This is a genomic window from Paraburkholderia sp. CNPSo 3281 (assembly GCF_024206515.1).
Lineage (GTDB): Bacteria > Pseudomonadota > Gammaproteobacteria > Burkholderiales > Burkholderiaceae > Paraburkholderia > Paraburkholderia nodosa.
In genome coordinates, this window is record NZ_JAMBPS010000045.1 from 1 (window position 1) to 57671 (window position 57671).

48 protein-coding genes and 1 pseudogene (1 of these 49 running past the window's edge) are annotated in these 57671 nt (G+C 65.7%); 38 read left to right on the forward strand and 11 right to left on the reverse strand.

Annotation, left to right across the window (positions count from 1 at the left end; all coding sequences use genetic code 11):
• The 5 genes from M3I56_RS30620 to tssJ all read left to right on the forward strand — a co-directional run.
• The coding region (locus tag M3I56_RS30620; RefSeq protein ID WP_302057065.1) for a type VI secretion IcmF C-terminal domain-containing protein at positions 1-415 on the forward strand (415 nt) is incomplete at its 5' end.
• Positions 412-2001, forward strand: coding sequence for a type VI secretion system protein TssA (gene tssA, locus M3I56_RS30625; RefSeq protein ID WP_254357135.1), 1590 nt, complete (start codon positions 412-414; stop codon positions 1999-2001). The genes M3I56_RS30620 and tssA, both read left to right, overlap by 4 nt.
• A 147-nt stretch (positions 2002-2148) precedes the next feature.
• Positions 2149-3957, forward strand: coding sequence for a type VI secretion system baseplate subunit TssF (gene tssF / locus M3I56_RS30630; protein ID WP_302057066.1), 1809 nt, complete (start codon positions 2149-2151; stop codon positions 3955-3957).
• Entirely contained in the window at positions 3954-5078 is a 1125-nt protein-coding gene (gene tssG / locus M3I56_RS30635) for a type VI secretion system baseplate subunit TssG (RefSeq protein WP_254357177.1), read from the forward strand. The genes tssF and tssG overlap by 4 nt, the downstream gene beginning before the upstream one ends.
• 14 nt (positions 5079-5092) lie before the next feature.
• Positions 5093-5623: a type VI secretion system lipoprotein TssJ gene (gene tssJ / locus M3I56_RS30640; RefSeq protein WP_254357178.1), complete on the forward strand. Its 531-nt coding sequence runs from the start codon at positions 5093-5095 to the stop codon at positions 5621-5623.
• A 127-nt stretch (positions 5624-5750) separates the two neighbouring features.
• Here the strand turns inward: tssJ and M3I56_RS30645 are convergent, their stop codons facing one another.
• From M3I56_RS30645 to M3I56_RS30655, 3 genes are all read right to left on the reverse strand, one after another.
• Entirely contained in the window at positions 5751-7217 is a 1467-nt protein-coding gene (locus M3I56_RS30645; RefSeq protein ID WP_254357136.1) for an MFS transporter, read from the reverse strand.
• Positions 7218-7394: 177 nt separating this feature from the next.
• Complete coding sequence (locus M3I56_RS30650) at positions 7395-7931, reverse strand: hypothetical protein (protein ID WP_254357137.1); 537 nt, start codon at positions 7929-7931, stop codon at positions 7395-7397.
• A 335-nt stretch (positions 7932-8266) separates the two neighbouring features.
• The gene (locus M3I56_RS30655) at positions 8267-9694 is read right to left on the reverse strand and encodes a PLP-dependent aminotransferase family protein (RefSeq protein WP_254357138.1); all 1428 of its coding nucleotides are present in this window, start codon (positions 9692-9694) and stop codon (positions 8267-8269) included.
• Between the two features lie 365 nt (positions 9695-10059).
• Here M3I56_RS30655 and M3I56_RS30660 point away from each other — a divergent pair, with 365 nt between their 5' ends.
• The 3 genes from M3I56_RS30660 to M3I56_RS30670 all read left to right on the forward strand — a co-directional run bounded on the left by M3I56_RS30660 (position 10060) and on the right by M3I56_RS30670 (position 13848).
• Positions 10060-11391: an amino acid permease gene (locus M3I56_RS30660; protein WP_254357179.1), complete on the forward strand. Its 1332-nt coding sequence runs from the start codon at positions 10060-10062 to the stop codon at positions 11389-11391.
• Positions 11391-12623, forward strand: coding sequence for an FAD-binding oxidoreductase (locus tag M3I56_RS30665; RefSeq protein WP_254357139.1), 1233 nt, complete (start codon positions 11391-11393; stop codon positions 12621-12623). Before M3I56_RS30660 ends, M3I56_RS30665 begins: the two co-directional genes overlap by 1 nt.
• A 76-nt stretch (positions 12624-12699) precedes the next feature.
• A complete protein-coding gene (locus M3I56_RS30670; protein WP_254357140.1) occupies positions 12700-13848 on the forward strand; it encodes a branched-chain amino acid ABC transporter substrate-binding protein in 1149 nt (382 codons plus the stop codon).
• Positions 13849-13871: 23 nt separating this feature from the next.
• On the opposite strand, the gene M3I56_RS30675 is transcribed toward M3I56_RS30670, so the two are convergent.
• Positions 13872-16808, reverse strand: a complete 2937-nt coding sequence (locus M3I56_RS30675) for a PAS domain S-box protein (RefSeq protein WP_254357141.1) — start codon at positions 16806-16808, stop codon at positions 13872-13874.
• A gap of 245 nt (positions 16809-17053) precedes the next feature.
• On the opposite strand from M3I56_RS30675, the gene M3I56_RS30680 reads away from it, so the two are divergent.
• The 12 genes from M3I56_RS30680 (at position 17054) to M3I56_RS30730 (ending at position 31286) form a co-directional block, all read left to right on the forward strand.
• Positions 17054-17662: a Ku protein gene (locus M3I56_RS30680; protein WP_375541815.1), complete on the forward strand. Its 609-nt coding sequence runs from the start codon at positions 17054-17056 to the stop codon at positions 17660-17662.
• A complete protein-coding gene (locus M3I56_RS41745) occupies positions 17659-17913 on the forward strand; it encodes a hypothetical protein (RefSeq protein WP_375541816.1) in 255 nt (84 codons plus the stop codon). The genes M3I56_RS30680 and M3I56_RS41745 overlap by 4 nt, the downstream gene beginning before the upstream one ends.
• 40 nt (positions 17914-17953) lie before the next feature.
• Positions 17954-20584, forward strand: coding sequence for a DNA ligase D (gene ligD, locus M3I56_RS30685; protein ID WP_254357142.1), 2631 nt, complete (start codon positions 17954-17956; stop codon positions 20582-20584).
• Positions 20585-20966: 382 nt separating this feature from the next.
• Positions 20967-22379, forward strand: a complete 1413-nt coding sequence (locus tag M3I56_RS30690) for a PLP-dependent aminotransferase family protein (RefSeq protein WP_254357143.1) — start codon at positions 20967-20969, stop codon at positions 22377-22379.
• 108 nt (positions 22380-22487) lie between these two features.
• Positions 22488-23468, forward strand: coding sequence for a hydroxyectoine utilization dehydratase EutB (eutB, locus tag M3I56_RS30695; protein ID WP_254357144.1), 981 nt, complete (start codon positions 22488-22490; stop codon positions 23466-23468).
• A gap of 1 nt (position 23469) precedes the next feature.
• A complete protein-coding gene (locus M3I56_RS30700; protein WP_254357145.1) occupies positions 23470-24507 on the forward strand; it encodes a cyclodeaminase in 1038 nt (345 codons plus the stop codon).
• A gap of 9 nt (positions 24508-24516) precedes the next feature.
• Positions 24517-25725: an ectoine hydrolase DoeA gene (doeA, locus tag M3I56_RS30705; RefSeq protein ID WP_254357146.1), complete on the forward strand. Its 1209-nt coding sequence runs from the start codon at positions 24517-24519 to the stop codon at positions 25723-25725.
• Positions 25726-25730: 5 nt separating this feature from the next.
• Complete coding sequence (doeB, locus tag M3I56_RS30710) at positions 25731-26759, forward strand: N(2)-acetyl-L-2,4-diaminobutanoate deacetylase DoeB (protein ID WP_254357147.1); 1029 nt, start codon at positions 25731-25733, stop codon at positions 26757-26759.
• 7 nt (positions 26760-26766) lie between these two features.
• Positions 26767-27249, forward strand: coding sequence for an Lrp/AsnC family transcriptional regulator (locus M3I56_RS30715; RefSeq protein ID WP_254357148.1), 483 nt, complete (start codon positions 26767-26769; stop codon positions 27247-27249).
• A gap of 128 nt (positions 27250-27377) precedes the next feature.
• On the forward strand, positions 27378-28856 hold the full coding sequence (locus M3I56_RS30720; protein WP_254357149.1) for an NAD-dependent succinate-semialdehyde dehydrogenase: 1479 nt from the start codon (positions 27378-27380) through the stop codon (positions 28854-28856).
• Between the two features lie 20 nt (positions 28857-28876).
• Positions 28877-30268: an aspartate aminotransferase family protein gene (locus M3I56_RS30725; protein ID WP_254357150.1), complete on the forward strand. Its 1392-nt coding sequence runs from the start codon at positions 28877-28879 to the stop codon at positions 30266-30268.
• A 262-nt stretch (positions 30269-30530) separates the two neighbouring features.
• Complete coding sequence (locus tag M3I56_RS30730; protein WP_375541817.1) at positions 30531-31286, forward strand: helix-turn-helix domain-containing protein; 756 nt, start codon at positions 30531-30533, stop codon at positions 31284-31286.
• An 80-nt stretch (positions 31287-31366) separates the two neighbouring features.
• Here the strand turns inward: M3I56_RS30730 and M3I56_RS30735 are convergent, their stop codons facing one another.
• Positions 31367-33016 carry an alkaline phosphatase family protein gene (locus tag M3I56_RS30735; RefSeq protein ID WP_254357152.1) on the reverse strand — a complete coding sequence of 550 codons (1650 nt, stop codon included), beginning with the start codon at positions 33014-33016 and terminating at the stop codon, positions 31367-31369.
• Between the two features lie 289 nt (positions 33017-33305).
• Here M3I56_RS30735 and M3I56_RS30740 point away from each other — a divergent pair, with 289 nt between their 5' ends.
• Complete coding sequence (locus tag M3I56_RS30740) at positions 33306-34301, forward strand: Gfo/Idh/MocA family protein (RefSeq protein ID WP_254357153.1); 996 nt, start codon at positions 33306-33308, stop codon at positions 34299-34301.
• Between the two features lie 22 nt (positions 34302-34323).
• On the opposite strand, the gene M3I56_RS30745 is transcribed toward M3I56_RS30740, so the two are convergent.
• The gene (locus M3I56_RS30745; RefSeq protein ID WP_254357154.1) at positions 34324-35259 is read right to left on the reverse strand and encodes a LysR family transcriptional regulator; all 936 of its coding nucleotides are present in this window, start codon (positions 35257-35259) and stop codon (positions 34324-34326) included.
• Between the two features lie 137 nt (positions 35260-35396).
• Here M3I56_RS30745 and M3I56_RS30750 point away from each other — a divergent pair, with 137 nt between their 5' ends.
• From M3I56_RS30750 to M3I56_RS30760, 3 genes are all read left to right on the forward strand, one after another.
• A complete protein-coding gene (locus M3I56_RS30750; protein WP_254357155.1) occupies positions 35397-36233 on the forward strand; it encodes an MFS transporter in 837 nt (278 codons plus the stop codon).
• Positions 36234-36282: 49 nt separating this feature from the next.
• On the forward strand, positions 36283-36804 hold the full coding sequence (locus tag M3I56_RS30755; protein ID WP_254357156.1) for a hypothetical protein: 522 nt from the start codon (positions 36283-36285) through the stop codon (positions 36802-36804).
• A gap of 98 nt (positions 36805-36902) precedes the next feature.
• A complete protein-coding gene (locus M3I56_RS30760) occupies positions 36903-37331 on the forward strand; it encodes a nuclear transport factor 2 family protein (RefSeq protein WP_254357157.1) in 429 nt (142 codons plus the stop codon).
• Positions 37332-37410: 79 nt separating this feature from the next.
• On the opposite strand, the gene M3I56_RS30765 is transcribed toward M3I56_RS30760, so the two are convergent.
• Positions 37411-38817 carry an MFS transporter gene (locus M3I56_RS30765; protein WP_028203808.1) on the reverse strand — a complete coding sequence of 469 codons (1407 nt, stop codon included), beginning with the start codon at positions 38815-38817 and terminating at the stop codon, positions 37411-37413.
• A gap of 470 nt (positions 38818-39287) precedes the next feature.
• Here M3I56_RS30765 and M3I56_RS30770 point away from each other — a divergent pair, with 470 nt between their 5' ends.
• From M3I56_RS30770 to M3I56_RS30795, 6 genes are all read left to right on the forward strand, one after another.
• Positions 39288-40256 (forward strand): AraC family transcriptional regulator, encoded by a 969-nt coding sequence (locus tag M3I56_RS30770; RefSeq protein ID WP_254357158.1) that lies wholly within the window; start codon positions 39288-39290, stop codon positions 40254-40256.
• Positions 40257-40391: 135 nt separating this feature from the next.
• On the forward strand, positions 40392-41450 hold the full coding sequence (locus tag M3I56_RS30775) for a sugar ABC transporter substrate-binding protein (protein ID WP_254357159.1): 1059 nt from the start codon (positions 40392-40394) through the stop codon (positions 41448-41450).
• A gap of 60 nt (positions 41451-41510) precedes the next feature.
• On the forward strand, positions 41511-42341 hold the full coding sequence (locus tag M3I56_RS30780) for an ATP-binding cassette domain-containing protein (RefSeq protein WP_254357160.1): 831 nt from the start codon (positions 41511-41513) through the stop codon (positions 42339-42341).
• Positions 42342-42352: 11 nt separating this feature from the next.
• Positions 42353-43672 carry a sugar ABC transporter permease gene (locus M3I56_RS30785; protein WP_254357161.1) on the forward strand — a complete coding sequence of 440 codons (1320 nt, stop codon included), beginning with the start codon at positions 42353-42355 and terminating at the stop codon, positions 43670-43672.
• 34 nt (positions 43673-43706) lie between these two features.
• Positions 43707-44435 (forward strand): SDR family oxidoreductase, encoded by a 729-nt coding sequence (locus tag M3I56_RS30790; protein ID WP_254357162.1) that lies wholly within the window; start codon positions 43707-43709, stop codon positions 44433-44435.
• 47 nt (positions 44436-44482) lie between these two features.
• Positions 44483-46111, forward strand: a complete 1629-nt coding sequence (locus tag M3I56_RS30795) for an FGGY-family carbohydrate kinase (RefSeq protein WP_254357163.1) — start codon at positions 44483-44485, stop codon at positions 46109-46111.
• 18 nt (positions 46112-46129) lie between these two features.
• Here the strand turns inward: M3I56_RS30795 and M3I56_RS30800 are convergent, their stop codons facing one another.
• Positions 46130-47401 carry a multidrug effflux MFS transporter gene (locus M3I56_RS30800; RefSeq protein WP_254357164.1) on the reverse strand — a complete coding sequence of 424 codons (1272 nt, stop codon included), beginning with the start codon at positions 47399-47401 and terminating at the stop codon, positions 46130-46132.
• A gap of 214 nt (positions 47402-47615) precedes the next feature.
• Here M3I56_RS30800 and M3I56_RS30805 point away from each other — a divergent pair, with 214 nt between their 5' ends.
• The gene (locus M3I56_RS30805) at positions 47616-47879 is read left to right on the forward strand and encodes a DUF6723 family protein (RefSeq protein ID WP_051481410.1); all 264 of its coding nucleotides are present in this window, start codon (positions 47616-47618) and stop codon (positions 47877-47879) included.
• 37 nt (positions 47880-47916) lie between these two features.
• Here the strand turns inward: M3I56_RS30805 and M3I56_RS30810 are convergent, their stop codons facing one another.
• A complete protein-coding gene (locus M3I56_RS30810) occupies positions 47917-49032 on the reverse strand; it encodes a galactose oxidase (RefSeq protein ID WP_254357165.1) in 1116 nt (371 codons plus the stop codon).
• A gap of 320 nt (positions 49033-49352) precedes the next feature.
• On the opposite strand from M3I56_RS30810, the pseudogene M3I56_RS30815 reads away from it, so the two are divergent.
• Both M3I56_RS30815 and M3I56_RS30820 read left to right on the forward strand, forming a co-directional pair.
• Positions 49353-50525, forward strand: a pseudogene (locus tag M3I56_RS30815) (cysteine desulfurase family protein); the annotation flags it as partial.
• Positions 50526-50565: 40 nt separating this feature from the next.
• Positions 50566-51372 (forward strand): sulfite exporter TauE/SafE family protein, encoded by an 807-nt coding sequence (locus M3I56_RS30820; protein ID WP_254357166.1) that lies wholly within the window; start codon positions 50566-50568, stop codon positions 51370-51372.
• A 29-nt stretch (positions 51373-51401) separates the two neighbouring features.
• Here the strand turns inward: M3I56_RS30820 and gcvA are convergent, their stop codons facing one another.
• Positions 51402-52310: a transcriptional regulator GcvA gene (gene gcvA, locus M3I56_RS30825; RefSeq protein WP_254357167.1), complete on the reverse strand. Its 909-nt coding sequence runs from the start codon at positions 52308-52310 to the stop codon at positions 51402-51404.
• 178 nt (positions 52311-52488) lie between these two features.
• On the opposite strand from gcvA, the gene M3I56_RS30830 reads away from it, so the two are divergent.
• The 3 genes from M3I56_RS30830 to M3I56_RS30840 all read left to right on the forward strand — a co-directional run bounded on the left by M3I56_RS30830 (position 52489) and on the right by M3I56_RS30840 (position 54901).
• Positions 52489-53292 (forward strand): hypothetical protein, encoded by an 804-nt coding sequence (locus M3I56_RS30830; protein ID WP_254357168.1) that lies wholly within the window; start codon positions 52489-52491, stop codon positions 53290-53292.
• Between the two features lie 162 nt (positions 53293-53454).
• Positions 53455-53724, forward strand: coding sequence for a MoaD/ThiS family protein (locus tag M3I56_RS30835; protein WP_254357169.1), 270 nt, complete (start codon positions 53455-53457; stop codon positions 53722-53724).
• A 58-nt stretch (positions 53725-53782) separates the two neighbouring features.
• Positions 53783-54901 carry an exo-alpha-sialidase gene (locus tag M3I56_RS30840; RefSeq protein ID WP_254357170.1) on the forward strand — a complete coding sequence of 373 codons (1119 nt, stop codon included), beginning with the start codon at positions 53783-53785 and terminating at the stop codon, positions 54899-54901.
• Between the two features lie 30 nt (positions 54902-54931).
• On the opposite strand, the gene M3I56_RS30845 is transcribed toward M3I56_RS30840, so the two are convergent.
• Complete coding sequence (locus M3I56_RS30845) at positions 54932-55135, reverse strand: hypothetical protein (protein WP_375541818.1); 204 nt, start codon at positions 55133-55135, stop codon at positions 54932-54934.
• Between the two features lie 208 nt (positions 55136-55343).
• Here M3I56_RS30845 and M3I56_RS30850 point away from each other — a divergent pair, with 208 nt between their 5' ends.
• Entirely contained in the window at positions 55344-57206 is a 1863-nt protein-coding gene (locus M3I56_RS30850) for a type VI secretion system Vgr family protein (RefSeq protein WP_254357171.1), read from the forward strand.
• Positions 57203-57671, forward strand: partial view of a DUF2345 domain-containing protein gene (locus M3I56_RS30855; protein ID WP_254357172.1) — the 5' portion only. The gene runs 44 nt beyond the window's last position; only the first 469 of its 513 coding nucleotides appear in the window; the start codon lies at positions 57203-57205; the stop codon falls past the right edge of the window. The genes M3I56_RS30850 and M3I56_RS30855 overlap by 4 nt, the downstream gene beginning before the upstream one ends.

Here is a 57671-nt window from a genome sequence, read left to right on the forward strand (position 1 = left end):
GTTCGAGTGGCCGGGCCAGTCGCTCGAGAACCTCTCGCACATCGAATGGCAGACCGAACAAGGCGGCCTGCGCACGGCGCTCGATGCACAGGGCCGGTTCGGACTGATCCGGCTGCTGGAGCGGGCGAAGGTCTCCCGGCAGGATAACGCGCGCTGGCTGCTCACGTGGACGCCGGAGGCAAGCCAGGGCATTGCGCTCAGGGCCCAGCTGCGCAGCGAGGCCGGCGCCGGACCGCTTGACGTCCTGCAGCTGTGGCACTTTGCATTGCCCGCGCGCATCTTTCTGACCGGTAGCGCAAAGGCTGGGCCGAAGGCGACTGTCAGCGGTCCTCCGCCGCTGCCACCCGCAGCCATCGCGGCCGCGAACCACGCTGCAACGCCCCTGCCGCAAGGCGTTGTGCCGGAGGCGCAATGATGCTGGGCGAACTGTTCAGGAGCCTCTTTCCGGCGCGCGAGGACGCGGGCGAACTGGCGCGCGCGCGGCTTGACGTGTGGGCGCCGTGGGTGCAGCCGTTCCCAGGCGAAGCGGGCGTCGGCCGCGATCCCGGCTACGAGGATGCGTTCTTTGCGCTCCGGGATGAGGCGGGCAAGCTCTCGGGCATCGACGAGAGCCTGATTGCCAGGTGGTGCGAGCAGCTACTGAAGGAGACCGGCAAGGACCTGCGTCTCGCGGGTTACTACGCGTTCGCGCGGTTGCGGCAGCATGGCACCGCGGGCTTTGCCGACGGACTGGAACTGGCCGCCGCGCTTGTCGACCGGTTCGGCGTTGCCGTGCTGCCCGCGCGCGCCGAAGCGAAGAAGGGCGCCCTTGAAATGCTTGCCACCGCGCGCGTGCTGGAGCTGCTCGAAGCCCGTGGCGAGTTTGCGCCGGCGGACCTCGAGCGCGCGCTTGCGGCGCTCGACATCTTGGTAACGCTAACGCTCACATGGCCCGAAGTTGCCCGCCCGAATCTGCAGCCCCTGGTGTCGCGTTTTGAGCGCAGGGACAGCGAGGCTCGAAGTGTTGAGGCCGAATCGACTGGATCATCGCCGCCGGCCATGGCAGGCGCCCCGTCTGGCCCGATTGCCTCGACGCGGGACCTGCTCGAGCAGGCCCGCACGATGGCCGGGTGGCTGCGCGATCAGGAGAACGGCTACCTGCCCTCGGTGCGGCTCGTGCGCAGCATCCGCTGGGACACGCTCCACGATGTGCCGCCGGCCGATGCAGCATCGCATACGCGGCTCACGGCGCCGCGCGCAGAGCTGCGTCAGCAGATGAAGCGGCTCATGTTGCAGAAGCAGTGGCACGAACTGCTCGAGCGGGTCGAGGGCGCGTTTATGGAAGGCGTCAATCATCTCTGGTTCGATCTGCAGTACTTCCAGCACGTCGCCCTCGATCACGTGGGAGCACCGTACGGTGCATGGCGCGAACTGCTCCGCGCGGACTTTGCGCTCTTTCTCGAACGGCTGCCCGGGCTCGAGCGGCTGTCGTTCAGCGACGGCACGCCGTTCGCCGACGATACGACGCTCGAGTGGATTGCGCGGCATGCCGTGGTCCGCGATCTCGAAGCGGGTGAGGGTGTCGCGCCGCTGCCGGTCTCGGCCGATCGCGAGGAGGATGCCGCCGGCGACTGGCCGGAAATCGAGGCGCAGGCGCGGGATCTCGCAGGACGCGATGGAATCGAAGCTGCGTTCGCGTGGCTGGAATCCCTGCCGGGCCTGAAGACTGATCGCCACCGCTACCTGCAGCGGCTCGTGATGGCGCGCCTTGCCGATCACGCGGGACGCGCGGACACGGCACTTGCCCTGCTGGTCGAGCTGGACACGTCCGCCACATCGCTGCTGCTCGTGCGCTGGGATCCCGCACTCGTCTTCGAGGTCAAGCATCAACTGCTGCGGGCGCTGAAGGCGGCGAGCAACCGCAAGGATGCCGACAAGCCAGCGCTCGCGCGTCGCATTGGCGAACTGCAGGGCGAGATGACGGTACTCGACCCGGCACGCGCACTGGCGCTGGCCCAATAAGGCGCGCGGGATCCGTGCGGCGGCCATCGGGAAGCGTGGCCTGATGCATGCCAGCCCGACACTGACCGGCACCAGAATCCTGTAGATGAGGGAAGGGCAGGATTTCGGTCTGATTTGTACTGCGAATTAAAAACAGGAAGTATTGCGATGGACAATCCGATTCTGCGCTACTACGAAGCCCAGATGCGCTATCTGCACGAATCCGGCAAGGAGTTCGCGAAGGCGCATCCCGACCGGGCGCGCCTGCTCAACCTCGATCGCGTGGGCGATCGCGATCCGTACGTCGAGCGTCTGCACGAGGGCTTTGCCTTTCTGACCGGCCGCCTGCAGCAGAAGCTAGACGACGAACTGCCAGAACTCACCGAAGGGCTCGTGAGCCTGCTGTGGCCACATTATCTGCGGATGATGCCGTCGCTGTCGGTCGTCGAGCTGATTCCGCTGCGGGAGAAACTCCAGAGGACTGAAGTGGTGCCGGCGGGTGTGCCGGTGCGTTCCGCGCCCATCAGTGTGCCGCTCGCCGCGGGCGCCGAGGCTACGACGCCGCGCACCGTGCAGTGCCTTTACCGGACCACCCAGTCCGTGACGCTGCAGCCGCTCACCATCACGCATGCCGGACCGTCGGTGCGCAATGACGGCCGCTCGGTCATCCGGCTGGGGTTCGAAGTCCACGGTTCAGCGCGGCGTGAGGAAACCGATCTTTCGCGCGTGCGCCTGCACCTGAACGCCGATCTGCCAGTGGCGTTTTCGATGCATCTTGCGCTCACGCGCCAGCTCGATTCGATCTTGTGGCGTATTCCGGAAGTGCGCGACGGCGAAGCGCTGCCGCTGTCCGGCGTCACGATCGAGCCAGCGGGCTTTTCCCCGGAAGAGCGGCTGTGGCCCAAGGCCGACGCGGCGTTCTCGGGCTACCAGCTCCTGCTCGAATATTTTTCTTTCAGGGAAAAGTTCCTTTTCGTCGACCTGTGTGGACTCGACGTGGCCAGGTTGCCCGCGGGAACAACCCGCTTCGAGCTGGAATTCATCCTCAAGGAATCCTACCCGTCGGACCAGCGTTTCAGCCGTGACAACATGCGACTGTTCTGCTCGCCAGTCATCAATCTCTTCGAACTCGACGCCGAGCCCATCGAGATCAATCACCACGAGACGGAATACCGTGTCGTGCCGGTGGGCCATCAGGGTGAACACGTCGAAACGTATGCGGTCAATGCGATCGAGGCCTTCGACCATGTGACGGCAGAGCGCTACGAATACGTCCCGTTTGCCACGTTCCGCCATCGCGGGGGCATGTTGCGTCACGAGGCGCCGGAGCGGTATTTCCACGCGCGGGTGCGCCCGGGCATGTCGGGACTACATGAGACGTGGGTCGTCCTGGGTGGACACGCCTGGGAGACGATGGAGACGTTGCCGGAGGAAAGCCTCTCGCTGCGCGTGACCGGCACCAACGGGATGCTGCCGCGCAAGGGGCTGCGCGAGGCGAGTCTCAGCGAACTCGCCGCGAGCACGCCGAACGTCGCCGGCGTGCGCAACCTGGTCGCGCCCACGCTGCCGCTCTATCCCCCGACGGATGACCGGTTCCAGTGGCGTGTTTTATCTCATCTTGCGCCCAACTTCCTGTCGCTGATGGACGCGGAGGTGCTGCGCGGCGCGCTCGGCCTCTACGACTGGACCGATGACGAACTGAACCGGCGACGCCTTAACGGCATTCTCTGGGTTTCGGAGGAGTTGCTCGAGGAGGTGTCGGGCGGCTCGGTCGAGCGCGGCGTGCTGATCGAAGTCACGCTCGATTCCCATGCATTCGCGGGCGAGGGCGACGTGATGCTGTTCGGCGAACTGCTGCACCGGTTCTTCGCACTGTACGCGGAAATCAACCTGTTCACGAAGCTCTCGATCGTGAGCCTGCCATCGCAGACCCGCACGGTGTGGCCGCGCAGCAAGGCAGAACGTTCCCCGCTATGAGGCCAGAGGATTTTCCCAATCTTGAGCCCCTGGTTGCGTCGTTGCTGGCCCGCGCGCCCCGGATGAACTTCATGCAGTTGTGCCGCCTGCTCGAGGTGAGCGCGCCGGATCGACCGGGCGTGGGCACGCGCGATACGCCCGAGCATGAACGCGTGCGCTTCGGGTCATGGCCGCGCGTCGGATTTCCTGCGGGCGAAGTCGCCGCCGTCGACTTCGGCGACGCGGCAGATGAAACCGCGCGGTCGGTGCGGCCCACCGTGCGCACGACCTTCATGGGTCTGTATGGCGTCGATGCGGCGGTACCGCCGCACATGATCGACGACATTGTCCTGCGCGAGGAGGGGCATGAGGTGGTCGAGTCGTTTCTCGACCGGTTCGATCACCGCTTCGTCACGATGCTGTACCGCGCATGGAAGAAGTATCGCTATCCGGAGAGCTTCCGGCCGGGCGGGTCCGATGCCCATTCACGCAACCTGCTGAGCCTGGTCGGATTTGGCTGGGGCGACAAACCCGGGCGCGCGGGGCTGCCTGATTGCCGCATGCTGGCGCTGCTGGGACTGCTATGCCTCAAGACCCGCACGCCAGAAGGCCTCGCGGGAGTGATTGCGCTGGCCGTGCCGGGCGTGGAAGTGCGCGCCGACGAGTTTTTCCCGGCGCTCACCCGTCCCGGCCAGCCGAGGCCATTGACCTCACGTCCTCCGGCACAGGAATCGGAGAACGGCGCTCACGGGGGGCTGGGCGGGGGCTACGTGCTCGGTCGTCGCCTTGCCTATCGCAGTCGTGCTGTTCGGGTGACGCTGCGTCCCGCCAACGCACAACAGGCACACGACCTCTTGCCGGAGGCGTGGCTGAACCGTGAACTGCTGGCATTCGTGCGCCTTTACGTGGGCGTGAAAGCCGACGTTCATCTGCGCATGCAGGTGTCCTCGCGGATCGCGCCTTTGCCGGTCATCGGCACGATTGGCACGATCAGGACGGCATCGGCCCCGCCAGCACCGCGTCTTGGCTGGACCACGGTGCTCCCTGCCGTGGAAGAGCGCACGATTACCATTGCGCTTGGTGTGACCGAAGCGTTCCCCGCACCTGCGCCCAATCCTTACCTGACTCCGAAACGCACATAACCGGGGAAACCATGATGTTTATCCGCCTGACCATTGCCACTGTGGCATCTACCTTTCTGCTGTCGGCCTGCGGCGCCTGGCAGGCCGTGTCAGACACGTCGTCGAGTGCCTGGCACGCCGTGTTCTACAAACAGGTGAAGGTACTCAGCGTCGATCTGTCCGCGCGCGAGGCCCTGAATCCGGACGATGCCGGCCGGCCGACTTCGGTCGCGGTACGCATCTACCAGATCAGGGACCGCAAGCTGTTCGATGGCGCATCGTACGACGATCTCCTGAAAAGCGACCGCACGGTACTCGCGCAGGACCTGCAGGACAGCATGGCCGCTGCGTTGAACCCGGGGGCGTCGGCGAGTCTCTCGCAGCCGATGAAAGCCGACACGAAGTACGTGGCCATCGTCGCGTACTTCCGGAACCCGGGTAACGGCAACGGCTGGAAATACGTGATCGAGAAAACGAAGCTCGACGCCGATAGGCCGCTGAAGCTCGAACTCGTCGACCAGCTTCTGCTCGCCACAGACGACTCGTCCCGGAAAGCCTCACAGTGAGATTAGCGATAGCCGGGTGTCGTCCGATATTCCTGAGATGAAGAAGTCATTGCCCGAGCTGTTCGTCGAACTCGAGGCGCTGGACCGCGACGTACCTTCACAGAAGGCAACGCAGTAACGCAGCAGGTTACTCCTCCCCGACAGCCGAAAGCGGCGCGGCCACATGTTCGAGCGACTTGCGCTCCGCGTCCACGCCCCAGATCGCGGCGACGAGTGCAGCCGCGAGCATGAGCGCCGATCCGACCACGTAGCCCGTGAACACCTCGCTGCGCTGGTGCGTATCGATCAGTCGTCCGAAGAACGCCGGGCCGATGATGCCGCCCAGTGCAGTGCCGAACGCATAGAACACGGCGATGGCGAGCGCCCGAATTTCCAGCGGGAACGACTCGCTCACAGTCAGATAGGCAGAACTCGCGGCTGCCGAGGCGAAAAAGAAAATCACCATCCACGCGACGGTTTGCATTGTCGCCGTGAGCATGCCCTGTTCGAACAGCCAGCCGCTCACCGTGAGCAGCACGCCCGAGAGTGCATAGGTCGCGGCGATCATCGTGCGCCGGCCAATCACGTCGAAGAGCCGCCCCAGCATGATCGGCCCGAGGAAGTTGCCGAGCGCGAACGGCAGCAGATAGAGGCCCACGTCGCCGCCCGGCACGTGATAGAACTCAGTGAGCACGAGCGCGTAGGTAAAGAAAATCGCGTTGTAGAAGAAGGCCTGTGCCGTCATGAGCGAAAGACCCACCAGCGCGCGACGGCGGTGGCGCACGAATATGGCATGAAACACCGCGCTCAGCGGCGTATGGCTGCGCGCATGCAGACGCAGCGGGTCATCAGGCGGGCCTTCCAGGGTATGGCCCGCATCGCGAAAGCGCGTTTCGATGCCCTCGACGATGCGCTTCGCCTCGTCGTGCTCGCCGTGCGTGAGGAGCCACCGCGGGCTTTCCGGAATCCAGCGGCGCATGGGCAAGATGATGAGCGCGAGTACCGCGCCGATGAAAAAGCACACGCGCCAGCCCCAGTCGGCGGGCAGCAGGTGCGGGTCGAGCAGCACGAGCGAGCCCGCCGCGCCGATGGCCGCGCCCACCCAGAACGTGCCGTTGATGCTGAGGTCGGTCCAGCCGCGCACGCGCGCGGGCGTGAACTCCTGGATCGTCGAATTGATGGCCGCGTACTCGCCGCCGATGCCCGCGCCCGTGATCGCGCGAAACGCCACGAAGCTCGCGAAGCTCCACGAGAACGCCGTCGCGGCGGTGGCCAGCAGATACACGGCGAGCGTGATGAAAAAGAGCTTGCGGCGGCCCAGCCGGTCCGTGAGCCAGCCGAAGCCGAGCGCGCCGCACACCGCGCCCGCGATATACGCGCTGCCGGCCAGGCCCACCTGCGCATTGTCGAGATGCAGCACCGGGCTCGTTTTTAACGCACTCGCTACCGCACCGGCCAGCGTGACTTCGAGACCGTCGAGCAGCCAGGTGACGCCCAGCGCTACGACGATGAGCACGTGAAAGCGCCCCCACGGCAAGCGATCGAGGCGCGCGGGCAGCGTGGTTTCGATGATGGGAGGCTTGTCAGTCGTCCCGGTCGTGTTGGGAGGATTCATCGGGTAGGGCGGCTAAGGCACGCGATGCGTTGTAGCATGCGCCGTTCCCGAAATGCAGGCGACGTGTCACCTGCTCATACAAAAGCGGGTGACGTATGCACAGGTGAGCCGTGATAAAACCAGCTACATGGTCCGTTTAATGACTTTCGACTCGACGGTTAAATAAAACACGCGCATTCAGAAACCGCGTCGAACCGTAACCGTTGCGCCCGTGCTATGCGAATGAAGAATGGCGACGCGCGCGGTGGCGGAAAACACCCACTCGTCGACGGTCAGCGAGAGCCTGCGCTGAGGCTGCGCGCCGATGTTCAGCGTGCTGTCCGGCACCTCAAGAATCGAGATTTGCGGCGCTGTAGAAGGGCCCATCTGCAGATAATCGGAAGTTGGCCGTGCAGCCTGCTGCTCACCGTAACGGCTCCCAGGCGCAGATTTCACGAAGTCGTAATGGTATTTGTCCTGTGTCGGCGGCGCGCTATAAAAACTTTCGACTTGCGCATAAAAAGGCTTTGGCTGATTCGCCTGATATTCCATTTCGTACCGGTGGAGGTACGCCTGGGGTTCCGGTGGCAGCGCTGGAACCACTTCCATCGGCATGGACGGGATATTGGCGACCGTCATGGTTTCGGGAATGTTCACACCGGTGCTCTGAGCGAATGCATAACCGCTCAGCATAAAAAAGGCTGCACCGACAATCTTTTCGTTCAGGCACGTCATGAGCATGCCTCCAATGACGAACTCGAAACATCAAACTGTCGAACGTTCCTGCCGAACAGACTGCCTTTGCATCACTGCACCAATGCATTCTAGTACCTGATTTGCTTCCTGCCAGCCGAATGTGCGCGCACGTCATGCAGATGGATGCGAAGTCCACCAGAGCGCGGACGGCGTGCAACGTCGTTGCCTAACATCGCGGACGTTATGACCGATTCGGGCTGCGCGAGTCGCACTCGCAGCGGAAGATATTGCGCAAGGTCGTGCGCATGCTCGATGGGCTCGCGCCAGAGGCGAGCCCATCGACACCAGCCCATTGGGGAAAATCCGGGTGCGGCCTAGATCGTGCCAAAGAGGGCGCGCGGGCGGTCCTGCAGCGTGCGCGCGAGGACCTTCAGCGCTCGCGCCAGTTGCTCCCGCGAGGTTGCGCACGCGAGGTTGATGCGCACGCCGTGCTCGAGCGTCGAGCGGTCCACTGCGAATGCCGAGGCCGGCATGGTGTTCACGCCGCGTGCGAGCGCGTTGGCGGCGAAGTCGTCGGAACGCCACGGCGCCGGCACGCGCAGCCAGACGAACATGCACGCCGGGTCGCTGTTGAGCAGATCGCGCGGCAGGATCTCGAGCGCGAGTTCCTGCCGTGCCTGCAGTTCCGCACGCTGCGCTTCGAGGATGAGGCGCGCGGTGCCGTCCTCGATCCAGCGCGTGGTGATGAGCGTGGTGAGCGGCGCGGGCATCCAGGCCGTCGTGCGCACGGCTTCGGCAGCGAGCGGCGCACCGTGCGGCGGCGTGAGCAGATAGCCGATGCGCAGTCCCGGGGCGAGCACCTTCGAGGTGGAGGCCACGTGGAAGGTCAACTCGGGGCACAGACTCGCGATGGTGGGCAAGCGCTTGCGCAGCAACGGCCCGTACACGTCGTCCTCGATGATGGCGACGTGATGACGCCGCGCGATCTCCACGAGCGCGAGGCGCCGCTCCAGGCTCATCGTGACCACGCCGGGATTCTGCAGGTTCGGCACGGTGAAGATCGCCTTCACTGGCATGCGGCGGCACGCGTCTTCGAGCTGGTCGGGCAGGAGTCCTTCGGCGTCGCTCGGGATCCCGACCAGCTCGAACTGGAACACAGGCGCGAGCGCCTTGAGGCCGTAGTAGGTCAGCTTGTCGGAGAGGATCACCCCTTCGTGTCCCATCAGGCTGCTCAGGACCGCATAGAGGCCGTGCTGCGCGCCGCTCGTCACGACGAGATTCTCGGGCGAGGGCGTGAAGCCGGGCGCGGCGATCCACTGCGCGCCCGCCGCGCGCGCCCATTCGGCGCCCTGCGGCGGCTGGTATTCCTGGGTTTCCGCAAAGCGCGGGTCGCGCGAGATCGATGCCATCGTGCGGGCGAGCTGCGCGAGAAATTCTCCGGTCGCCGGCCGGTTGACGGTGAGGTCCACCACGCCGCTCGCATCAGCGCCGCTCGCCTGGCTGCCGCGCTGCGCCGCGGCGCTGACAGCAGGCATGGCCCCGCCGGTGACGATCGAGCCGCGCCGCTTGCTCGCCACGATCAGCCCGCGCGCCTGCAACTCCTTGTACGCGCGCGAGACGGTGGAGACGTTGATGCCCAGTTCCACGGCCAGATCGCGCTGCGGCGGCAGGCGGCTGCCGGGTGGGTATTGGCCGCTGCGCACCTGCTCCTCGAGATTGCGGGAGACCTCCAGATACGTGGCTTGACGACCTTTTGTCTGGATATCGTCGTCCGATTTTGTCTGGTAATCGTCGGCTTTCATGCAAGTAGTAACTCCATACAAAACTCGATCGTCTGCCACGTTGCCTTGCTGCTGTCTGATGCGCTGCAGCGCCATCATCGCATCTTCAACCCAATAATACGATATCTGGCGGGAGTTTAATTGCCTTTGCCCCGGGCCGAAAGATCACTCACCAGGGAATTTCCTGGTCTCCACACAAAGCCTTTTTAATTGCACACAAAAAATTATTGTGTGAGTATGAATCCAAGGTTTTGTTCGGTCAGCAGTTCGGCGCAACACGCACTGTATTACAGGAGGACAGGCTCGTGGCAACCCGGCAACCCACACCCGCTTCAGGCGGAACATCCACACCCCTTGGCCATTCGCTGCGCAAGCGGCACGTCACGATGATTTCGCTCGGCGGGATCATCGGCGCGGGGCTCTTCGTCGGCAGCAGCGCCACCATCAGCGCGATGGGGCCGGCTGCGTGCCTGAGCTATCTACTGGCGGGCATCGTCGTGCTGTTCGTCATGCGCATGCTCGGCGAGATGGCGCTCGCGCATCCGGGCGTCGGGTCGTTCACGGAGTTCACGCGCATTGGTCTTGGCGACTGGGCCGGATTCACGAACGGCTGGCTCTACTGGTACTTCTGGGTGATCGTGGTTGCCGTGGAGGCAGTGGCGGGCGCGGGCATCCTTCAGCGCTGGATTCCCGCACCCGTCTGGGTGATCGGGCTCGTGCTCCTTTCGCTCATGACGGTCGTCAACCTGCTCTCGGTGAAATCGTATGGAGAATTCGAGTACTGGTTTGCGTCGATCAAGGTGGCGGCGATCATCGTGTTCATCGTAGTGGGCGCGAGCTACCTGTTCGGGTTCAGCTCGTGGCACCAGACCGTGAACAACCTGAGCGGCGATCACGGGTTCATGCCGTTCGGCGCGATGTCGATCTTCGCGGGCGTGCCCACGGTGATCTTCGCGGTGGGCGGCGCGGAGATCGCGACCATTGCCGCGGCCGAATCCGACGATCCGGGCCGCAACGTGGCGTCGATGACACGCTCGGTCATCCTGCGCGTCATCACGTTCTATGTCGGCTCGCTCTTCGTGATCGCGTGCATCGTGCCGTGGGCGAGCATCAAGGTGGGTTACTCGCCGTTTGTGGCCGCGCTCGAAACCATGCATATTCCGGGCGCCGCGGACATCATGAATGCAATCGTCCTGGTGGCCGTGCTGTCGGCGCTGAACTCCGGGCTCTATGTGTCGTCGCGCATCGTGTTCCGGCTCGCCGAGCGCCGCGACGCCCCGCGCGCGCTGCTCACGCTCTCGAAGAGCCGCGTGCCGCGCCTGGCCGTGCTCGCGAGCAGTATCGTCGGCTACGTGGCCATCGTCGCGGCGATCGTTTCGCCACAGGGCGTCTTCCTTTATCTTGTCAGTGCATCGGGCGCGGTCATGCTGTTCGTGTATCTCTCCATCGCGGTTTCGCAGATCGTGATTCGCCGGCGCCTGGAGGCAACGCAGCCCGAACGGCTCACGTTCAGGATGTGGCTCTTTCCCTGGCTTTCGTGGGCCGTGGTGGCGGCCATTGCCGGCGTGCTCTGCGCGATGGGCTTCGACCGCGCGCTCTCGGGCCAGCTCATGGCGAGCCTCGCGAGCCTGGCGGTGGTGTCGGCGGCTTACGTGCTTACACGCAAAAGGACTCACGCGCAGGATTTCCGTGAGCCCGCAACCAACTGGAAGAAGTAATGGCGCAAGTGGCTGTCATCGGCGCGGGTTTCGTGGGGTTGTCGTGCGCGTACTGGCTCATGCGCGACGGGCACAGCGTGACGCTGTACGACGCGCAGGGGCCGGGCGAGGGCGCTTCATACGGCAACGCGGGCACCTTCGCGAACTATGCGTGCATTCCCGTGAACAACCCGGACGTGTTCCGCAACATCCCGCGCTTTCTGTTCTCGTCAACGAGCCCGCTGCGCATCCGTTGGGGCGACGTGCCGGCGCTCGCGCCATGGCTCACGCGTTTCCTGCTGAGCGCCACGCCGCACCGCTATGAGGGCAGCGTGAACGCCCTCGCGCAACTGCTCTCGCGCGCATTCGAGGGCTACCGCGAGATGCTGACCGTCGATGCGCTCGCGGCCTTCGTGCGCGAACGCGAATGCCTTTACCTGTATTCGAGCGCGGTGTCGTTCGAGGCCGCGCAGCCAGCGCTCAAACTGCGGCGCTCACTCGGCGTAGCGTTCGAAACGCTCGCGCGCAGCGAGATCGCACAACTGGAGCCCGGCCTCGCGCCGCTCTTCTCTCAAGGCACGCTTTTCAAGGGCAGCTGGTTTCTGAGCGATCCGCGTGGTTTTCTGCAGGCCTTGCATGCGATGTTGACGCAGCGCGGTCTTGTGCACCGGCGCGTGGCCGTCGAGACGCTGAAGCCTGCGGCAAGCTCGGTGAAGCTGATCGACTCGGCGGGCGACGTGCATGACGCGGAACACGTGATTGTGTGCGCGGGCGCGTTTTCGGGGCGTCTCGCGCGCCAATGCGGCGACGCGGTGCCGCTAGGCGTGGAGCGCGGCTATCACGTACGCTTTCCTGGCACCGCTAACCGGATTTCGCGCCCGTGCGGCTGGGCCGAGCGCGGCTTCTACATGACGCCGATGGACGGCGGCATTCGCGCGGCGGGCACCGTCGAGCTGGCGGCCATCGGAGCAGGCAAGAACGCGGACCTGCTGCGCCTGTTGACGCGCTCCGCGCAGGAGGCGCTGCCCGGACTACCGGAGCCGGACAGCGACTGGCTTGGCTTCAGGCCGAGCCTGCCCGACGCGCTGCCCGTGGTGGGTGCGTCGAGCCGCTCGCCGCGCGTGATCTACGCGTTCGGGCACCAGCATCTGGGCGTGACGCTCGGCGGCGTGACGGGCAGCGTGGTTGCCGACCTCGTTGCAAAGCGTGCGCCTCCCCTCGATCTCGCGCCTTATACTCCGCGCCGTTTTTAGCCTCTGTTTCGAGCCACTTTCCAGCCAACAGCCACGTAACACCTAACGCAACTGTCTCCCAGCGAGGATGAGCATCATGAACCGTCGCACTCTCGTACTAACGATGGCCCTCGGGCTGATGGGCTTGCACGGCCCCGCGCAGGCGGCCGACCCCGAGGTTGTGAAGATCGGCTTCGCGGGGCCGCTCACCGGCCCGGTGGCGCGCGTCGGCAAGGACTTGCAGTACGGCGCGCAGCTCGCGATCGACGAGGAGAACGCGAAACATCCCGTGATTGGGGGCAAGCCGGTGAAGTACGTGCTCGACGTGCAGGACGACCAGGCCGATCCGCACGTGGCCGTACAGGTGGCGCAAAAGCTGGTGGACGACGGCGTGGTCGGCGTAATCGGCCACTACAACTCGGGTTGCAGCATTCCCGCTTCGACGGTTTATCACAACGCGAACGTCGCGATGATCACGCCGGGTTCCACGAACCCGGCGCTGACCCAGCAGGGCTACGCGAACGTGTTTCGCACCATGGGCAACGACGGGATAGGCGGCGTGATCGCCGGAAAGTTCGCGGTGGAGCAGTTGAAGGCGAAGCGCATCGGCATCATCGACGACCGCACGGCCTTCGGCCAGGGGCTCGCCGACGCGTTCGAGAAAGGCGCGAAGGGGGCCAACGGCAATATCGTCGATCGCGAGTTCACCAACGACAAGGCCGTCGATTTTCGCGCCATTCTCACGTCGCTCAAGCAGAAGAACGTCGACGTGATTTTCTTTGGCGGCCTCGACGAACAGGGCGCGATGCTCGCCAAGCAGATGCGCACGCTCGGCATGCCGGCGCGCCTCTTCGGCGCGGGCGCGCTGAAGAGCAATGCCTTCTTGCAGATCGCGGGCCCGGCGGGCGAGGGCACGCAGGACCTCGAGCCGGGGCCGGCGCTCGACAAGCTGCCTTCCGCGCAGGCATTCGCGAAGCGCTACAAGGCACGCTTCAATCAGGATGTCGAACTGTATGCGCCGTTCGCCTATGACGCCGCGCTCGCCATGCTCAAGGCGATTCGCGACGCCGATTCGCTCGACCGCGCGAAGATCGTCGCGAGCTTCCCGAAGGTGACGGTGGTGGGTGTGACGGGCAATATCGCGTTCGATCCGCACGGCGACCTCATCAAGCCGCCTTATACGCTCTTCGAGGTGCAGCAGGGCCAGTGGAAGAGCCTCAAGACGCTCGGGGGCAATGGCGTGTGAAGGGCGCGCGGGGCCGGGGCCTTTCACCGCGCGATCAGCAACTCGAACAGCGCGTGGAATGCGACCGGCTTCGTGAGATGCGAGTCGATACCGCTCATGCGCGAGCGCAGCCGGTCGGCGTGCTGGCCCCAACCCGTTAGCGCGATGATCTGCAGGCCGACGTAGCTCGGGCTTTGACGAATCTGCCGCGCGATTTCGTAGCCGTCCATGCCGGGCATGCCGATGTCGAGCACGACCGCATGTGGCACCGACTGCTCCAGTGCGCCGAGCGCGGCGGCGCCGTCGTAGACCACGCGAACTTGCGCGCCTTCGGCCGAGAGCACCATGGCGAGCGAATCGGCGGCGTCGCGGTTGTCGTCGACCACGAGAATGCGCTTGCCCGCGAGCGGCTTCGCGGCGCGCGACACGGTCGCCGGGGTCTCGCGCGCTTCGGCGGGCATTTGCTGCGAGAGCGGCAAGCGCACCGTGAAGGTGCTGCCTTTGCCGGGGCCGGCGCTCGCCGCCTCGACCGTGCCGCCATGCATGCGCACGAGATGGCGCACCATGGTGAGGCCAATGCCAAGACCGCCCTGGTTGCGCTCGGCAGGGCGGCTGACCTGCGTGAACATTTCGAATACCTGACCAATCTGCTCGGCCGACATGCCGATGCCCGTATCACTCAGCGTGACGACGACCCACTCGCTTTCGCGCATAGCGTCGAGCCGGATCTGGCCGCCCGTGTCGGTGTAGCGCGCCGCATTGTTGAGCATGTTCGCGAAGACCTGCGTGAGCCGCACGCGGTCGGCGTCGAGAACGAGCGGCGTGTCGGGCAGCGTGATGCTCAGTTCATGGTGCGCCTGATCGATCGCGGGACGGCTCGTTTCGATAGCATTCTCGATGATTTCCGCGAGCGCCACGGGCGCCTTCACGAGGCCGATCTTGCCGCGCGTGATGCGCGACACTTCCATCAGGTCGTCGATCAGCCGCACCATGTGATGCACCTGGCGATCGAGCATGTCGAGTATCGGCGCGGAGTCCGCGGGAAACGCACTGCGCCGGATGAGGTGCAGCGCATTGGCAATGGGCGCGAGCGGATTGCGCAGTTCGTGCGCGAGCGTCGCGAGGAATTCGTCCTTGCGCCGGTCGGCTTCCTTGAGCGCGTCTTCGGCGTTCACGGCTTCGGTCACGTCGATCGAGACACACACGTGGCCGCGAAACTCGCCGCTCGCGGAAAACCACGGCGCACAGCAGGTTTCGAACCAGTGCCAGCCCGCGTCCTTGATTTTCACGCGCAGCCGGCTCTGGAACGCGCAATGGTCGTGCTGCGCGGTCTGTAAGCGCGAAAGAAAGCCGGGCAGATCACGCGGATGCACGATGGTGTGCCAGCCGGTTTCGAGCAGTTGTCCTGGCGTGAGGCCGATCGCCGTGAGATAGCGCTGGTTCAGATAGACCGTGTTGCCCTGCGTGTCGATTTGCCAGATCAGCGCGGGCGACGCTTCGGCTAGCGCACGAAAGCGCGCCTCGCTCTCGCGCAGGGCTTCCTGGGCGCTGCGGCGGTCGTCCACGTCGATATTCATGCCCACCCACTTGCGCACCGTGCCGTCCGGATTCCAGATCGGCGCGGCGCGCACGTTGGTCCAGCGCCAGCCGCCCGTAGCGACGTGCAAGCGGAATTCCGCGTTCACCACACGCTGCGCCGCAATCGCGTCCTTCCATTGGCTCAACGCGTAGGCGCGGTCGTCGGGATGAACGGCGTTGGCCCAGCCTTCGCCGAGCCATTCTTCGCCGGGCTGGCCGGTGTATTCCGACCAGCCCGGCGAGACCGACTCGGCCTGACCTTGGGCATCGGCTTCCCACACCGCCTGCGCCAAGCCTTCCACCAATGCGCGAAAGCGCTCCTCGCTGTCCACGCATTCGGTTTCCGCGCGCTTGCGTTCCGTAATGTCCAGCGCGAATTCGGCGCACTTCGAGGCCATGCCCGTGCCCGAAAGCCGGGTGGGCGCGAAAAGGCCCCACCAGCGCGTGCCGTCCTTGCGGATCAACTGCCGCTCGTAGGGCTGCGTGCGTCCGGCGGTGGCGAGGTCGGTGACCGCGCGCGTCGTGACGCCGAGAAATTCGAGCGGCACGAGCCTGTCCCAGTGCGCCGCGGCGCGCAAATCCTCGCGGCTATAGCCGCTCATCTGTTCGAATGCGCCGTTGGCGTCGGCCATGGTGCCGTCGAGGTCGAAGAACAGCACGCCCACGGTTTCGATGGAAATGGCGGCCTGCAGGCGTGCTTCGCTCTCGCGCAGCGCGTCTTCGACCTGCTTGCGCTGCCCGGCTTCGTCGTGGAGCTTCGTGTTGATGTTCTGCAGCGTGCGCGTGCGTTCGGCCACCTGCTGCGCGAGATTGCGGCCAGCCTCCTGGGCGTCGCTCAGCGCGCTAGTCAACTGGTGCGCGGCGCTTGCGCAGGAGGCGAGGCTTTGCAGCAGGCGCGCGTCCTCGGCGTCGAAATGTCTTTCCTGGCCGTGCGTCACGGCCCAGACCGTGCCGACCACCGTGCCGTTGACGCGCCACGGCACGTGCAGCGCTTCGCATATGGGCGGATCGATCGCGCCGTACGAGGCAAAGCAGCGTGCGGGCCGGTCGAACAGGAGCATGGTGTTGCGCCCCTGCGTCACACCGCTCGCGCAGTCGTCGCCGGGAAGCGTCCGGTCCACTTCGCCGGACAGTTCGCCGGCCACCGCGCGCCAGCGGAACCGGGCCGTGGCGCCCTCGCGTTCGGTCACGCTCACGCCCGCCGACTCGGCGCGGCAAAGTGCGAGGGCGAGTCGCGCGAGCATCGGCAGTACACCTGAAGGATGGTTCGCCATTTCCTGCGTGAGCGCAGCAAGGGCACGGCTCTCGCCCTGGTAGTCGGGCAGTCGGTTCGGGCGGTTCACCAGAGCCTCGGTGATCAGCGTTTCCTCGACAGTGAGCACAGGTGCGCCGTCGTCTTGCATGCTGCCTCCGCTGTAGTCGTCCGCCGCGCCTCCATTCGCATCCTTGGTGCAAGGTGCGAACGCCGGCGGAGCCCATTGTCTTCATAAGGAAGCATCGCGTATTCCCGTAGACGAAATCCGCGAGGAACCAAGGCGTTTTGTTGCGTCCCCTTTGAGGGGCGCGCGCGCCGGGAGGGCGGCAAAGCGCGGCGGGCACTGCGTTTGCTTGAGAGCAGCACGATCTGGAAGGCGAGGAGGATGCGATCATGCCACGCGCGATATGGAAAGGTGCCGTCACTTTCGGGCTCGTGTATGTGCCGGTCGAAGTGTTCCCGGCTACGCAAAGCGAGCGTACCGGCTTCAATCTGCTCGATCGGCGCACGCTGGACCCGGTCGGCTACCAGCAAATCAACAAACGCACGGGCAAGCCAATCCAGCACGACGACATCGTGCGCGGCTACGAGTATAAAAAAGGCGCCTACGTGGTGATGTCCGAGGAGGAGATCAAGGCCTCGAGCCCTGAATCGACGCAGACGGTCGACTTGCTCGCGTTCGTGGCGGCAGCGCAGGTCTCCTTTCTCTACCTCGACACGCCGTACTGGCTCGCGCCCGACAAGCGCGCGGGCAAGACCTATGCGCTGCTGCGCGACGCACTTGCGGCGAGCGGCAAGATCGGCATTGCGAGCGTCGTGCTGCACAGCCGGCAGCATCTCGCGGCGCTTGTGGCGGCGGGCCCCGCGCTTGCGCTGCAAACGCTGCGGTGGGCCACCGAGGTGCGCGAGTTCGATGCGGTGAAGAGCCTGCCCAAGCGTGCAAAAGCCGCTGGCGTGAGCACGCATGAGTTGCAAATGCGCGCAAGCTCATCGACGACATGAGCACGGACTGGGACCCCGAAACGTATCGCGACACCTACCGCGACGCGATTCTCGAACTGGCCGGACGCAAGGCGCGCGAAGGCAAGGCGCACGAACTCGCTCAGGTCGAGGCGCCCGCGCCTGAGCGGCGTGGCGCGGATATCGTCGACCTTTCCGAACTGCTCAAGCGCAGTCTCGGCAAGCGCGGCGAGAGCGGCGCGAGTGCGGCGCACGGGAAACCGGCGCCGAAGCGCGGACGGCGCGCGGCGTGATGAACGCGACCGCGGCTCAGAGCGCAACAAGGGGCAAACGATGAAGCACAAGCTCGAAGTCTACGAACAGAAACGCCGCTTCGATGAAACGCCGGAGCCGCGCGGCAGGGCCGCTCGCCACAGCGCGCGACCCCGAGACGGTGAAGGGGCGTTCGTGATCCAGCGTCACGACGCGCGGCGGCTGCATTACGACTTTCGCCTCGAACTGGACGGCACGCTCAAATCGTGGGCCATTCCCAAGGGCCCGAGCCTCGACCCGACGGTGAAACGGCTCGCCGTGCATGTGGAGGATCATCCGCTCGAATATGGCTCGTTCGAAGGGCATATTCCCGAAGGCAGCTATGGCGCAGGCACGGTGGCGATCTGGGACCACGGCGTGTGGCGCCCCGAGGGCGGCTTGCGCGGCGCGCGCGAAGGCTATGCGCAAGGCAAACTCAAGTTCACGCTGGAGGGCGAGCGGCTGCACGGCGGCTGGGCGCTCGTGCGCAGCCCCATGCACGACGGCAAACGGGAGAGCTGGCTGCTCATCAAGCAGCGTGACGACGAGGCCGTGCCCGAAGACGAATTCCATGTCATCGAGGACAAACCTGCCGCGTCGAAAGCGTCGAAAGCGTCGAAGGCATCGAAAGCGTCGAAAGCGTCGAAAAAGCGCCCGCGGTCGGGCAACGGGGCCGCGAAGCAGGGGGCAGCGACGGCACTGGAAGGCGCGGTGCGCGCACCGCTGCCGGACACACTCGCCCCTGAACTCGCGACGCCCGCCGATGCCACACCCCACGGCGACACCTGGCTCTACGAATTGAAATTCGACGGCTACCGCGTGCTGGCGCGCATCGACCGGCACGCGCGCGGCAAGGGCGATGTGCGTATCTTCACTCGCGCCGGCAACGACTGGACGGCGAAGTTCCCGCGCCAGGTGGAAGCGCTGCGCGCGCTGAAGGTCGAATCGGCGTGGCTGGACGGCGAGGCCGTGGTGCTCGACTCAGCCGGCGTGCCCAACTTCCAGGCGCTGCAGAACGCGTTCGACGCGGGGCGCGCCGGCGACATCACGTTCTGGCTCTTCGATCTGCCCTGGCTCGACGGCGCGGACTTGCGCGACGTGGCGCTCGAGGCGCGGCGCGACAAGCTCTCGGCGCTGCTTGCCCAGAAGCCTCACGACGCGCTGCGTTTTTCGGAGGCCTTCGAAGGCGAGCCGCAGGCATTGCTCGAAGCCGCCTGCGAGGCGAATCTCGAAGGGCTCGTTGCCAAGCGGCGCGACAGCCCTTACACGTCCACGCGCAGCGCCGCGTGGCTCAAGCTGCGCTGCTCTCGGCGCCAGGAATTCGTGATCGGCGGCTATACGGAACCGAAGGGCAGCCGCGAGGGGTTCGGCGCGCTGCTGATCGGCGTGCATGGCGATGATGGCGCGCTGCAATATGCCGGCAAGGTGGGAACGGGTTTCGACGCAGCGCGGCTCGACGCGATTGCGGGCGAACTGCGTGCGCGCGAGTGCAAAACCTCGCCGTTCGCTGCGGTGCCGGCGGCCGAGCGTCGAGCGGGCGTGCACTGGGTGCGGCCCGAACTCGTGGCGGAGGTGCGCTTCAAGACCTGGACGAGCGCGGGCGTGGTGCGCCAGGCGTCGTTCGTCGGATTGCGCGCGGACAAGCCCGCGAAGGACATCGTGCGCGAAGGGCAGTCGTCGCCGGTGCTCGCGGCAGGCAGCGAGCGTGCAAAGAAGGTCGCAAAGCAAGCCTCAACGAGCGCGCCAAAAACGGCGAGCCGCACGCGCCGCGCCGCGCACGACGAAGCCGAGGTCGCCGGCGTGCGCATCACGCATCCCGAACGCGTGATCGACGCGCAAAGCGGACTGCGCAAGATCGATCTCGTTGAGTACTTCGAAGCGATTTCCACCTGGCTGCTGCCGCACGTCAAGGGGCGGCCCGTGGCCCTCGCGCGCGCGCCCAAGGGCGTGGGCGGCGAGCTTTTCTTCCAGAAGCACGCCAACGCGCTGCAGATTCCCCATGCCACGCAGCACGCCGGCCTCGATCCGGGCCATGCGCCGCTGCTCACGCTCGATTCCATCGAGGCGCTGGTCGGCGCGGCGCAGATGGACACGATCGAACTGCACACCTGGAATGCGCTCGCGGCGAGCATCGAAAAGCCCGACCGCATCGTCTTCGACCTGGACCCCGATCCCTCGCTCGCATGGGCGCGCATGCTCGAGGCCGCGCAGCTCACGCGCGAGCTGCTCGACGCGCTGGGCCTGCGGGCATGGTGCAAGACGAGCGGCGGGCGGGGCCTGCACCTGGTCGTGCCGCTCACGCGCCATGGCGGCTGGGCCGAGGCGAAGGACTTCGCGCGCGCGGTGGCGAGCCACATGGCGGCGACGCTGCCCGAGCGCTTCAGCGCGAAGATGGGGCCGCAAAACCGCAAGGGCCGCATTTTCGTCGACTACCTGCGCAACAACCGCGGCGCGAGCACGGCCGTGGCGTATGCGCCACGGGCGCGGCCCGGTCTCGGCGTCTCGGTGCCGGTGGACTGGGACGAACTGCACACGCTCACCAGTGGCGACCAGTGGAACGTCGCGAACGTGCGCGAGCGGCTCGAAGCGCTGCGTGTCGATCCGTGGCGCGACTACGGAAAGGCGCGCCAGCGCATTACGGCTTCTATGTGGAAACAACTCGACGCGAAGTGAAAGCGGATCGTCGGATGCCAACCAGGCTCGCCAGCTCGTTTCCGCGGCCAGCACGGCGGCGGCCGATGGCGGCGCGGCGGTGGCGGCGATAGTGGATACGATGTCGGCCATTCAGAACGGTCGAGATCACGGGCATGATCGAGGGCAGTGTTCGCTTGCGCAGCGCGAGCGCGAGCGCGGCGCGCGAAATCAAGGTGCTGATCGACGCATCGGTCGGGCAGGTGCGCGAGGGGTCGGCTCTCGGGGCAGGCACACCGGCTGTCGCAGGCGGTGTCGATTTTCCGGACCTGATTGTCCTTTTTTTACCCGCAATTGTCCTGAGACAATTATTTTCCGCCCCGTTTCTGAGCGACCATGAACGCTTACCGAGGAGCGGATCGAGATGGCGTGGGCGACGATTTCGGGCGAGTGGCGTGATGCGGTCGGGGCCGCGCACGGCGCGGAGTCCAAATACAAACGGCTGGTCAAGGCGATTGCACAGGACATCGAGCGCGGCGCGCTCGTTTCCGGCGTGCGCCTCGCGCCGCAGCGCGAGGTGGCAGCGGAACTGGGCGTGAGCGTGCAGACGGTCACCAATGCCTACAAGGAACTCGAAAGACAGGGCCTGATTCGCTGCGAGGTAGGGCGCGGCAGCTTCGTCGCCGCGCGCGTGACCGAGTCGATGTCGAACTATATTCTCGACACGGCCGAGCGCGAGATCGTCGACTTTTCCATTGCTCGCATCGTCCACACGCCGCAGCACGACGCCGCGTGGCGCGACGTGTGCGCCACGCTCGCCACGCTCGACGATCAGCCGTGGATTCGCTCGTTTCGCCCCATAGCGGGCTTCGAGCATCATCGCCAGGCGGGCGCGGCGTGGCTCGCCTCGCTCAACATGCCGGTGAAACCCGAATCGCTCCTCATCACCAATGGCGCGGCGCACGGCATTTTCCTCGCGCTCGCGTCCACGGTCGGCCCTGGCGACACCGTGCTCTGCGAAAGCCTCACGGACCACGGCGTGATCGGCTCGGCAAACGTGCTGGGTTTCACGCTCAAGGGGCTCGAAATCGACGAATACGGCATCCGTCCCGAGCATTTCGAGGAGATGTGCGACAGCGAGCGCGTGAGTGCGCTCGTGTGCACGCCGACTTTCAACAATCCCACCATGGCCGTTTTGCCCGATTCGCGCCGCCGCGCGATTGCGCGTATTGCCCAGCGTTATGGCGTGTACGTAATCGAGGACGATGTGTATGGCGCGCTGCCCGCGAAAGCCAACACGCCTGTCGCGAGCCTGATTCCCGAACTGGCGTTCTATTGCACGAGCATGACCAAATCGGTGCTCACCGGACTGCGCACGGGCTATCTCGCCATGCCGCGCCGGCTTGCGCTGCGCGTGGAAAGCGTGTTGCGCGTGAGCAGCTGGATGGCGACTTCGCCGATTGCGGAAATCGCCACGCGCTGGATCATGGACGGCACCGCGCGCCGCCTCGTGGAACTGCAGCGCGAGCGGCTCGCGGCGCGCCAGGCGATGGTGCGCGCGGCCTTGGGCGACTATGTGCTCGGCGCGCATCCCAACGCGCTTTCCGCCTGGCTGCGCGTGCCCGACTACTGGCAGGCGGACCGCCTCGTGCGCGAGTTGCGCAATCGCAAGATTGCCGTGACCTCGCCGGACCCATTTCTCGTGGGCGGCACGCAACGTCCCAATGCGGTGCGCATCAGCCTTGGCGCGGAAGCTTCGGACGCCGCATGCCGCAACGCGCTCCAGACCATGGCGGGCGTGTTCGAGCAGTATCCGCACGTGCACGATTTCAGCTAGGCGTTTTTCGTATGCCGCGATGGGCGCGGATTGTACCAGGACATTAGAAAGCCCGTTTTGGCTCATTAGACTGGATTGCACAGATTCACTGGAAGGAACGTGCATTTCATGTCGTCGCTTTCGCTTTCGTCACTCTCGCTTGCCGATGTCTACCGCGCGCGCCAGCGCCTCGCGGGCCGCGTAGCGCACACCCCGCTCGTGGCGTCTCCCGCCTTGTCGGCGCGCGTGGGCGTGCCGGTTTACTTCAAGCTCGAAACCGTGCAGCCCACGGGCAGCTTCAAGTTGCGCGGCGCGACCAATTCGGTGGCGCATCTCGCCGAGTCGGGCGTGAAGCGCGTCGTCACCGCGTCCACCGGCAATCATGGCCGTGCGCTCGCGTATGCGGCCCACGCGCTCGGCATGGAGTCGGCCGTGTGCATGTCGTCGCTCGTGCCGCCCAACAAGGTCGAAGCCGTGGCCGCGCTGGGCGCGCGCGTGGTGATCGCGGGCAAGAGCCAGGACGAGGCGCAGATCGAAGCGCAGCGCCTCATGCGCGAAGAAGACTATGCGTTCGTGCCGCCGTTCGACGACCTGCGCGTGATCGCCGGGCAGGCCACCATCGGCCTCGAAATTCTCGAAGCGCTGCCCGACACTGCGACCCTCGTGGTGCCGCTGTCGGGCGGCGGACTCTTCAGCGGCGTGGCCTTCGCGGCGAAGCAGATTCGGCCGGACGTGCGCGCCATCGGCGTTTCGATGGCGCGCGGTGCGGCCATGCACGCGAGCCTCGCGGCGGGTCATCCCGTCGACGTTGAGGAAAGCGAAACATTGGCCGACTCGCTGGGCGGCGGCATTGGTCTCGACAATCGCCACACCTTCGCGCTGACCCGAGCGCTGGCTGACGACGTCATCCTGCTCGGCGAGCCCTCGATCGTGCGCGGCGTGGCCCATGCGTACCGCGAAGAGCGTCTCGTGGTGGAAGGCGCGGGCGCGGTGGGCATGGCGGCGTTGCTCGACGGGCACATCGAGCGCAGCCAAGGCCCGATCGTGATCGTCGTGAGCGGCGCGAACATCGACATGACGGTGCACCGCCGCCTCGTGACGGAGGTTTGAAATGCATTCCGAGTTGTCACCCGAATTGCCACCTGAGTTGCCGCCGGTTACGTTGCTAGGCGCCGGGCAATTGCGCGAACTGGTCCCGCTCGATCTTGCGGCTGTCGATCAGATCGAGTCCGCATTCGTTGCGCTCGCAACCGAAGCCGTTGTCATGCCGCCCGTTCTCAACCTTGCGCTGCCCGAGCGGCATGGCGAGGTCGATGTGAAGACGGCGTATCTGCCGCGCTTCGAGCAGTTCGCCATCAAGATCAGCCCCGGCTTTTTCGATAATCCCTCGCTCGGCCTGCCGAGCCTGAACGGGCTGATGCTGGTGCTGTCGGCGCGCACAGGTCTTACCGAAGCCGTGCTGCTCGACAACGGTTATCTGACTGCCGTGCGCACCGCCGCGGCGGGTGCCGTGGCCGCGCGCTGGCTTGCGCGTCCCGACGCGCGCCATGCGGCGATCATCGGCGCGGGCGAGCAGGCGCGCCTGCAGCTCGATGCGCTCATGCTGGTGCGCAAGATCGACAGCGTGAGCGTCTGGGCCCGCGATGCGGCGCGGGCTTCCGACTTCGCCGCCGACGCCGAACGCCGCCACGGCGTACGCGCGCGGGTTGCCGCTTCGGTGCACGACGCGCTCGCGCAGGCCGACGTGGCCGTGACGACCACCCCGAGCCGCACACCGCTCGTTCACGCGGCGGATCTGCCCGCCGGTTTGCACCTCACGGCCATGGGCTCCGACGCCGAGTACAAGAACGAACTCGCGCCCTCGGTGTTCGAATCAGCGCGCTATGTCTGCGACCGCTTGCAGCAAACGCGCGTGCTCGGCGAACTGAGGCACGCGATCGAAGCGCACAAGGTCGCGCCCGATCGCGGCTTCGCGGAGTTAGGCGAAGTGATCGCGGGCCGCCGCAAGGGCCGCGTACACGCAAACGACATCACGATCTGCGACCTCACCGGCACCGGGGCGCAGGACACCGCCATTGCCGTTCTTGCCTTGCAGCGCGCCCGCGCGACCGGTGCGGGCGCGGTGTTTCACAACGCAGTCACGCCTTGAGAGGGAAAGATGTCCGCAGCAACTGAAAAGAGTGAGGTGGCGCCGCGCCTCGTGTTCGCACGCAGCGAATACGACGCGCGCATTGCGAAGACGCGCCGCGCGATGCAGGACGAAGGCATCGATCTGCTGATCGTCACGGACCCGACCAACATGAACTGGCTGACTGGCTACGACGGCTGGTCGTTCTATGTCCATCAATGCGTGCTGCTGACCATGGACGGCGAACCCGTCTGGTTCGGTCGCGGGCAGGACGCGAACGGCGCGAAGCGCACGGCGTTCATGTCGCACGGCAATATCATTGGCTATCCTGATCATTACGTTCAGTCGCCCGTGCGTCACCCCATGGACTACCTGAGCACGGAAGTCATCGCCGCGCGCGGCTGGGACACGCTGTGCATTGGCGTGGAGATGGACAACTACTACTTCAGTGCGGCGGCCTACGCGTCGCTCCAGCGCCATTTGCCCAAGGCGCGCTGGGTGGATGCCACCGCGCTCGTGAACTGGCAGCGCGCGGTGAAGTCGCTGCGCGAGATCGAGTACATGCGAGTTGCGGCGCGCATTGTCGAGAAAATGCACGCGCGCATTCTCGACGTGGTCGAGCCGGGCATGAGGAAGTGCGACCTGGTTGCGCAGATCTATGAAGCGGGCATTACGGGCGTGGAAGGCCACGGCGGCGACTATCCCGCCATCGTGCCGCTCCTGCCCACCGGCGCCGATGCCGCCGCCCCGCACCTCACGTGGGACGACTCGGCATTCACGGCGAACGCGGGCACGTTCTTCGAGATCGCGGGCTGCTACCACCGCTATCACTGCCCGCAGTCGCGCACCGTCTATCTCGGCAAGCCGCCAAAGCACTTTCTCGATGCGGAGAAAGCCGTGGTGGAAGGCATCGAGGCAGGGCTCGCCGCTGCGAAGCCCGGCAACGTGTGCGAAGACATCGCCAATGCGTTCTTTGCGGTGCTGCGCAAATCGGGCATCGAGAAGAACAGCCGCTGCGGCTATCCCATCGGCGCGAGCTTTCCGCCCGACTGGGGCGAGCGCACCATGAGCCTGCGCCCGGGCGACCGCACGGTCCTCGAACCCGGCATGACGTTTCACTTCATGCCGGGCCTGTGGCTCGACGACTGGGGCCTCGAAATCACCGAAAGCATCCTCATTACCGAAACCGGCGTCGAAACGTTCTGCACCACGCCGCGCAAACTGTTCGTGAAGGAGTAGGGCCGATGCGTGCGTCACCGATTACGCCGACCGTCGATTACGACGCCAATGGCGTGCAACACGGCTTTTTGAGGCTGCCTTATTCGCGCGACGATTCCGCGTGGGGGGCGATCATGATTCCGCTCACCGTCGTCAAGCACGGCGAGGGGCCGACCGTGCTGCTCACGGGTGGCAATCACGGCGACGAATACGAAGGGCCGATCGCGCTCGCCAAGCTGGCGGGCTCGCTGCAGCCCGCGGACGTGAACGGCCGCGTGATCATCGTGCCTTACATGAACTATCCCGCGTTTCGTGCGGGCACGCGCACCTCGCCTGTCGACGCGGGCAATCTGAACCGCAGCTTTCCGGGGCGCCCCGACGGCAGCGTGACCGAAAAGATCGCCGATTACTTCCAGCGTGAATTGCTGGCGCGCGCCGATTACGTGCTCGATATTCACGCGGGCGGGCGCACGCTCGACTTCGTGCCGTTCGCGGCGATTCACGTGCTGCCCGACGGCGATCAGCAGGCGCGTTGCGAGCGTGCGATGCGTGCGTTCGGCGCGCCGTACTCCATGCGCATGCTGGAACTCGACAGCGTCGGCCTGTTCGACAGCGCCGTGGAGGAAGCGGGCAAGGTGTTCGTTTCGACCGAACTGGGCGGCGGCGGCACTTCCACCGCGCACAGCGTGGCGATTGCGGATCGCGGCGTGCGCGGTTTTCTTGCGCACGCCGGCGTCATCGAGCGCAAGGCCAGCGAGAGCAGCGTCGGCCCGCGCACGACCACCTTGCTCGACATGCCCGACGGCACCTGCTACACCACGAGCGAGCATCGCGGCATGCTGGAGATGTGCCGCGATCTCGGCGATACCGTCGAGGCGGGCGAGGTGCTCGCACGCGTGCACGACATCGACCGCACCGGCGCGCGCGCCGTGGAATATCGCGCGCAATGCGGGGGGCTGCTGGCGGCGCGTCATTTCCCTGGTCTCGTGCAGGCGGGCGACACCGTGGCCGTGGTCGCCGACGTCGTCGAACGCAACCTGCCCGTGGCGGCATGAGCGCGCCGTGATCAAGCTCGACCGTTACGACCTCGCCATCCTGCGCATCCTTGAGCGCGATGGCCGCATCACGAAATCGAAGCTCGCCGAAGAGGTCAATCTTTCGATTTCACCGGCCTGGGAGCGCGTGCGCAAGCTCGAGGAAAGCGGCGTGATACGCGGCTATCACGCCGAGGTGGACTGGGTAGGCGCGATGCGTGGCAGCCGTATCGTCGTGGAAGTGACGCTATCGCGCCATACCGCGCCCGACATGCGGCGCTTCGAAGAGCGCGTGAGCGCGGCCGAGGAAGTCATGCAGTGCTACGCCACGGGCGGCGGGGTGGACTACGTGCTGCACGTGATGGCGCGCGACATCGACCATTACCAGCGCTTTATCGATGCACTGCTGATGGAGGATCTCGGGATCGAACGCTACTTCACCTATATCGTGACGAAGGTGGTGAAGTGCGCGCCCAGCCACGCGCCTGCTTGGGCCCTGGAGAGCGCGTGAATTTTTCGCGCCCGCGCGCGGCGGTTCCGAAAAAAGCGTAAGTGCGCAGGGCTGAGAACCAAAAAATCGCGATGCTGTCGGCCCCAGAATGGATTGCATATCGAAAGACCTGACAAGGAGTAGACGAGATGCTGCCAGGACACCCCATTCTGTTCAAATCGCTGTGCTACGTGGACGGCCGCTGGGTGCATAGCGACAGCGCGGCCACCGCGGCCGTGCAGAACCCTGCGGACCAGTCGGTGATCGGCCACGTGCCCATGCTCGTCCGCGCACAGATCACCGGTGCAGTCGACGCCGCACAGCGCGCATTCGAATCGTGGCGCTGGGTCTCGCAAGCGCTGCGCAGCGCGGCGCTCCTGCGCTGGCACGAGCGGATCGTGCGGCATCAGGAGGATCTGGCGGCGCTGCTCTCGCTGGAGCAGGGCAAGCCGCTGGCCGAATCGCGCGGCGAAATCCGCTATGCGGCGAGCTTTGTCGAATGGTATGCGCATGAGGCGAAACGCCTGGCAGGCCGTACGATTCCCACCCATATCGACGGTGCGCACCTGGGTACGGTGATGGAACCGGTAGGGGTCGCGGCGCTCATCACGCCATGGAATTTTCCGGTGGCGATGATCACGCGCAAGGCCGCCGCTGCGCTCGCCGCAGGCTGCACGGTCGTCGTGAAACCCGCGCACGAAACGCCGTATTCGGCGCTCGCCTTGGCGCAACTCGCGGAGGAGGCGGGCTTTCCGGCGGGCGTCTACAACGTGGTGCTCGGCGAGCCGCAAATGGCGATGGAAACGCTGGTGAGCGACACGCGCGTGCGTGCCGTGAGTTTCACGGGGTCGACGCGGGTGGGCTCGCTCGTCACGCAGGCGGCGGCGCGCGCGGGTATCAAGAAGGTCGCGCTGGAGCTGGGCGGCAACGCACCGTTCATCGTCACGGAAGACGCCGATCTCGAGCAGTCCGTAAGGATTGCCGTGGGCGCGAAATTCCAGACCTCGGGCCAGGACTGCTGCGCGGCGAACCGTATTTTCGTGGCGCGGCCGCTTTACGAAGCGTTCGTCGAGCGCTATGCGACAGCGGTGCGCGCGCTCAAGACCGGCCCCGCATTCGAGAAAGAGGTGGACGTGGGCCCGCTCATGCATCAGGCCGCGTTCGACAGCACGGCCGCGCGCGTGGCGGATGCACGCGAGAAGGGCGCGCGCATCGTGGCGGGCGGCCAGCCGCATGCGCTGGGCGGCTGGTACTACGAGCCCACCGTGATCGCGGATGCCGCGTCCGGCATGCGCGTGTACGACGAGGAAAACTTCGCGCCCATTTCGGCGGTCTGCCCGTTCGACACGCTCGACGAAGTGATCGCCAAGGCGAACGACACGGAATATGGCCTCGCGGCCTACGTGTGCGCGACGCGCATGGACACGATTTTCCAGTTGGTTCGGCGGCTCGACTTCGCGATGGTCTCGGTGAACGGCGTGAAGTTCACGGGCGCGCCCATTCCATTCGGCGGCATGAAGGCCTCGGGCCTTGGCCGCGAAGGTGGCGCGGAGGGCTTCGAGCCCTTCGTGGAAACCAAATATTTTTGCCTTGGCAATCTCGGCCTGCCGCTCGCGGCCATGGCCTGAACCGGAAACAGGAGGACAACATGACTCAACGCATCGACGCACTCTTCGAGCAGGACCGCGCGCACTTCATGCACCCGTCCACGCACGCCTACGACCACGAGAGCGGCGCGCTGCCGGGCAAGATCGTACGCGGCGGCAAGGGCATCCGCATCGAGGACCACCAGGGCAAGCAGTATATCGATGCCTTCGCGGGTCTCTACTGCGTGAATATCGGCTATGGCCGCACCGAAGTCGCCGACGCCATGTACGAGCAGGCGAAGCAGCTCGCGTACTACCACACTTATGTGGGCCATTCGTCGGACGCGATCATCGGGCTGTCGTCGCGCATCATCGACTGGGCGCCTGCCGGCATGAAGAAGGTGTACTACGGCATGTCCGGTTCGGATGCGAACGAAACGCAGGTCAAGATCGTCTGGTACTACAACAACGTGCTGGGCCGCCCGAACAAGAAGAAGATCATCTCGCGCGATCGCGGCTATCACGGCTCGGGCATCGTTACGGGCAGCCTCACCGGCCTGCCGAGCTTCCATCAGCATTTCGATCTGCCGATCGACCGCGTGAAGCATACGGTCTGCCCGCACTGGTATCGCAAGGCGCCCGCGGGCATGAACGAGGCGCAGTTCGTCGCGTACTGCGTGGAGGAGCTCGAAAAGCTGATCGCGCGTGAAGGCGCGGACACGGTCGCCGCGTTCATCGCCGAGCCGGTGATGGGCACGGGCGGCATCATCGAGCCGCCCAAAGGCTACTGGCCGGCGATCCAGGCGGTGCTGCGCAAGCACGACATCCTGCTGATCTCCGACGAGGTGGTGTGCGGTTTCGGGCGTCTGGGCTCGAAGATGGGCGCGCAGCACTTCGGCATCGAACCGGATCTCATCACGGTCGCGAAGGGCCTCACGAGCGCGTATGCGCCGCTTTCCGGCGTGATCGTGGGCGAGAAGGTCTGGGACGTGATCGCGCGCGGCTCGCAGGAGCACGGGCCGATGGGGCACGGCTGGACCTATTCGGGGCACCCAGTGTGTGCCGCCGCGGCGCTCGCCAATCTGGCGATCCTCGAGCGCGAAAAGCTCGTGGAGAACGCCGCTCAGGTCGGTTCGTACTTCGGTGCGAAGCTGCGCGAGGCGTTCGGCGCGCACCCGCTCGTGGGCGAGGTGCGCAGCGTGGGCATGCTCGCGGCGCTGGAGTTCATGGCAGACAAGGAAGCGCGCAAGCCGTTCGACCCGGCGCTGAAGATCGGGCCGAAGGTGTCGGCGGCGGCGCTGCAGCGCGGCGTGATCGCGCGCGCCATGCCGCATGACGACATCCTGGGCTTTGCGCCGCCGCTCGTCATGACGCGCGCGGAGGCCGACGAGATCGTCGGGATCGTCAAGCAGGCCGTGGACGAGGTGGCCGAGCGCAGTCTGGTAGCGGGGTGAGCCGCAGAGCGCGTGTCAACAATAGACGGTTCAACGCCACGAGCCGCCGTACGCGAGTACGGCGGCTTTTTTGTTCCCGCTGGGCTTGCGCAGGTGTTGCTTTTCGGTCGCTTGCGCTCGCGCAAGAGGCCGTAAAACCGTTGCCTGACAAGGCTCAAAGCGCTGCGGTTCTGGCGCGCGGCATTTTGCCACCGCATTGACGCACGCGCATGGTGTGACAATGCGTCGAAATCTTAAAAAATGTTAAAGAAGGAGTCGTTCGATGCTCTCACCCGTCGCAGGATCGGCTATCGTCGTGCGCCAAAGCAGCCGCGCTCCTCTCGCCGGAACGCCACCCAGCGCACGCTGTTCGGGGTGCTCCATGCGCCATCTTTGCATGCCGCAAGGTCTGCCGGCAGAAGACCTGCCGAAGCTCGAGGCGCTGATCTGCGGGGCGCGCAAGGTGCGCCGCGGCGAGGCGCTGTATCGCTCGGGCGACCGCTTCGACAGCCTCTACGCCGTGCGCTCCGGCTCGCTCAAGACGCTGATCGTTAACCGCGACGGCCGCGAGCAGATCACCGGGCTGCGTCTCGCGGGCGACGCGCTGGGGCTCGACGGCATCGCCACCGACGTGCACGTGTTCAGCGCCGTTGCGCTCGAAGACAGTTCGATTTGCACGCTTCCCTACGCGGCGCTCAAGGGCTTGTGCCGCGAAAGCGGCACGATGCAGGACCGGCTGCACCGGCTCATGGGCGACCAGTTCAACCAGGAAGCCTCGCAGATGATGGTGCTGGGCTCGCTCACCGCCGAAGAACGGGTGGCCGCCTTCCTGCTCGACGTGTCGTCGCGCAACTGGCAGCGCGGCTATTCGCAGGCGGAGTTCCGTCTGCGCATGTCGCGCGAGGACATGGGCAGTTACCTCGGCATCACGCTCGAAACCGTGAGCCGGATCCTGTCGCGCTTCCAGAAGCGCGGCCTGATCGACGCGCAGGGTAAGCTGATCCGCATCTGCGATATCGAGGGGCTGCAGACGGTTTGAGCGGGCCGCTGACGCGGCAGCCATCGAACTTCCGATGACTGCCGCAGCGAGCCGCGCCTTGCGCGGCTTCCAACCTCTCCTTACTTCTCGTCGAGACCCAGCCCCGGCAGGCGATGCGTGCCTTCGAGCTGGACCGCATGCAGCAGATGCGGATCCAGGTCGAGCGCGCTCAGGATCGTCGGTGCGACCTGGGTCGTGAAGACGTAGTGGTCGTCCGTGCGGCCGGCGTGGTGAATGCCGGGGAACGAGACGACGAGACCCAGATGGCTGTCGTCGGGGGCGTTGCCGCCGTGCTCTTCGTCCTTCGCCGTGCTCGACGTATAGATCACGCCCGGGTTCGGCTGCACGATGATGTCCGGCGTGCGGCCGTTCGACGGATTGCCGAACCAGTCGGCAAGGCGGTCGCCGGTGAGGATGTACGCCTGCGGACCGTCCGCGCAAATGCCCGGCGCGTTACAGCTCAGGTTCGCCTGCAGCGTCTTCACCACGGCGTCCTTCTGGCTCTGATCGCGCAGCCAGATCAGGCCCACGTCGTCGGTCTGCACCATGCCGGTGCCCGGGAGGCCCGAGCCGTCGTTCAGGTTGCCCGTCTTCGTGCTGTTCTGGCCGAAGTTGCCGTTCGGGTCCAGGTAGTTGTTGGCTTCGAGCAGCTTCGTGAGCGTGTCGCCGTTCTTCACCAGCTTCGAGTGATCGGTCGGCGACTGGCCGTGCTTGGCCGTCACGATGATGAGCGTCGACGAGTACAGGTTGCGCTGCTTCAGTTCCTGCACCACGCGCCCGAGCGAGTTGTCCAGATACGTGATGGCCGCGGCGACCTGCGGGCCGGGCGTGAAGTCCGCGTCGAGATAACCGCCTTGTTTCGCCACCGGCGACTTCTGCGCGACGCTAAGCGTCTGGAAGTTCGCGCCGAACATCGTGGGCACCGGCGCGCTCGTCTTGCCCGTCGAGTCGAGGCCGTCGATCTCGTTGATCAGCGCCTGCACGTGGATGTTGTCGAAGACTTCGGTATGCGTGTAGGTGTCCAGATAATACATGCCGGTCTTCGGATCGATCGAATTGATCTCGGTGCGCGCCAGATCGTCCACGCCCTTGCCCGAAGGCCCGTTGACCCAGTCGTAGCCCCAGGCATGCTTGTCCGCCCACGCGGTGCGCGCGCCGTGGATGTTCTGCTTGATGACTTCGAAGACGGTGTTCGTCTTGATGTAATTGTGCGGGTACACGGGCGTGCAAACGCCGTTGACCTTCGCGTAGGGAATGGCTTGCGGATTGAACGCGCCGCCGCCGTCGAGGTGGATCAGCGCGCCGCCGTTCTCTCCGTCGATGCCGGTCGTTTCATCGAATACGACGTTCCAGCCTTGCGGGCCCTTGCACTGCGAATCGAGCGGTGCGTAGAGGGTACGGTCATATGACACGTCATAGAAGAGGCCCGCGCTCTTCGGCGATCCGCCCGTCACCAGTGCCGTAAGGCCCGGGAACGAGTCGGACAGATGCGGCGTATGGGCGTTCGTGTAGGTCACGCCCGACTTCGCGAGCAGCGCGAGGTTGGGGCACGCATTGCTGCCGATGCAACGAGCCACATCCTGTTCATGCAGGCCGTCGAAACTGATGAGCAGGACGTGCTTCACGTCCTTCATGTCGCCTGCGTAAGCCGTTGTGTGCACACCCGCAAGTGCCATCGCACCCGCGCCAACGACTGCGCCTAACCGCGACCACCGGCTCGTATTCTCCATCTTTCACCTCGTTTTTTGTATTGCATTTGTGGGGACCTGCGCACAGCCCGAGCAATGTGGGGCTGGAAAGCGAATCTCTCGTGACGGCATGCTTTCATCTTGCCGTCAGTTGTTATCAGTTGTTGCAAGACGCGTTTGCGAACGAGTGAAGTGAGGGTTTTCGCGGGTGTAGACTCTTGCATTCGAGCGTTCGCGGTTCGCGGTGCAATGCTCGTATGCGGCGCTCGTTAAGAGTGAGTTCCATTCAGTCCATTCCGGGCATCACATAATCGAATCCAGAGGGAACGTCATGGCAAAGGATGAAATCGTCTGGGGCATCCTGGGTACGTCGAAGATCAACGATAAGGTCGTCGTGCCCATGCACCACGCACCGAAGTGCCGCGTTAAAGCGGTTGCTTCGCGTTCAGCGGAGAAGGCCCAGGCTGCCGCGGCGAAATATGGACTCGCGCACGCGTACGACAGTTACGAGGCGCTACTGGCAGACCCGGAAATCGACGCGGTCTATATACCGTTGCCCAATCACCTTCACGTGGAGTGGGCGATCAAGGCCGTCGAGGCGGGCAAGCATGTGTTATGCGAAAAGCCGGTCGGGCTCGATGCGCAACAGGCGCAACGATTGATCGCCGCGCGCGACAAGAGCGGGCGGTGCATCCAGGAAGCCTTCATGGTGCGCACGCATCCGCAGTGGCTCAAGGTGCGGGCGTTGATCGAAGAGGGCGCGATAGGCGAATTGCGGGCGGTGACCGGCGGCTTTACCTACTACAACACCAATGCGCAGGACATTCGTAACCATAGCGAAATGGGCGGCGGCGGCTTGCTGGATATCGGCTGTTATCCCATCACGACGTCGCGCCTCATTCTCGGGCGTGAGCCGAAGCGCGTGGTCGCGCTGATGGAGCGCGACGCGTCGTTCGAAGTGGACCGCCTTGGCTCCGTTCTGATGGATTTCGATGGCGTGCAAGCGAGCTTCTTTTATTCCACCCAGATTCATCCTTACCAGCGCATGCAGTTTCATGGCACGACCGGGCGCGTCGAGGTCGAGATTCCATTCAATGCACCCAATGACCGACCGACGCGGCTGATGTTGAGCAAGCAGGGAGAGGCCGATCGCTGGCTGGAATTGCCGGTATGCGATCAATACGGCGTGGCAGCGACGGTTTTCGCCGAGGCGATACTGACCGGCACGCCGCAGGCGATCGCGCTGGAAGACGCCTGCGCGAACATGCGCGTGATCGACGCCGTGTTCTGCTCGGCGCGCTCGGGCGCGTGGGAGAGCATCGCTTGACGTCGAAGTACCGCGGGTGGGTTCAACGCCCCCTGGTTTGAACCGCACCCGCCTTGCGGCTCTTCACGTGGTCGATGAATGCGCGCAGCTTGGGCATGATCTGGCGGCGGCTCGGATAGCAGAGAAACACGCCCGGCAGCATCGGCGCGCAGGCGTCGAGCACGCGCACGAGTTTGCCCGCTTTCACCGCCTCGGAAACCATCGGCTCGGGTAGCTGCGCGAGGCCTATGCCTTCCAGCGCCGCGCCCATCATGGTCGGGAAATCGCTGGCGATCAGCGGTCCGGAGACGGCGATCTCCATGGCGTGCCCGTGGTCGTCGAAAGACCATGAGGCCAGCGCGCCGTTGGAGCGCCGCCAGCGCAAGCAGGCGTGCTCGCGCAGATCCTCTGTGTGGCGGGGCCGTTTGTTGGCGGAAAAATAGGCAGGACTACCGACGACAACGAGCCGGAACGGCGGCGTCAGCGGCACCGCCACCATGTCGGCGGCGACGAGTTGACCGAGCCGGATGCCGGCATCGAAGCCTTCCGCCGCGAGATCGACCACTTCCTTGCTCACGGCGATTTCCACCTCCACTTCGGGATAAGCCTGGCAGAACGAAGCGAGCAGTGGCTCGAGCAGCAGCGGGACGACCGCGCGCGGCACGGAGAGCCGCAACAAGCCCGTGGGGCGCTGGCCGAGGTCGCGCGCGACTTCGCTCGCGGCGACCAGTTCCTCGAAGGCGGGCTTTGCGCGCGAAAGAAACCGTTCGCCGGCTTCGGTCAGGCCGACGCTGCGCGTGGTGCGCACGAAAAGCGCCGCGCCAATGCGCTCTTCGAGCACACGCACTGCCTGGCTGATGGCCGAAGGCGTCACCCCGAGGTCCGCTGCCGCCTTGCGAAAACTGCGGTGCCTGGCAACGCTCAGGAACGCCTCCACGCCATCGAGCGCACCTTGCCTGACTGTGAAGTTCTGCTTCATAGCGCATCAACATTGTGATGAATAGTCGCTCGCGGGAAACGATGGTACACCTAACGTGCCGGCCGATGACGCGCGCAAACCGCGTCGCACGCAGGCAGGATCCACGCGAAGTCCGGCATTCATCTGGAGAACCATTGATGAGCACGCCCGCCGTTCCCGTTGGCATCATCCCGCCGCGCCCGGCCTGGCGCAGCCTGCGCTGGGTCGCACCGCTTACGTTGCTGTGGATCGCCGTGATGTACTGGCTGCCGGCGATTCCGGGCAGCGGGTTTCAAACCACGGCGCACCAGCTCATCGCCCAGATGTTCATGGCGCTCGGATTGTGGCTCGGCCTCGAACGCACCGACCTGACGCTGAGCCAACGCCGCGCGACCTGGCTTGCGATTCTCATGGCGCATGCGCTTTGGTTTGCAGTCGTCTGGAGCGCGGCGATCCATGGCGTCTTTCGGCTGAGCGCCGTACCGCCGCCGTTGCCGTGGCTACCGTTGGCGATATTCCTTCCGGTGATTGTCGGCACGCCGCTACTGCTGCTGTCGAAGCGGGTAGGGCAAGTGCTCGACGCGATGCCGGCGGCCTGGCTCATTGCGCTGCAGTTTTACCGCGTGTTCGGCAGTTGGGCGATCGCTGCGTGGCTGCACGGCGCGATAGCCGGCGTGGACGCGCTGCCGGCGGGTACCGGCGACTTGCTGACCGGCCTGTTCGCCGTGCCGGCGGCCATCGCGGTGGCAAGCGGCACGGCGCGGGGGCGCAAGGCAGCCATCGCCTGGAACCTTTTCGGGCTCGCCGATTTCGCCGTCGCCGTGACGCTGGGGATGATCACGGCGCCCGGACGATTCCAGCTGATCGCGCCGGATATGCCGAGCCTCAACGCGGGCACCTGGCCGTATGTACTGACGCCCGCGTTCGTCGTGCCCAGTTCGATCCTGCTGCATGCGCTTTCGCTGCGCCAGGTGTTCCGGCGTCGCGCTGCATGATCTCCCTTCGTTTCATCCACTCATCGCAAAGCACCTTGCAGGAGGCAACATGTCACCGGAATCGATCTTTCGCTTGCATCTCGCGCTAGGGTATGTCGCCTGGCTCCTTTGCTTTACCGTGTACGTCTGGCCCCGGCTCAAGTCGATGCACCCATTCGACGCGCAACGCGCGATCGCCACGCTGCACAGCTTCCGCTTCTTCGGGCTGGTCTTCATGCTGCCGGGCGTCGTGAGTCCCGATCTGCCCGCGAGCTTCGCCGTGCCCACCGCCTATGGGGACCTCGCAACGGGTGCGCTGGCCATGCTGGCGCTACTCGCGGCGAGAAAGCGCCCGGTGTTCTGGTTCTTCGTCGTGGCGTTCAATCTCGTGGGCTCGGTGGATCTGGCTTTCGCCTACTACCACGCCATCCAGGCCGGTGTGCCTGTCCATGCGGGAATATTGGGCGCGACGTACGTGATTCCCGTGATCGTCGTGCCGCTGCTGGCGATTACGCATGGCGCGGCCTTTTATTTGCTGCTGCGTCCGCAGGGCAAGGCCGCCCGAGTGCTCGCTAACGCTTCGCGCACCTGAAAGGCACGGCGGCAAATTCACTGGACAGCGGCCGAGTGGCGTTGCTTTAATAAGCAGCCGTTCATTCGCCAACGCAACCGGGTTCAGGAGACAACACAGTGGACAAAGCCGCCGATCCGATCCTGCAGGTGTTGCACCAATACAAAGCCGCGGTACTGGCCAAAGACGTCGATGCGTTCGTCGCGCTCTACGACCCGGACATCCTGGCCTTCGACATGTGGGGCGCCTGGACGTACGAGGGCATCGCGTCATGGCGCAACATGGTGGAGGGCTGGTTCGGCTCGCTGGGCGCCGAGCGCGTGATCGTGGATTTCAGCGAGGCGCAGACCACCGTCTCGCAGGACCTTGCCGTGGTCCACGCCTTCGTGAGCTACAAAGCGGTGGCGGCGGACGGCGAGGAATTACGCTCGATGGACAATCGCGTGAGCGCGACGCTCAGGCAAACGGGCGACGGCTGGAAGATCGTCCACCAGCATTCGTCCTCGCCGATCGACCCCGCGACGACGAAGGTCATTTTCAAACGTTAGTCGCTGCAAGGAAAAATGCCCGACACACGGTCGGGCATTGCAGGCGGAGCATGACGGGCGCGCGCGGCCCGCCATGCCGTTACTGCTGCGCCTTGCCGGGCACCTGTTGCCCGCGCAGCGAACAGCCCTTCGTTTCGATCACGAAGAAGAGTGCGATGGCGCCCACCGCGCACGCGGCCATCATGTAGTACGCCGGAACGAGCGGGCTGCCGGTCTTGTCCACGAGCCAGTCGCTCACGATCGGCGCGGTGCCGCCGAACAGCGAGGTCGAGACGTTGTAGGCAATCGCCATCCCCGCATAACGCACCTGCGTCGGAAACATGGCGGGGAACATCGCCGAGATGGTCGCGAGCTGCGGCGCATAGAGCAGGCCGAGCACGGCGAAGCCGATCAGCGCGCCGGCCACGCCGTGGCGCATCAGCAGGAACATCGGCACGGCGGCAACGAACAGCCCGACGAGCGAGAACCACCAGAGCGTCTTGCGGCCCACGTGATCGGAGAGCCGGCCCGCGAACGGCAGCAGGGCCATCATCGCGAGCATGCCGATGAGCGGAATGAGCAGCGACATGTTCTCGCTCACGCCCAGTTCCTTGTGCATGTACGTAGGCATGTAGGCGAGCAGCACGTAGTTCACGACATTGAGCGCGACCACGAGCCCGCCGAGCAGGACGAGCGGCACGCGGTGCTCGCGCAGCAGCGTGCGCAGCGAAATGGCCGGGCGCTCCCGCTCCTGTTGCTCGAACTTCTCTTCCATCTCGCGGAATACCGGCGTGTCTTCGATGCGCGAACGCAGATAGAAGCCGATCAAGCCCAGTGGCGCCGCGACGAGGAACGGCAGACGCCAGCCCCACGCATGCATCGCGTCGTTGCCGAGCGAGAGCGACGCCGCGAGCATCAGCAAGGCGCCCAGCGAAAAGCCGGCCAGCGTGGCGAACTCGAGGAAACTCCCGCAGAAGCCGCGCCGCGCGTCGGGCGCGTATTCGGCCATGAAGGTCGCCGCGCCGCCATATTCACCGCCGGTGGAGAAGCCCTGGATCATGCGCAATACGATGAGCGCCGCGGGTGCGAGCCAGCCGGCTTTCGCATAGGTTGGCAGAAGGCCCACGAGCAGCGTGGCGCCCGACATCAGCAGCACGGTCAGCGCGAGCACTTTCTTGCGCCCGAAGCGGTCGCCGAGCGGTCCCCAGAACAGGCCGCCGAGCGGGCGAATCAGAAATGAAATGGCAAAGGTGCCGAGCGCGAACAGCGTGGCGCTTGCCGTGCTGCCCGGAAACAGCGCCGCGGAGATATAGGCGAGCCCATAGGCGTAGATGCCATAGTCGAACCACTCGGTTGCATTGCCCAGCGCGGCGGCGGTGATGGCGCGGCGTGGCAGCGTGTGCGCGCTGCCGGTGGGGGCGGCGTGCTGGTCGTGGTCGGGAGTTGACGTGTCGTCCCATAGGGACCGGCCCGGCGTGGGGGAATGCCAAGTTTCGGCGAATCGCATAAGACGTCCTCTTGTCAGGAACCGCGGCCCGAATGGCGCGCTTGAGCGATCAAGTTAGTCCCGTCAATTTCTGTTTCCGATGTCATAGGACGATTTCGCATCGGGACTTTCCCTGCCTGCGCATCACGAGTACCCGTCGCGCCGGTGCAGTGGCGACTTTTGACCGTTCCTTGGGCTTCGCGCTTGATCGAGTGGCAGCAACATTTGCCGTTTTTGTGGTGGTTGAGCTGCTTCGCGGTTCGCCAGCGAGGGCTGTTGCTATGCACAAAAGTTGACTTCCGGCACACTGGAATCGGCCCAGGACTAACCCGAATGCAAGAAAGTATCAGTCTGCGGTCTGATTTTCAGTGGTGGAGGCGTGCCGCGGCGGGTAATTTTCAGTCATGGCGGCGCGCGGTCCGAGGGTAGGTCCAGCGTATGCGCGAGCAGCCGTCGCAGAACAAGAAAAAAACCGTGCAGGAGGAGTCGAGATGCAAACCTTTGGGGCAGCCACGGCGCGCGCGAGCGCGCCTTGCGCCACACATTCCCAGCCTGACCTCGAACTGGTCGCGGTGCCGCGCGACGAGTCGTTCAAGGTCTGGTCGCACGGCTACCCCTATCGGACGGTGCGCTGGCACTTCCATCCCGAGTACGAGATCCACCTCATCACCGCGACCACAGGCAAGTATTTCGTGGGCGATTTCATCGGCAGCTTCGCGCCCGGCAATCTCGTGATGATCGGACCGAACCTGCCGCACAACTGGGTGAGCAGCGTGCCGCACGACGAGCCGGTGGACGAACGTTGTCTCGTCCTCCAGTTCGATGCGGATTTCATCGCCCGCGCGATCGATGCGTTTCCCGAATTCAGGCGCGTGGAGGCGCTGCTCGACGCGTCGCGCTGGGGGCTCCTGTTCAGGCAGGAAACGGGCGCGGCCGCCGAGCCGATCCTGCGCGAGATGCTGGGCGCACAGGGCATGCGGCGTGTCACGCTCTTCATCGACCTGCTCGATCTGCTCGTGCAAAGCGAGGAGCCCGCGGCGCTCGCAAGCGAGGCGTATCGCGCCGACCCGGCCCGCTATGCGGGCACGCGCATCAATCACGTGCTCGCCTTCATCGGCAAGAATCTCTCCCAGGAGCTGCGCGAAACGGAGCTGGCGGAACTCGCCGGGCAGAGCGTAAGCGCGTTCTCGCGCTATTTCCGTCGCCATACGGGCGTGTCGTTCGTGCGCTACGTGAACCAGCTGCGCATCAATCTGGCGTGCCAGCTGCTGATGTCAGGTGAACTGAACATCACCGACATCTGCTATCAGGTGGGCTTCAACAACCTCTCGAATTTCAACCGCCAGTTCCTGTTGATCAAGGAAATGTCGCCGTCGCGCTGGCGGTCTTATCAGCGGCTCAATGCCGCGAGCGCGGCCAGCAAGAGCGAAGCCTTGTACGGCGCGCCTGCGATCGGCTAGCGGATCGCCCAGCAAGAGACATTCAAACGCAGTGCGCATGTCAGGTATTGCGGAGGACGAACTCACACGTTCACAAGGCAGCACGACAGCACCGGCAGCCCTAGCAGGCATTCAACCAAAAAACGGAGACACCCAATGACCCGACTTCACACCCAACTGATCGGCGCCGCCGCGCTCAGTCTTGCCCTCGCGGGCATCACGTCGGCTTACGCCGCGCCGAGCGGCACGGTCGCGTTCCTGATGCCCGACCAGGCCTCCACGCGCTACGAGCAGCACGACTTCCCCGGTTTCAAGGCCGAGATGGGCAAGCTCTGCCCCGACTGCAAGGTGCTCTACCAGAACGCGAATGCCGATGCCTCGCAGCAGCAGCAACAGTTCAACTCGGTGATCGCCCAGGGCGCGAAGGTCATCGTGCTCGACCCGGTGGACTCCACGGCGGCGGCTTCGCTCGTGCATATGGCGCAAAGCCAGGGCATCAAGGTCATTGCGTACGACCGGCCCGTGCCGTCCACGCCTGCCGATTACTACGTGTCGTTCGACAACGAGGAAATCGGCAAGTCCATTGCGCAGTCGCTCGTGCAGCAACTGAAGGCGTCGGGCGTGGCCGGGAGCAAGGGCGGCGTGCTCGAAGTGAACGGCTCGCCGACCGACGCCGCCGCTGGGCTCATCAAGAAGGGCATTCACGAAGGGCTGCAGGGCAGCGGCTACAAGACGCTCTCCGAGTACGACACGCCGGAGTGGGCGCCGCCCAAGGCGCAGCAATGGGTGAGCGGGCAGATCACGCGCTTCGGGCCGCAGATCGTGGGCGTCGTGGCCGCCAACGACGGCACGGCGGGCGGCACCATCGCGGCCTTCAAGGCGGCGGGCGTGAATCCGGTTCCGCCGGTCACCGGTAACGACGCGACCACCGCGGGCCTGCAGCTCATCATCGCGGGCGACCAGTACAACACGATCCTCAAGCCCAGCGAGATCGTGGCGGGCGCGGCGGCCAAGGTGGCCGTGGGCTTCCTCGACGGCAAGCCCGTGAAGGGCGAGACGACGCTCTTCAAGACGCCCACGCAGCTCTTCAAGCCGGCCGTCATCACGCAGAAGAACATCAAGGCCGAGGTGGTGGACAAGGGCTTCGCGAAAGCGTCGGACCTGTGCACGGGCCGTTACGCCGACGGCTGCAAGAAGCTCGGCATCGGCGGCTGATACGTATGACCGGGCCCGGCGCGCGCCGGGCCCCGAGAGCAACGAAGAGGTACCCATTTCATGACTGACGAATCAACGAACCGCGTCACGGACCGAGCCACGACAAGCGGCGCGCCCGGCGAGCTGGTGCTGAGCCTGCGCGGCATCTCGAAGCACTTCGGCGCGGTTTCGGCCCTCACGGATATCGAGCTCGACGTGCATGCGGGCGAGGTGGTCGCCCTCGTTGGCGACAACGGCGCGGGCAAATCGACGCTCGTGAAGATTCTTGCTGGCGTGCACCAGCCGAGCACCGGAACGATCACATTTCGCGGCCAGCCGGTGAACCTGTCCGATCCGGGCTCGGCGCTCGACCTGGGGATCGCGACGGTGTTCCAGGACCTCGCGCTGTGCGAGAACCTCGACGTCGTGGCGAACATCTTCCTCGGCCGCGAGTTGAGCCCTTACCGGCTCGACGAGGTCACGATGGAAGTGAAGGCCTGGACGCTCCTCAACGAGCTTTCGGCGCGCATTCCCAGCGTGCGCGACGTGGTCGCCTCGCTCTCGGGCGGCCAGCGCCAGACAGTGGCGATCGCTCGCTCGCTGCTGCTCGACCCGAAGCTCATCATGCTCGACGAACCGACCGCCGCGCTCGGCGTGGCCCAGACCGCCGAGGTGCTGAACCTGATCGAGCGCGTGCGCGAGCGCGGGCACGCCGTCATCATGATCAGCCACAACATGGAAGACGTGCGCGCCGTGGCCGACCGCATCGTCGTGCTGCGCCTCGGCCGTAACAACGGGATTTTCTATCCCGACTCATCCAACGCCGAACTCGTGGCGGCGATCACCGGGGCGACGGAAAACGCGGTGTCGCGCCGCGCGGGCCGCCGCCAGGCGCAACAGGACGTCCAATGAAAGGAACGATCATGAGCAAGACTATCCATGGCGCTCCGCAGCCTGAAACCCCGGACGCCTCGAAGTCCGAATCGAAGCCCGAGTCGAAGCCCGAGTCGAAGCCATCCACGCTGCTCGACCGCAGCGACGTGCGCGTGAAGCATGCGAGCGGAGTCGGCGAGAGCGTCTCCGCGTTCGTCGACCGTGTGCGCTCGGGCGACCTGGGGTCGCTCCCGGTCATCGCGGGGCTCGTGATCATCTGGACGGTATTCACGAGCCTGAACCCCGTGTTTCTTTCCGCCGACAACCTCGTGAACATGCTGTTCGACTGCTCGACGGTCGGCGTCATTTCTCTTGGCATTGTCTGCGTGCTGCTGCTCGGGCAGATCGATCTCTCGGTGGGCTCGATGAGCGGCTTCGCTTCGGCGCTCGTCGGCACGTTGTGGGTGAACGACGGCTGGCCGGTGCTGCTCGCCATCGTCGCCGCCATTGCCGTGGGCGCGGCGATCGGCGCACTGTACGCGCTGCTGCTCAACTGGATAGGCATGCCAAGTTTCGTCTCGACGCTCGCGGGCCTGCTCGCCATCCTCGGCATGCAGCTCTACGTGCTCGGCTCGACCGGTTCGATCAATTTGCCCTACGGCTCGGCGATGGTGAATTTCGGGCAACTGATGGTGATCCCGCCGATCGTCTCGCACGTGATTGCGCTGCTGCCCGGTATCGTGCTCCTGCTGCTCGGCATGCGCACGCGTACGCGCCGCCATGCGGCCAGGCTTTCGGCGCCTTCTATCGCAGGCCTGCTCGGGCGTGCGGCGGCGCTGACCGTGTTCCTCGAAATCGTCGTGGCCTATCTTAACCGGGGGCGTGGCGTGCCGCTGATGTTCGGCCTCTTTCTGGGTCTCGCGGTCGTCATGCAGTACGCGCTCACACGCACGCGCTGGGGCCGTTCGATGCATGCCGTGGGCGGCAATCACGAAGCCGCGCGGCGCGCGGGTATCAAGGTCGGCGCGATCTATACGAGCGCCTTCGTGCTGTGCGCGAGCCTGGCTGCGATCGGCGGAGTGCTGACCGCGGCGCGCCTCGCTTCGGCGAGCCAGCAGGCCGGCACCGGCGACGTCAACCTCAACGCCATCGCGGCAGCCGTGATCGGCGGCACGAGCCTGTTCGGCGGGCGCGGCAGTGCGTGGTCGGCAGTGCTCGGCATCATCGTGATCCAGTCGATTGCGAGCGGCCTGACGCTGCTGAACCTGTCGTCGTCGCTGCGCTTCATGATTACCGGCGCCGTGCTGGCCACTGCGGTGATCGTCGATTCGCTCGCCCGCCAGTCGCGTGTTTCGCATGGCCGCGCCTGAGGCGTCGGCACCTGATTCAAGGAGAAAGTCACCCATGTCTGAATCGATCAAGGGAAAGGTCGCCGCCATTACGGGTGCGGCGTCCGGCATCGGCTTCGCGTGCGCGTGCGCGTTCGTGGACGAAGGCGCGAAAGTCGTGCTGATCGACCGCGCAGAGGACCGGCTCGCGAAATGTTGCGCGGAGCTGGGGCCCAATGCGCTGCCGCTCGCCATGGACCTGCTCAACCCGGCGGACTACGCGGCCATGCTGCCCAGGATCCTCGATCTCGCGGGCGGCCTCGACATCTTCCATGCCAACGCGGGCGCGTATATCGGCGGCGAGGTGGCGAACGGCAATCCCGACGAGTGGGACCGCATGCTCAACCTGAACATCAACGCCGCGTTTCGCTCGGTGCATGCGGTGCTGCCGCACATGATCGCGCAGAAGGCGGGCGATATCGTGTTCACGAGTTCGGTGGCGGGCGTCGTGCCGGTGGTGTGGGAGCCCATTTACACGGCCTCGAAGTTCGCGGTGCAGGCCTTTACGCACACCGTGCGCCGCCAGGTCGCGAAGCACGGCGTGCGGGTGGGCGCGGTGCTGCCGGGCCCCGTGGTCACGGCCTTGCTCGACGACTGGCCCAAGGCGAAGATGGACGAAGCGCTGGCCCAGGGCAGTCTCATGCAGCCGAAGGAAGTGGCCGATTGCGTAGTATTCATGCTCACGCGGCCGCGCAACGTCACCATTCGCGACCTCGTGATCCTGCCGAACAGTGTCGATCTTTAGGGCCTGTTATTAGCGTGAACAGGCCCTAACCACAGAGTCAACGAGCCATGACCTCAAATAACCAGGCCGGCGGCGCGCGCCATACCGTCGGCGTCGATGTGGGCACGGGCAGCGCCCGCGCCGGCATTTTCGATTCCGCTGGACGCATGGTGGCGTCGGCGAAACACGACATCAGCGTGTTTCACGAGAGCGGCGCGATCGTCGAGCAATCGAGCACGCAGATCTGGGACGCCGTGTGCCAGGCCGTGAAGGAGGCGCTCGCGCAGGCCGCGATCGCGCCGGAGCAGATTGCCGGCATCGGCTTCGACGCCACCTGTTCGCTCGTCGTGCTGGGCGAGGGCGGCACGCCGCTTCCCGTTGGGCCGTCCGAAGTGGCCGAGCGCGACATCATCGTGTGGATGGACCATCGCGCCGTGGAGCAGGCCGAGCGCATCAACGCCACGGGCCACGATGTGCTGCGCTTCGTGGGCGGCAAGATCTCTCCCGAGATGGAGACGCCCAAGCTGCTGTGGCTGCTGGAAAACCGGCCCGAGGTGTTCGCCGCGGCCTGGCAGTTGTTCGACCTGACCGACTTCCTCACGTGGCGCGCCACGGGCGATCTTTCGCGCTCGACCTGCACCGTGACCTGCAAGTGGACCTATCTCGCGCACGAGCAGCGCTGGGACGAGAGCTACTTCCGCACCGTGGGCCTTGGCGTGCTTGCCGACGAAGGTTTCGCGCGCATCGGCCGCACGATGGTCGAGCCGGGCACGCCACTCGGCAGCGGGCTCACGCCCGAGGCCGCCGCGCAGCTCGGCCTGCGCGCGGGCACCGCCGTCGCAACGGGTGTGATCGACGCGCACGCGGGCGGCATCGGCACGGTCGGCGCGCAAGGACAGCCCGAGGCGCGCCTCGCGTATGTGTTCGGCACCTCGTCATGCACGATGACGACCACGCGCGACCCCGTGTTCGTGCCCGGCGTGTGGGGGCCGTACTACGCGGCGATGGTGCCCGGGGCGTGGCTCAACGAAGGCGGGCAGTCGGTGGCGGGCGCGGCGATCGAGCGCTTGCTCACAATGCATCCGCTCGCCACGCAAGCCGCGAGCCGCGCGGCGAGCGAAGGCCAGTCGCTGCCGACGATGCTTGCCGGGCTGGCGGTTCAGGCTGGGCAGGGTGAGTCGGGCGCGGTGCGACTCGCGCACGATCAGGGCCTGCACGTCGTGCCGGAATTCCTCGGCAACCGCGCGCCGTTTGCCGATCCGCACGCGCGGGCCGTCATCGCGGGACTCGGCATGGAGACGGACATGGAGAGCCTCGTCGCGCTCTATGTCGCGGGCATTGGCAGCATCGGCTATGGGCTGCGGCAGATCATCGAGGTGCAGGCCCAGGCGGGCGCGCCGATCGAGCAGATCGTGATCAGCGGCGGCGCGGGGCGGCTCGACCTCGTGCGCCAACTGCTTGCGGACGCAACGGGCAAGCCCGTGCTGGCCACCCACGCCGAGGAGCCGGTCTTGCTTGGCGCGGCCATGCTGGGCGCCGTGGCTGGCGGGCTATACGACAACGTGCGCGAGGCGATGGCCGCGATGTCGCAGATCAGCAAGGTCTACGCACCGGCTACGGGCGAGATCGCGGCGCTGCACGAAGCGCGCTACCGCGCGTTCACGCAGTTGCAGGACGTGGCGCGCGCGATCCGCTAATGGCTTGACCGTAGCGGCTCACGCCGCCTCGCCGCTGCGCGGCGCGAGCGCGGCGGCGGCGGCAGCCTGACTCTGCGCGAGGTGGCGCAGCAGTTTCGTCACCATCACGACGACGGTGAGCGCGAGCAGCACGAAGAACACTGCGAGCGGCGTGAGCACGTGCACGGAGACGAAACCGGCGAGCCCCATCATCGCCGAGGAAACGAGCAGCAGCGCGCAGCCGAGAATCGCGCTCGTCAAACCCGCAATGTGGGGGAACAGCGAATTGCCCTTGGCCATCAGGGTGGGATACATCGCGCCCGCGCACAGACCCATTACGAGAACCGGCGTGGCGAGCGTCCACTCGCGCAGGCCCACCGTGAGCGCGAGCACGAGCATGGCGATGGCCGCGCCCGCCATCACGCGCGCGCCCACACGCAGACGTTGTTCCGGGCTGGGCAGACGCGGGCCGTGGAGCCGGTTCGAGAGGCCGCCCAGGAAATACATCAGGCCGATGCCGAGCGCGAGGTAGCCGAAGAAGGTGGGCGGCCTGTGCAGCGTGTTCTGCACCATGAACGGCCCGACGACGTTGAAGACGAGCAGGATGCTGTAGCACAGGCCCTGGGCCAGAAAGCAGCTCTGGAACACCGGGCTCGCGAGCACCTTGCCCGCGTTCGCGATGAGCGTGCGCGGTTCCAGATGCACCGGTTGCCGCAAGGTCTCGCGAAAGCGCCACAGCAGCGCCCACATCACCAGCGAATACACGAGCAGGAACACGAGGCAGGCCTTCCAGCCGAACAGCTCCTGCAGATGCGCGCCGATCACCGGCGCGATGATCGGCGCGAGCCCCCATGTAATCGACATGTAGGTGAACGCGTGCATGAGCGCGGTGCCCACGAACGAGTCGGTGATGATGGCTTTCGCGAGCAGATTGGTCGCGGCGATGCCGAAGCCCTGCAGGCAGCGCGCCAGCACGAAAGTTTCCAGATTCGGCGCGGCGAGCGAGAGCAGACAGCCGGCCGTATAGATCACAAGGCCGAAGGCCAGCACGCGCTTGCGCCCGAGGGCGTCGGAAATCGGCCCGAAGATGAGCTGGCCGAGCGCGTAGGCGGCGAGATACACGGACACGCTCGACTGGATCGCCTGCGGCGACGTCGCGAAGTAGCGCGCCATGGCCGGCAGCGCGGGCACGTAGATGTCGATGGCGAGCTGTCCGGCGGAGGCGAACAGGCAGATCAGGAACAGCAGGAAGCGCGGCGAGTTCGCCAGGGGGGCGGCGGTGGCTGGACGTTCGGGCAGATCGTGGGTCATGACAGCTTGAAGAGGGCGGATTCCGGTGCGGCGGCGCGGGAGCGATCGAGCTGCAGGTTCGGAAAGCGTGTTCGGATCACGAACATAGCGTCCGGCGCGGCGGCGTAGGCGCGTATTGTGCCCGTTATCGCCGACTTCCGTGCGACGCCCCTCGCAGGCGCGGCGCTTGCTGGATATCTGCATACCTCGCCCCAGGAATACGCGGAGTGCCGACATGCCAGAGAAAAGGCCGAAAGAGGCCGTGCGCCGCCCGACCACCGCGGAAGACTACGAAGTCTTCTGCGGCGAGCAGATCGACGGCGCGGGCCGCTACTACGGATTGCTGCGTATTCGCCGCAAGACCGATGGGCGGCTCATCTATCCATTCGACGGCTGTCCGCGTCCGGGACCGTGCGCCACGGGGCCGCTGGCCAGGCAACAGGCACTCGCGCTCGCGGATGAGCTGATTCGCGCGGACATTGCCATGCCCGAAGGGTGAGCCGGCCCTGCCTGCCGGAGGCGGAGCACGCCCAGGCTCAAAGCGAAAACACTTCGTGCACCGAAGTCTGAAACACGCCGCCATTCATGGGGCCGCCGCCCGCCACGTGAATCGCATCGCCCACGACCGCCGCGCCCATGCCATGACGCGGCGTGAGCATGGGCGCATAGGCCTGCCATGAATCGGTGGCCGGATCGTAGCCCTCGTTCTGCCCGAATACGCGCCGCGTGCCTTCTCCCCCCATGCAGACGAACCGTCCCCGCCACGCCGCGCCACCGTGACCGGAGCGCGGCGTGGGCATGGGCGCGCGTTCTTCCCAGGCGTCGCGCTTCGCGTCGTAGGCCACATGCATGCCGGTGTTGAAGTCGAACGTATCCATGCGCCCGCCGGCCACGAGTATCCAGCCCGCTAGCGAGACGGCCGCCGTGTGGTCGCGCGGACCGGGAATGGGCGCGAGCGTCTTCCAGCTGTCGCTCTGCGGGTCGTACGCCTCGTGCCAGTCCACCGAGCGCGTGTCGCGGCCGCCGATCGCGTGCAGCATGTCGTCGTGCGCCACGACGGAGATCGCGCCGCGCGAGCCGCGCGAAAGCGGGTGAATCGCGTGCCAGCGGTCGTCGGCCACGACATAGGCATAGCAGTCGGGCACGGCAATGCGGTTCTGCTCGACGAAGCCGCCCATCGCATAGACCACGCCGTCGAGCGCCGCCACGCCGATATGATTCGCGCCGCGCGGAACGGGCGCCGCGTTGCGCCAGGCGCCGCGCGCCGCGTCGAATACGTGGTGATAGGGGCGCGCGACCTGGCCCGCGCCGTAGCCGCCGATCACATGCATGCGCTCGCCCTCGCTCGTCGCCCATGCCATTTCGCTGCGCGGCAGCGGCAAGGGCGCGGCCGTGGTCCACGCGCCTTGCGGCGTGGCGCGCGGCGCGCTCGAGTAGAAGAAGCGCTGTGTGAATGCTGCGGGCGGCAGCTGCGTGGCGTTGGGGTCGCGCAGGCTCGCGTAGAGCCCGCCGCGCTGGGCCGTTTGCATCGCTTGCGGGTCTTCGGGCATGGCCTGCATGTCCTCTGCAGCCATCGCACCGCGCTGCGCGTACCAGGCGGTGCTGCCCGCGGCGAGGCTCAGTTCGAGGAAGCGGCGACGGGAAAGCGGCATGGCGAACCTCGCGGGGGTGGGCGGGAGACGGCATCGGACGCGCTTTTTTCGGGCGTTTTTCTCACTCGCGCGGCGCGCAGTGGACACGGTACTCGCTTACGCTGTCGCCCACCTTGCGTGAGTGTGCACGCCCGATTGAGGGTGCGATCGGCTCCGAGTTGTCACGCTGCATTGGCGTGCGTGTCGAGAATTTCATTTCGCGACAGGCCGGTCGAGGAGAAATGGATACTCCGTCCTTTGGAGAATCCGCTTAATTTTGGAACCATTTTTTAGCGCCCGACGCGTAGCATTTTCGACATTCCGTTGTGCGAGAAACGAAGATGAGCGAGAAGGGCGATTTGCGTTACTTTGACTATGCCGCGACCACCCCGGCGGACCCGCGGGTGATCGAGGCGATGTTCGGCTGTCTGGGTATGGAAGGCGACTTCGGCAACCCTGCCTCGAGTTCGCATGGCGCGGGCCAGCGGGCGCGGCGGCTCGTCGAGCAGGCGCGCAAGGACGTGGCGGCGCTCATCGGCGCCGAGGCCGGCGAGATCGTCTGGACGTCCGGCGCGACCGAGTCGAACAATCTCGCGCTCAAGGGCTATGCGGACCGCGCGACGCAAAAGCGCCATCTCATCACGAGCCAGCTCGAACACAAGGCCATTCTCGACACGATGACGAGCCTCGAAGCGCGCGGCCTGGCCGTCACGCGGCTCGCACCGGACGCGCACGGCGAAATCACGGCTCAGGCCGTGGCCGCCGCGCTGACGCCCGACACCGGTCTCGTCTCGCTCATGCTGGTCAACAACGAACTGGGCACACTCACGGACGTCGCGGCGATTGCGCGCGTGGTCCATGCCGCTGGCGCGCTGCTGCACGTCGATGCGGCGCAGGCGCTCGGCAAGACGCCCATCGACGTGAAAGCAATGGGCATCGACCTCCTTTCGATGTCGGCGCACAAGGTGTATGGGCCGAAGGGCATCGGCGCGATCTATCTGAGTCACGAGGCGTTCGAGCGCATCGCGCCGCAGATGCACGGCGGCGGCCACGAGCGCGGCCTGCGCTCGGGCACGCTGGCCACGCATCAGATCGTCGGCATGGGCGTGGCGTGCGTGATTGCGCGCGAGGCGCTGCAAGCGGACAGCGAGCGCATTGCGCGCCTCGGCGAGCGCCTGCTGGCCGAGGTGCTCGCGTTGCCGGGCGTCACGCTCAACGCCGCGCGCGCCACGCGCATTCCCCATACGCTGAGCCTCACGATCGATCTGCCGGGCTTCTTCCCGTTCCTGCTGACCGGCGACCTCGCGATCTCGTCGACTTCGGCCTGTAACTCGGCTGCGGGTACGCCTTCGCACGTGCTCACGGCCATCGGGGTTGGCGAAGAGGCGGCAAACCGCACGGTGCGCTTAAGCCTCGGGCGCTTCACGAAGCCGGAAGACGTCGATTTCGCGGTGGACTGCATTCGTCGTGCTGTGGCGCCGTGTCTGCCGGCCGCAGCGGCCGCTGTGCCCGCTTGATCCCGGCGGTCAAGGTCACGATGAACATCGAAACCCGATGATCGTTTCACTCGTACTCGGCGCCATGATCGGCGCGTTGCTGGGACTCACGGGCGCCGGCGGCGGCATTCTCGCCGTGCCGGCCATCGTGGTGGGAATGGGCTGGCCCATGCAGCAGGCCACGCCGGTCGCCTTGATCGCCGTGGCGAGCAGCGCGGGCATCGGCGCGCTCGAAGCCTTCCGCAACCGTCTCGTGCGCTATCGCGCGGCGTTCTGCATGGCGCTCGCGGGCGTGCCGACCACGTGGCTCGGCGTGCGCCTCGCTCAAGCCATGCCGCAACGCCTGCTGTTCGCGCTTTTCGCCGGCGTGATGCTGTTCGTAGCCGGGCGGCTGCTGCGTCAGACCATCGGGAAAAAGCGCGCGCTGCCCGAAGCGTCGCCGCTTTGCGTGGGCCGCGTCAATCCCGACACTGGCCGCCTCGTGTGGTCGAAGGCGACGGCGCTCGCGCTGGCGTCTACCGGCGCGTTGACGGGACTGATGACGGGTCTGCTCGGCGTGGGCGGCGGCTTCATCATCGTGCCCATGCTGCGCAAGCTCACGAACATCTCCATGCACGGCATCGTCGCGACGTCGTTGATGGTCATCGCGCTCGTGGGCTCCGGCGGCGTGGTGGCGACGGTGCTGCACGGCGTGCCGCTGCGGCTCGACCTCACACTGTGGTTCAGCGTCGCGACCGTCGCCGGCATGATGCTGGGGCGTCACGTTTCCCACCGCGTTTCCTCGCGGCATACGCAGATGGGCTTCGCTGGCATTCTGGTGTGCGTGGCGTGCGGCATGCTCGCCAAGGTGGCGCTCGGCTACTGACCGGATCGCGCCTTGCGCCCGCGTTGCCCTCAACCGGCCTGGGCGAGAAAGAGGCGGATTTCGTCGGCGAGCCAGTCGCGCACGGCACGCACCTTGGGGTCGTCGCGGCTGCCGATGCGGTAGACGAGGTCATGGCCGCGCTCGGACTCGAGACGCAACTGCGGGAACGGCGCGACCAGCCGGCCGGCCGCGATATCGTCCGCCACGATCACGCTGCGCCCCAGCGCGACGCCTTCTCCGCGGATTGCCGCCTCGATTGCGAGGCTCCCATGGCTGTAGGCCGTGCCGCGATCGCTGCGCACGCCGCTCAACCCCGCCAGCGCCAGCCATTGCTCCCAGTTCGCGAGCATGCCGCCCTCGTGCAGCAAGGTGCAGCGCGCGAGGCTCTCTACCGATGCCATGCCGCCGATCTTCGCCCGATAGTCAGCACTGCAAACCGGCGTCACGGTCTCGTCCAGAATGCGCTCGGCCAGCACGCGCGGATAGCGTCCGCTGCCGTAGCGAATCGCCACATCGACATCCGAGTCGTTGAGATCGACGTATTTGTCGGTCACGTCGAGGTGGACGTCGAGTTCCGGATGGCGGGCCTTGAGGCGATGCAGGCGCGGCGCAAGCCAGCGGTTCGCGAAGGACACGCTGGCATTGATCTTCAGACGCGTGACGCTGTCGTGCGTGCGCAGGCGCTCGGACTCCTTGGTCAATTCAGCGAGCGCGCGGTTCACGGCCAGCAGGAACTCGGCGCCTGCCTCGGTCAGAACGATGCGCCGCGTGAGCCGCTGGAACAGCGCCACGCCCAGATGGTTTTCGAGCGTCTTGATGTGCCGGCTCACCGCGCCATGCGTGACGTGCAGTTCCTGCGCCGCCAGCGTCATGCTGAGGAGCCGCCCGGTGGCTTCGAAGGCGCGCAGGGTTTGCAGCGGGGGAAGGCGGTCGAACATGGAGCTGGGTGCGTGACGCACGTGTGAGTTTTGCTCACACATTATATGACGACAAATGGTTTGTCAGACACGTTGACGGCATTCAATATGGGCATAAAGCCGCAGGACGTAACGTAACCAGTGCTATGCCCGCGGCGCATTCCTGACAGTTGGCATTCTCCGCATTGCGTCGCTCCTCATGGATCTTCTGCTTTTCAAACTCGTCTTTACGCCGTTGTTGCTGTTGGCCGCCAGTCTCGCTGCTCGCCGTTGGGGCGAAGCGGTTGGCGGCTTGCTCGTGGGGCTGCCGCTCACCTCGGGGCCGGTCTCGGTTTTTCTCGCGCTCGAGCACGGAGCGGCGTTCGCCGCGCAAGCCACGGCGGGTTCCCTCGTCGCAACAGCTGCGCAGGCGGCATTTTGCGTCGTCTATTGCCGGCTCGCGACGCGCGGGTGGAAGTTGGCGCTGGCGGGTGCAGGCGCGACGTTCGCTCTCGTGGCCCTCGTGCTGCAATGGAGCGCGCTGCCTGCCAACGGTCTTTATCTCTTCGCCATTCTGGCCATCGCTCTCGCGCTCAACCTGATTCCCAACAAGCCGGCAAGGACGGTGCGGTTGACGCCGCCGTGGTGGGATTTACCGTCGCGCATGATGCTCATTGCCGGCCTCGTGGTGAGCGTGACACTGATCGCGCCTTACGTCGGGCCCGAGCCGAGCGGCGTGCTCGCGTCGTTCCCGTTCATGGCGATCATCCTCGCCGTGTTCGCGCACCGTCTGATCGGCCATGAAGCGGCGCAGCAACTGATGCGCGGCATGACCACAGGACTGCTGGGTTTCGCGTCGTTCTTCTTCGTGCTGAGCCTCACGCTCACGCACTGGAACCTGCTGGCGGCCTACGGGACAGCGATTCTCTGCGTGCTCACGATCCAGGCGATCTCCCTGTACCGCATGCGTCTGCCGACACCGTGCCTGCACGGCAAGTCCAAGCCCGAAGGCAGCGCGCCGTAACGGCTGGCTTTGGATCCGGCGGGCCTGGACGGGCCACGCCGCGCGTGTTGCGCTGCACCGCGGAACTTCGGCTTCGGCGCGTGCCAACGACTCGACGCCCACGGTGGATGGCCTAAACTACAGAACCGGCGGATGCGGCTACTTCCGCACCGCCGGCCCGCCATGGCGCACCTTTTCTTCGCAGCTTCGATTCAGCGGCACGTCGCGACGCCCGAGCGCGAGATCGACGCGAGCACGCTTCGCGAAGCGTTCGATGCCGTGTTTGCCGAGCAGCCGCGTTTGCGCGGCTATATCCTCGACGATCAGGGCGCGTTGCGTAAGCATCTGGCGGTGTTCGTGGATGGTGTTCGGCTACGCGACCGGGAGCATTTGAGCGACGCGCTCGGCGAGCAGAGCCGGGTGTACGTCGTGCAGGCGCTGTCCGGCGGATGAGACGCAGCTTTGCATGGGACCAGAGCGCCGACTCTGGCTCGACAGGAGGGCACGCGAGATGAGCGATCGACTGCTGGTCGCAACCCGCAAGGGGTTGTTCGTTCTGGAAGCCGATGGAGAGGGCGGCTGGACAATCGGCGAACCTGAATTCGTCGGCGAGCCGGTGAGCATGGTGATGCCCGACGCACGCGACGGCTCGCTCTATGCCGCACTCAACCTGGGCCACTTCGGCGTGAAGCTGCATCGTCGGCGTGCGGGCATGGCGGACTGGGTAGAATGCGCGGTCCCCGTCTATCCGCCACAGCCGGCCGACGACATTCAGGCCAGCGAACCGGACGCATTGGGCCGCCTGCCCGCGCCGTGGTCGCTCCAGCAGATCTGGTCGCTCGAACCGGGCGGCGCGGACGAGCCGGGCGTGCTGTGGGCGGGCACGATCCCTGGCGGCCTGTTCCGTTCCGCCGACGGCGGCGACAGCTGGGCACTCAACCGTCCGTTGTGGGACCGCCCGGAGCGGCGCGAATGGGCGGGCGGCGGCTACGACGCGCCAGGCATTCACTCGGTGATGGTCGATCCGCGCGACAGCCGGCACGTGACGGTGGGCGTGTCGTGCGGCGGCGTCTGGCAGACGGTCGACGGCGGCGCGAACTGGCGCCTCAGTGCCGAAGGCATGGAAGCCGACTACATGCCGCCCGAGCGGCGCGGCGAACCCAACGCGCAGGACCCGCACCGCGTCGTGCAATGCGCGGCGAATCCGGATGTGCTGTGGACCCAGCATCACTGCGCGATCTTCCGTTCGACCGATGGCGCGGCGCACTGGCGGCGCATGGAAGCGCAGCCGTCGAGTTTCGGTTTTGCGGTCGCTGTGCATCCGCGCGAGCCGGACACCGCGTGGTTCGTGCCGGCGCAAAAAGACCAGTACCGCGTTCCCGTGAATGGCCAGTTCGTCGTCACGCGCACGCGCGACGGCGGGCGCACGTTCGAGCGCTTCTCGAACGGCTTGCCGAGCGCACCGGCATACGACCTCGTGTACCGGCACGGACTCGACATCGACGAATCCGGCACGCGCCTCGCCATGGGCTCGACCACGGGCGCGCTCTGGACCTCGGACGACGGCGGCGAAAACTGGCGGCTCGTTTCGGCGCATTTACCGCCGGTGTATTGCGTGCGGTTCGGGTGACGGTGAGCGGGCGCACCCGAACCCGCCTCGCTACGCGCGCAGCGAACAGTTGCGGCTGTCCCACGCCGTGAAGTCGTCGAGCGGATCGTCGCGCGTCATCGCTCCCGCCGATTCACCGTTGACGTCGCGCCCATATACAGCCGAAGTCAGCGCCGCCGTCGGCTGGATACGCCCATCGCCGTGATCGAACAGACAGCTCGCCAGTGCGATTGAGTCACACCCGCTGAGCGCCATTAGCTACCGATTTCCATATCGCGCATTCGAATCTCAAAAAAGAGAAGGAATCCTATTTGATGATGCCAGGCAAAAGTGGCGGAAATTTCATATGGAGTCGGGTCATTGCGATTGACGGACTGTGGGAGCAGTCCTAGATTTTTCACTCGATAGCTGCGGACGCAACGATTCTGTTTTCGTTCCTTTCAACCGCACAGGACAGCGTGGAATGAATGCTCTCTCGAAGAATTTTACCGATGCGCTGCGTCACCCGAGCGTGCGCCTGACCCAGCATTTCAGGCTGTGGATTGGCAAGCAGGAGAATGATCTCGATGTGCTCGACTTCAAGGTGCGCGGCGGATTCTGCAAGGACTACGTCGTCATTGTCACGGTCACGTCTGCGCGCCTCGACATTGACGGCAAGGACTACGTCGGGCGGCGCGCCGGCCTGCAAGTCGACGAGCGCGCCGCGGTGCCCTCGGCGAGCTGGACGACGCCGGCCGACCATGCTGCGGCCACCTTCAATGGGGTGGTGACGCGCTGGAAGCGTATCCGCACAAGCCGCGACGAGGCGGCCTACGAGGTGCGCATCGAACCGCGCTTTGCCGCGCTCGGCAAGCGCATGGTCCACTCCGATGTGCTCGACGATGTCACGTTCGAGGAGATGGTCAGGAAGAAGCTGGTCGACGGGCAAAACTTTGACGCCTTCGATGTCGAGTTCCGTCTCGAAGGGCCGCAGGAAAAGATGCAGCAGATCGTGATGTACGAGGAGTCGGTTTGGCACTTCATCGCACGCCATGCGAAGCGCAAGGGCATTTTCTGGTTCTACCGGCAGGAGCGCGGCGAGAACGGGCTGCTGGACATCCTCGTGTTCGCGGACAACCCGCGTGCCTATATCCGGTCGATAAACCTGCCGCTGCTGGCCAGCGCGGGACTGCACAGCAACTTGCACGAGGCGGCGCAGGAAGTTCACGAGCAGCGCGCCCTGGTACCGGCGGCGATTGAAGTTTGGGAGCGGAACTACCGGACGCCGGAGGACCCGCTCAGGGCCATGGCGAAAGTCTCCGCGCAGGCGGACGACCGCTCGGTGTTCGGGCAGATCAGCCGCAGCGCGGAGTTCCATCTGACGCAGCAGCAGGGCGAGACGCTCGCTCAGGCGCGACGCGACGAGCAAGTCGCGCGTCAGGTGACGCTCGCTGGCGCTAGCGACGCGAAGGGCATTGCACCGGGCGTAGTGATCAAGCTGACCAATACGAAGATGTCCAGTGCCGAATACGGCTTCGTGGTGACGTCGTTCAAGATGAAGGGAAGCCGCACGAAGCCCGCTTTCGCGCGCTTTATGGCGATGCCCGCGCATCTGACCTACCGTCCGGTGTTTGACTACGAGCGGGACTGGCGATTTCTGACGGGGCCTGTCGTCGGCGTGGTCACGACATTGGACTCGACCCCCTACGCATACGTGGACGAATACGGGCGTTATCCCGTTGTACCGAAGTTCCTGCAGGGCTCGAGAAATGCCAATAACAAGCTGCTGAACCTGCGCCTGCTGCGTCCGTCATCGTCCTACCAGGGTGGCTTCCATTCGCCGCTGCTTCCCACCACCGAGGTTTTGCTCGACGGGGCCCACGGCGATATCGATCGTCTCCATATAACTGGAGCCCTGCACGATTTTTCGCACCCTGATGTCGTACGAAGCACCGACGCGCTGTTTAGTTACGCAATCTGGCGCTCGCCGCTTCTCGGGGCAGCGATCGTTTTCAATGACCTGAAGGGCAAGGAAAGCGCGCGTATCGCGACGGTCTACAGCCAGTCTGCGATCAACCAGGGATATCTGCTCAACAGTAAAAAGCTCCTTCGCGGTGAAGGGTACGAAATTACCTCGAAGTCGTGGGGCACGCTGCGCGCAGCGAAGGGGCTGTTCTTCTCTGCGGACGCGGCAGCGGGAGCGGATACGCCGCACCTTGAGATGCCTGCCGCCGTCGCGCAACTGAAGGCCGCGCTACAGCGCCAACGGACCTCGCGGCGGCGACGACGCAGGCGGGAGCTGATCCTGCCGATCGCGCGACGCAGTCGGCGCTGCTCGACGGCTTGAATCAGCTTCGTGACGCGGGGTTGCTCGCGAGCGCCCCGGCGGGCATGGCCTTCGTGACGCCGCGCTCGGCCCAGCACTCGGCTGGCGAAAACATGATCGTTACGGCGGGCCAGCATCTGGACGTCAGCATCGCCAGGCGGCTACGGATGGCGGCAGGCGAGCTGATTTCGCTATGCGCGCACAAGCTCGGTATCAACCTGACCGCTGCGAAGGGGAAGTTTACGGCGGCAGCGTTGACGGACGGGATGGACCTGTTCGCGCAGAAGCAGTTGCGCGTCGCGAGCGAGAGCGCAGACGTTCAGGTCTCGGCGAAGTCGAAAATCACGCTCAACAGCGGGGGGGCTTCGCTCGTAATCGAAGGCGGCAACATGACTTTCCACTGTCCTGGCGCGTTCACCATCAAGGCGGCCTCGTTCACGTTCGTTGGACCCGACAACGTGCCGGCCCAGCTACCGTCCCTGCCGA

Bases quoted from the DNA above. Each gene is read 5' to 3' on its own strand.
- doeB (WP_254357147.1), top strand. From the start codon at position 25,731: ATGCGTGCGTCACCGATTACGCCGACCGTCGATTACGACGCCAATGGC.
- M3I56_RS30785 (WP_254357161.1), top strand. From the start codon at position 42,353: ATGAGCAAGACTATCCATGGCGCTCCGCAGCCTGAAACCCCGGACGCC.
- tssG (WP_254357177.1), top strand. From the start codon at position 3,954: ATGAGGCCAGAGGATTTTCCCAATCTTGAGCCCCTGGTTGCGTCGTTG.
- M3I56_RS30735 (WP_254357152.1), bottom strand. From the start codon at position 33,016: ATGGAGAATACGAGCCGGTGGTCGCGGTTAGGCGCAGTCGTTGGCGCG.
- M3I56_RS30795 (WP_254357163.1), top strand. From the start codon at position 44,483: ATGACCTCAAATAACCAGGCCGGCGGCGCGCGCCATACCGTCGGCGTC.
- M3I56_RS30800 (WP_254357164.1), bottom strand. From the start codon at position 47,401: ATGACCCACGATCTGCCCGAACGTCCAGCCACCGCCGCCCCCCTGGCG.
- M3I56_RS30810 (WP_254357165.1), bottom strand. From the start codon at position 49,032: ATGCCGCTTTCCCGTCGCCGCTTCCTCGAACTGAGCCTCGCCGCGGGC.
- M3I56_RS30835 (WP_254357169.1), top strand. From the start codon at position 53,455: ATGGCGCACCTTTTCTTCGCAGCTTCGATTCAGCGGCACGTCGCGACG.
- M3I56_RS30680 (WP_375541815.1), top strand. From the start codon at position 17,054: ATGCCACGCGCGATATGGAAAGGTGCCGTCACTTTCGGGCTCGTGTAT.
- M3I56_RS30720 (WP_254357149.1), top strand. From the start codon at position 27,378: ATGCTGCCAGGACACCCCATTCTGTTCAAATCGCTGTGCTACGTGGAC.
- M3I56_RS30775 (WP_254357159.1), top strand. From the start codon at position 40,392: ATGACCCGACTTCACACCCAACTGATCGGCGCCGCCGCGCTCAGTCTT.
- tssF (WP_302057066.1), top strand. From the start codon at position 2,149: ATGGACAATCCGATTCTGCGCTACTACGAAGCCCAGATGCGCTATCTG.
- M3I56_RS30725 (WP_254357150.1), top strand. From the start codon at position 28,877: ATGACTCAACGCATCGACGCACTCTTCGAGCAGGACCGCGCGCACTTC.
- M3I56_RS30770 (WP_254357158.1), top strand. From the start codon at position 39,288: ATGCAAACCTTTGGGGCAGCCACGGCGCGCGCGAGCGCGCCTTGCGCC.
- M3I56_RS30665 (WP_254357139.1), top strand. From the start codon at position 11,391: ATGGCGCAAGTGGCTGTCATCGGCGCGGGTTTCGTGGGGTTGTCGTGC.
- M3I56_RS30745 (WP_254357154.1), bottom strand. From the start codon at position 35,259: ATGAAGCAGAACTTCACAGTCAGGCAAGGTGCGCTCGATGGCGTGGAG.
- doeA (WP_254357146.1), top strand. From the start codon at position 24,517: ATGTCCGCAGCAACTGAAAAGAGTGAGGTGGCGCCGCGCCTCGTGTTC.
- M3I56_RS30850 (WP_254357171.1), top strand. From the start codon at position 55,344: ATGAATGCTCTCTCGAAGAATTTTACCGATGCGCTGCGTCACCCGAGC.
- gcvA (WP_254357167.1), bottom strand. From the start codon at position 52,310: ATGTTCGACCGCCTTCCCCCGCTGCAAACCCTGCGCGCCTTCGAAGCC.
- M3I56_RS30840 (WP_254357170.1), top strand. From the start codon at position 53,783: ATGAGCGATCGACTGCTGGTCGCAACCCGCAAGGGGTTGTTCGTTCTG.
- M3I56_RS30660 (WP_254357179.1), top strand. From the start codon at position 10,060: ATGATTTCGCTCGGCGGGATCATCGGCGCGGGGCTCTTCGTCGGCAGC.
- tssA (WP_254357135.1), top strand. From the start codon at position 412: ATGATGCTGGGCGAACTGTTCAGGAGCCTCTTTCCGGCGCGCGAGGAC.
- M3I56_RS30845 (WP_375541818.1), bottom strand. From the start codon at position 55,135: ATGGCGCTCAGCGGGTGTGACTCAATCGCACTGGCGAGCTGTCTGTTC.
- M3I56_RS30805 (WP_051481410.1), top strand. From the start codon at position 47,616: ATGCCAGAGAAAAGGCCGAAAGAGGCCGTGCGCCGCCCGACCACCGCG.
- M3I56_RS30700 (WP_254357145.1), top strand. From the start codon at position 23,470: ATGCATTCCGAGTTGTCACCCGAATTGCCACCTGAGTTGCCGCCGGTT.
- M3I56_RS30730 (WP_375541817.1), top strand. From the start codon at position 30,531: ATGCTCTCACCCGTCGCAGGATCGGCTATCGTCGTGCGCCAAAGCAGC.
- M3I56_RS30750 (WP_254357155.1), top strand. From the start codon at position 35,397: ATGAGCACGCCCGCCGTTCCCGTTGGCATCATCCCGCCGCGCCCGGCC.
- tssJ (WP_254357178.1), top strand. From the start codon at position 5,093: ATGTTTATCCGCCTGACCATTGCCACTGTGGCATCTACCTTTCTGCTG.
- ligD (WP_254357142.1), top strand. From the start codon at position 17,954: ATGAAGCACAAGCTCGAAGTCTACGAACAGAAACGCCGCTTCGATGAA.
- M3I56_RS30675 (WP_254357141.1), bottom strand. From the start codon at position 16,808: ATGCAAGACGACGGCGCACCTGTGCTCACTGTCGAGGAAACGCTGATC.
- M3I56_RS30820 (WP_254357166.1), top strand. From the start codon at position 50,566: ATGATCGTTTCACTCGTACTCGGCGCCATGATCGGCGCGTTGCTGGGA.
- M3I56_RS30830 (WP_254357168.1), top strand. From the start codon at position 52,489: ATGGATCTTCTGCTTTTCAAACTCGTCTTTACGCCGTTGTTGCTGTTG.
- eutB (WP_254357144.1), top strand. From the start codon at position 22,488: ATGTCGTCGCTTTCGCTTTCGTCACTCTCGCTTGCCGATGTCTACCGC.
- M3I56_RS30655 (WP_254357138.1), bottom strand. From the start codon at position 9,694: ATGAAAGCCGACGATTACCAGACAAAATCGGACGACGATATCCAGACA.
- M3I56_RS30650 (WP_254357137.1), bottom strand. From the start codon at position 7,931: ATGACGTGCCTGAACGAAAAGATTGTCGGTGCAGCCTTTTTTATGCTG.
- M3I56_RS30690 (WP_254357143.1), top strand. From the start codon at position 20,967: ATGGCGTGGGCGACGATTTCGGGCGAGTGGCGTGATGCGGTCGGGGCC.
- M3I56_RS41745 (WP_375541816.1), top strand. From the start codon at position 17,659: ATGAGCACGGACTGGGACCCCGAAACGTATCGCGACACCTACCGCGAC.
- M3I56_RS30645 (WP_254357136.1), bottom strand. From the start codon at position 7,217: ATGAATCCTCCCAACACGACCGGGACGACTGACAAGCCTCCCATCATC.
- M3I56_RS30790 (WP_254357162.1), top strand. From the start codon at position 43,707: ATGTCTGAATCGATCAAGGGAAAGGTCGCCGCCATTACGGGTGCGGCG.
- M3I56_RS30765 (WP_028203808.1), bottom strand. From the start codon at position 38,817: ATGCGATTCGCCGAAACTTGGCATTCCCCCACGCCGGGCCGGTCCCTA.
- M3I56_RS30780 (WP_254357160.1), top strand. From the start codon at position 41,511: ATGACTGACGAATCAACGAACCGCGTCACGGACCGAGCCACGACAAGC.
- M3I56_RS30670 (WP_254357140.1), top strand. From the start codon at position 12,700: ATGAACCGTCGCACTCTCGTACTAACGATGGCCCTCGGGCTGATGGGC.
- M3I56_RS30755 (WP_254357156.1), top strand. From the start codon at position 36,283: ATGTCACCGGAATCGATCTTTCGCTTGCATCTCGCGCTAGGGTATGTC.
- M3I56_RS30740 (WP_254357153.1), top strand. From the start codon at position 33,306: ATGGCAAAGGATGAAATCGTCTGGGGCATCCTGGGTACGTCGAAGATC.